Genomic DNA, 56,140 nt, shown 5'->3' on the forward strand with positions numbered 1-56,140 from the left:
GGCAGGTCGGTGAGATCGAGGGAGTGCTCAGGTGCGGGGGAGCGGTGCTCGTCCATGTGACCACTGTATGGCGTGCGCTGCAGCAGGAGGGCCCGAGGCGCTGCTTGCTACGCTGGCCGGGTGCTCGAGCCCAGGCCGTCCGGTGGCCGTCGCGCCCTGTCCCTGCGGGCCGCGACGCTGCTGATGAGCGCCGTGCTGCTGGTCGGCCCCGCGGCTCCGGCCTCGGCCATCGGGGAGAGCGGGCCCTTCGAGCTGCCGCTGGAGACCAGCACCGTCAGCATCGCGCCCGGCGCCGCCACGGCCATGCCCCTGATCGCGCTGCTGGAGGATCAGCAGCAGGACGAGTTGGATCTCGGGACGGCCCGGCTCGGCATCCCCACCGACCTCCCCGCAGCCCAGACGTCCCGGATGTCCCTGGGGGAGGACGCGCGCACGTTGACCGTGGCCGGCGAGGGCACGTGGGGGCTCGTGGGCGGTGACCTGGTGTTCACGCCGGACTCCGGTGTGACGGGCGCCGAGCAGCCCGTGACGCTGACCATCGAGAGCATCCACGGGCACCGCTCCGAGCCCGCGCAGCTCACGCCGGCCCTGCTGGAGTCCGTCGACGACGAGGGGCGCGGCTCGGCGGGGCAGCCGGTCGAGGTCGCCCTGGGCCACGAGGTCCCCGAGGGCGGTGCCACGCGGCTCCAGCTCGACGGCCTCCCGCCCGGATCAGCCACCACGAGGGACGGCAGCCGTCTGATGATCCCGGAGCAGGGGCGATGGCTGACCTCCGAGTCCGGGGAGACCCTCACCTACGAGCCCCTGGGGGTGCGCCTGGGGCGGCAGCCCGATCCGGTGCGCTACCTGGTGGTCGACGAGGAGGGCGGGCCGGTGGCCACCGGTCGCGTCGAGATCACGGTGCCCGTGATCTCCGATCTCTACCATTCGGCGCCCTTCGGCCAGGACATCGTCTACTCGGTGGGCGAGGCCCAGCAGTTCGTGGATCCCGCCACCCTGGTCCTGGACCCGCCCCCCGGTGATGACGCCGAGGCTGTCTCGGAGACCGAGGTGGTGGTGCCCGGGCAGGGCACCTGGACCCTGGACCGCGATGCTGCCACCGTGCGCTTCTCCCCGGAGAGCGAGCTGGTGGACCAGGCGGCACCGATGGGCATCCGGGGCGGCGATGGCGAGGGCGCGCAGGCCGCGCCCGCCCTGCTCAGCACCGCCTATCCGATCCTGGTGGACCGCACCCAGTCGGCCCCGCCGGGTGAGCCGCTGGTCTTCGACCTCACGGTGGGGGTCAGGGACGTGCGCGCCGATTCGATCCGCTTCGATCCCGAGCCGCTCTCGGCCGAGGCGATCGTCTCCAACGACGGGCTGACGCTGCGCCAGCCGGGGGAGGGCACCTGGAGGATCGAGGAGGACGCGCGCACGATCACCATGACGCCGGATGCCGCATTCCGGGGGGAGTCCACCCCGGTCGGCATCGTCGGGCAGGGCGTGTACGCCGACAACCCGGTGGAGGCGGCCCTGACCGCGGTGGTCGCACCGGTGATCGCCACGGCGCGCGATGACGAGGAGCGCACCGCGCCCGGCGTGCCGATCACGGTGGACGTGCTGGCCAACGACACCGCAGGCAGCGGCTCCCAGCCCCTGCGGCCGGAGTCCGTGCAGATCCGCTCCATGTCCGCCACGAACCTGGGGGAGCTGTGGGACGCCACCGGGGAGCGTCTGGTGATCCCCTCGGAAGGGGAGTTCACCGTGGCGCGGAACGGCTCCATCACCTTCACCCCGCAGGACGGGTTCGTGGGGCGCACCTCCCCGATCATCTACATCGTGTGGGACAGCACCGGGATCCCCACCCAGGCATCCCTGACCATCGACGTGGATCCGGCCGTCGCCGCGAGCGGGCAGCCCCGCACCGACCCCAGCGGCATCAACAGCCTGCTGGCGGGGCTGCTGCCCGGTTCCCGCGACACGTCCATCGTGTTCGGGACGGTCGTCCTGCTGCTGCTGTTCGCCGGGCTGGTGGCGATGTGGATCGGGGTCCGCATGGAGCAGGACCGCCGCCTCTGGGAGGACTGATCGGGATGCAGGCCCCAGCCGTCGGCGGATCGAACGGGAGTCAGCGCACCGCCGGACTCAGCAGCCCTCGGGTGGCTGCACCGGCTGTTCGAGCGCCTGCTGCGCCGCCTCCGGGGCCGCGAGCCCCGGGAAGCCGTCGCCCAGCAGCAGGTCCACTCCGGTTCCCTCCCGCTGGTCCATGCGCAGCTGCGCCCCGGGCACCTGCGCCAGCAGCGACTGGGCGGCCAGGTATCCCTCGGGCCCGTGGACGATGACGGCCGGCCCGCTGGCCTGACTGGTGTTGCCGGGATCCCCGGTCGCGTACCCCCGTTCAGCCAGATCCGCGGTGATCGATCCCGCGAAGCCGCTGCGCCCGGTGCCGTTGAGCACCGTCACCTGCACCTCGGTCGGGGAGAGGGGGACTGCATCGGCGCCCGGGCACACCAGCTCCGCGCCCGCGTACCGCAGGGTCTTCGGGGCGATCATCCCGGGCTCCGCCGGCGGCTCCCGCAGCTCGCGCAGGGCGTAGGCACCGATGGCCACCAGCGTCACCAGCAGCAGCGAGAAGACGATCAGCTGGGTGATGCGCAGCCGACGGGTCCGCCGCGTCCTCAGCGAACGACGGCGGACCTCGTCGGCAGACCGCCCGTAGGGATGGACCTCACGCTCGGGCGGCATGTCAGTCCAGGGGGCGGTACCGGATGCCGAAGGCGTCCAGTCGGGGAAGGTGGCCTCGCAGCCGCTCCTCGAACTCCTCCCAGCTCTGCTCGGGGGAGCCCCAGGCACGCTCGGCGACGGCGCACATCCGGGGGAAGGCCATGTACTGCAGGTGCTCCAGGGTGGGGATGTACTCCGTCCACAGCTGGCCCTGCAGGCCGATCACGAGCTTCTCCTCGTCCGCACTGAGCTTCTGGGGGGAGAAGGCGGCGGTGTAGACGTCCTTGACGGTGGTGTGCCCGCCGATCGCCAGGGGCTCTGCCTCGCTCCTGGCCTGGTAGTGGTCGAAGTACAGATGCTCGTTGTTGGCGATGACCGTCTGGAAGCCGCGTTCGGTGGAGGTCTTCACCCCGTTGCCGTGGCGCCAGTTCATGATCACCATGTCATCGGGCAGATGGGTCTCCAGCACCTCGTCCCAGCCGATCACGCGCTTGCCCTTCGCGGTGAGCACGTCGTACGCGAACTGGGTGAAGCGCCCCTGGATCTCCGAGACCCGCGTGTAGCCCCATTCGGTCATGCGGGTGCGGGCCTCGGTGGATCGCTCCCACTCCACGGTCGGGCACTCGTCCCCGCCGATGTGGAAGAAGGGGGCCGGGAAGATGTCGGCCACCTGGGTGAGCACGTCGCGCAGGAACTCGAACACCTGGTCCGAGACGCCGAGCACGTGATCGGAGATGCCCCACACCTCGCGCACCCCGATCTGCTGGGCAGGGTTGTTGCCCAGCTCCGGGTAGGCGGCGACAGCGGCCTGCATGTGGCCGGGCAGGTCCACCTCGGGCACGATCATCACCCCGCGCTTGCTGGCGTAGTCCACCAGGCCGCGCAGGTCGTCCTGGGTGTAGAAGCCGCCGTGGCGCACCCCGTCGTACTGCCAGTCGGCCTCGTCGGCGCCCATGTGGCCCACCAGGCTCTGATCGCGCCAGGCGCCCACCTCGGTCAGCTTCGGGTATCCCTTGATCTCGATGCGCCAGCCCTGGTCGTCGGTCAGGTGCAGGTGCAGCACGTTCAGGCGGTGCAGGGCCATCGCATCGATCATCGTCTCCACCTCCTGCACCGTGAAGAAATGGCGGGAGACGTCGAGGTGCATGCCGCGCCAGGCGTGCTTGGGGCGGTCCACGATGGTCACGCAGGGGATGGAGCCGCCGCTGCCGGTGACGATCTGCGCGAAGGTGTTGCGGCCATCGGCCAGGGCGGCCTCGCTGCCGGCGGAGAGGTTCGCACCCTTGGGGGAGATGGACAGCGAGTACTCGGTGCGAGGCAGGTCCTCGTTGATGCCGATCGAGAGCCCCGCCCAGGGATCCGTCGTCTCCCAGACCCCGTGGGAGTAGATGACGGACTGCGGGAGCGGGACGAGGGCGAGCGGGTCGGGCATGGTCTCTCCTGAGGGGTGACGCGGGTCGTGGATCCCCCAAGTCTGCCACGTCACATCAGGGCGCGGGGAAGACCTCCGATGTCTCACCGAGGCCGTGACCGGGCATGAAGGAGCCCGGCCGGGGTGTCCCGACCGGGCTCCTGCACGTCGCCCTGCTCCTTCCCATGACGCTCATGCGTCGAGCAGGCCGCCGTGCTCAGGTGTCGTCGCCTCAGCTCAGCGGTAGGTGACGAACACGTGCGGGGCGTTCCAGATCATGCGCTCCATGACCCGCCCGCGCGAGCTGGAGGCATCGATGACCCGGCCGTTGCCGGCATAGATCCCGATGTGACCGTAGTTGTTGCTGGTGAAGGCCACCAGGTCACCGGGCTGGGCCTCGGCCTGGGAGATGATCCGGCCGCCGAAGGTGTAGCCCTTGGCGGTCTTGCGAGGCAGGTTGATGCCGGCCTGGTTGTAGGCGTGGTACACCAGCCCCGAGCAGTCCATCCCGGTGGCCGGGGAGGAGCCGCCCCACGTGTAGCGCACGCCCTTCTGGGCCCGGGCCGCATTAACGATCGCCTGACCGTTGAACGAGCCCACCGAGGCGACCGGAGCACGCCCGGAGTCGCGCGAGGGCGGGGCGTCACTGATACGCACGTTCGAGTACAGGGCGTTCCAGGTCTTCGGGCCGACCACGGCGTCCACGCCGATGCCGGCAGCGGACTGCAGTGCGCGCACCGCAGCCGCGGTGCCCCTGCCGAAGATGCCGTCGACCGCGATCGACGCACCGCGCTCGTTGAGCTGGGACTGGAGGGTGCGAACGGCATCGCCGCGGCTGCCCTGACGCAGCTTCGGCTGCGAGGAGGCCGCCGAGGCGGCCGGGGCAGGAGCGCTCGAGGAGATCTGGATGTTGCCCGCCAGGGCGTCCCAGGTCTTCGGGCCCCCCACGGCGTCCACGCCGATCCCGGCAGCGGACTGCAGGGCGCGCACAGCACTGGCGGTGTTGCGTCCGAAGACGCCGTCGACCGCGATCGACGCACCGCGCTGATTGAGCAGGGTCTGCAGATGCTCCACCGCTGCGCCACGGGAGCCAGTACGCAGCTTGACGCCGGCGAACTGGTCGGGGCCGCGGGGCCACGGCGGGGAGGGTGACCGGAGCGGCTGCGGCAGCACCGTTGATGCTTCCGAGCGCGGCCGGGGCGGGGGCCTGTGCGCGAGCCGATTCGGCTCCCTGCAGAGCGGCGGTGGCGGGGGCCGCACCCAGCAGGGCGGCACCTCCCACACCACGCCCGACAGGAGCGGCGAGGCCCCGGTAGTCGATCACGGCGGCACCGGGAGCCCGGTGCGTGCCGCGGGGGACGGTACGGATCATGTCCGGATATCTCTTTCTCCGTCGCCACACGCGACCCGCGACGGCATGCGCTGCGGGACAGGTGCCCGTCACCCAGGGAAGTGGAGGAAGCGACCGAGCCGGTGACGGGTTGGCGGCGCCCCGGTCAGTGCCCCAGGTACGAGCGGCACCGGCACCAATGTAAGTGCAGGTCAGCGGCCTGAACAGGGCAGTTTGCATGCACAGGCCTGGCTCTTTGTCAAAGTTTTGCTCGTTTGCACAAGTTTTCGACGTGTCGCGCTCGCGAATCGGACATTGCTGTGCTAGTTACAGCGATGTCATTCGGTGGGGCGCGGGCCCGGCAGCGAGGTGGCTTGATGCTGCGGTCACGACCAGGCATGCGGCGGCGATCCTGGTGAGCTCCATCCCTGGATGGTGGATGCCGCTGGATGGTGGGTGCCGCTGGATGGTCGGTGCCGCGAAAGAACGAGAACGGCTCCGGTGCAGATCTGCACCGGAGCCGTCGACCGGTCGGGGTGACAGGATTTGAACCTGCGACCTCTTCGTCCCGAACGAAGCGCGCTACCAAGCTGCGCCACACCCCGAGAGCTCCCCGCTCTGCTGCGGTCGACCAGTTCGGCTCCTGCTCGAAGGGGAGGAGCTGTCAGGTCGACGCGATGAGCGCGTCACCGAGGAGCAACTCTAACAGGCGTTTCCTACCGCTGGTCAGGCGATTCAGCGCGCGGGGCCCGCAACGTGATCAAGCTCGCCTCCGGAGGGGTGGCGAAGCGGTAGTTCGAATAGGGGCTGGCGCCCATGCCTGCGCTCACGTTCAGCGGCACCCCCCGCCAGGTGGACAGTCCCCGCGCCTGCGACCGCGGCAGGTCGCAGTTGGTGACCAGCGCGCCGACGCCGGGGATGCGCAGCTGCCCGCCGTGGGTGTGACCGGCCAGGATCAGATCGGAGCCGTCGCGGGCAAAGGCATCGAGCACCCGACGGTAGGGGGCGTGGGCCACGCCCAGGCGCAGCACCCGGCCGTGCTCGGGCGGGGAAGCGTCCTGCGGGGGAGGCATCTCGTCGCGCTCGAGGTGAGGATCGTCGACCCCCACCAGCTGGACCTCGAGACCGCCCAGCTCGATCCGGCCACGGCTGTTGGTGAGGTCCTTCCAGCCGAAGGCGGAGAGTCGCCCGGCCAGCTCCTCCGTGGGCAGCTCCACGTCCTCACGCTCGGTGAAGCCCTCAGGGCGGGCATCGGGCAGGAAGTACCGCAGCGGGTTCTTGGGGGAGGGCGCGTACATGTCGTTCGAGCCCATCACGAACGCCCCGGGGCGGCGCAGCAGCGGCTCGATGGCCTCGGCCAGCACCGGCACCGAGGCCGCCGAGGCGATGTTGTCGCCCGTGTCGATCACCAGATGCGGGCGCAGGGTCTCGAGGTGCCGCAGGAACGCCAGTTTGCGCTCCTGATCCGGCATCAGGTGGATGTCGCTGATGTGCAGCAGCCTGATCGTGCGCGCCCCGGCCGGGAGAATGCCCAGCTCCACCTCGCGCAGGGTGTACCGGTGGATCTCGATGTGCCGGGCCCAGACGTGGGCGGCCGCAGCGCTCACGGCACCCAGCCCGCCCAGCGTCGCCGCCACCGTCGTTGCGCGCACGCTCAGCCCTCCCGGCCGGTCGACTGGCGGATGGTCACGGTGCTGCCCGCGGGCAGGGCGGTGCCAGGGGCAGGGTCAGTGCCGATCACGAACCACTGGCCCACGGAGTCCGACGGCTCACGACGCACCTCCACGCGGTAGCCCGCCTGCTCGACCGCGGTCTGTGCCTGGGAGAGGTACATGCCCGCGACGTTGGGCACGGTGCCAGGTGTCACCTCTCCCACCTGGCCCGGGCCCGGGGGAGTGGGCCGCGCCGGAGCCGGAGGGAAGGCCTCGGCGGGCAGGCCCTCGTGGGCCGCCGTCATGTACTCCTGCCAGGTGGGCAGGGAGACGGTGTTGCCCCACACCTTGCCTTGGCGCAGGTAGGTGTCGTCGACGTTGAAGCCCTCGGGGCGCTTGTTGGCCTGCGGGTGGCCGAACCACACGGCGGTGGACATCTGGCGGGTGAAGCCCACGTACCAGGTGTGGAACTGCTGATTGGAGGTTCCGGTCTTGCCGCCCGCGGGGTGGCCGGGGATCGTGCGGCCCTTGCCTGTGGCGCGCGGGTCCTCGAGGTCCTGCTGGAGCACCCACGCCATGGTGTCGGCGTCCTCCTTGTCCATGCGCTGCTCGCACTGGGCGCCGGTGATGGGCATCGGCTCCCCGTTGCGGTCGATCACCTCGGTGACCGCCTGGGGGCGGCAGTACGTGCCGCCTGATGCGTAGGTGGCGTAGGCCCCGGCCATGTCCAGGGCGGAGATCCGCAGCTCACCGAGCACCACCACGGAGGGGGCGAGCTCCGTCTTGTAGATGTCCTCGATCGGGGCATCCCAGGTGGCCTGGTCGTAGGGGTTGTGCGTGGCCGGCACAGCGCCCACGGAGCGGGCGGTCTCGGCGATGTCGCACAGGTCCAGCTGACGGGCCATGTTGGCGTAGCTGGTGTTGACGGAGAACTTGGTGGAGTTCAGCACCGTCTCCATGGGCTGCAGCTTCACCGAGACTGCGTTGTCGGGGTTGTACCCGGGGTTCTCGCGCCAGGCTCCGCTGCCCAGGCACGTGGCGGGGAACTCCTTCATCTCCTCCCGCCCGGTGGAGACGGTGTCGTAGATGCTGCGGCCGCTCTTGATCCACTCGTGCAGCACGAAGGGCTTGAAGGTCGAGCCGACGGGGAAGCCGTTGGAGCCCCCCAGGGCGTTGGGCACGTTGTAGTTGATGGCCGTCTCACCCGGGCCGATCTCCTGGTGGGGATTGAAGGTGCGGTTCTGCGCCATCACCAGGATCTTGCCGGTGCCCGGCTCCACCGTCACGATCGAGTGGCCGAAGCCGTGGCCGGCATCGGCCGGCACCCTTCGCTGCAGGATGTCCTCGGCGGCCTTCTGCTTGGCCGGATCCAGCGTGGTGCGGATGGTGAGCCCGCCGCCGTAGAGCAGCTTGCGGCGCTCCTCGTAGGTGGGGGCGAACTCCGGGTCGTTCAGCAGGGTGCGGGTGACGTAGTCGCAGAAGAACCCGCTGCGGCCGGCGTCGGCGCAGCCGGCCCGCACCTCCTGGATCTTCAGCATCTCCTCGACCGGCTGGGTGCGGTACTGCTCGTACTCCTCATCGGTGATGTAGCCCTCGCGGTGCATGTCCCCCAGCACCTCATTGCGTCTTTTCTCCCCCGCCTCGGGGTGGGCCACCGGGTCGTACTGGTTGGGGCCGTTGGTGATGCCCGCCAGCATCGCGGCCTCGCCGGGGTTGAGATCCTTCGCGCTCTTGGAGAAGTAGTGCTGCGAGGCCGTCTCCACGCCGTACTGGGACGGCCCGAACTGGGCGACGTTCAGGTAGCCGTTGAGGATCTCGTCCTTGTCCCACTTCTTCTCCAGCGAGATGGCGAGCTTGGCCTCGCGCAGCTTGCGCCCGTAGGTGGTCTCGGTGGCGGCCTCGATGTCCTCCTGGTCGCCGCGCTGCACGGCGTCCATCAGCAGGGCGTTCTTGACGTACTGCTGGGTGAGGGTGGAGCCGCCCTGGGTGGCGCCGCCCACCGAATTGGACAGGAAGGCACGGGTGAGGCCGCGCGGGTCCACGCCGCCGTGCTCGTAGAACCGGCGGTCCTCCACCGCGATCACCGCGTGCTGCATGTGCGGGGAGATCTCCTCCAACGGCACCATGATCCGGTTCTCGGTGTAGAAGGTGGCCAGCAGGGAGCCGTCGGCCGCCTCGATGCGGCTGGCTTCGTTCAGCGGTGCCACCTCCAGCTCGGAGGGGTAGGACTCGAACAGGGCCACGCCGTCCTCGGCCACGGCGGAAGTGGCCGAGACCGCCGGCAGGAAGAACGCGGCCAGCAGCACGCCGCCCAGGCCTGCCACGGCGATGATCCCCAGCAGCAGGTAGAGGGTCTGCGCCAGCGCGGCGGGCAGTGAGCGCCGCTGTGCGGGGCGGCTGGGCGAGGAAGTGGCCATGAACCCACAGTACGGGCAGGCCCGGGCCGGTTCCATGAAGCAGGACACGTCCTGGCGAAATCTTCACGAAGCCCATGGCTGTCGGCACGCGAGGTCGAGCAAGGGGGCACCCCCGGAACGCCACGCGGAGCCAGCCGCCGAGAGCGCTGCGGCATACCACAGGATCCCCGGCGTGGCATGGAGGTTTGGCGAGTGTCGCACCTGGTCCCTACGATGTGGGAGGAACTCACGGGTCGACGAGGATTCGGAAGGGGACTGACATGACCGTAGGGGTGACGACTGCGCGGGCGCTCGGGGAGGGCGAGGACCGCAGCTGGGCTGCTCGTGGAGCCTGCGCCACCATGGACCCGGACGAATTCTTCGTCCAGGGGGCCGAGCAGCATGCCGTCAAGACGGCCTGCGGTGGCTGCCCGGTGCGCACCCAGTGCCTGGTGGACGCGCTGGAGAACCGCATCGACTTCGGTGTGTGGGGCGGGATGACCGAGCGTGAGCGTCGGCGCCTGCTGCGCCGCCACCCCGACGTCAGCGACTGGGGTGCCGCGCTCACCTTCGCCGCACGTCGCGCCGCCGCCGGCGGCATGTGACCGCCTCCGCCCAGGGGCTCCACGGCCGGTAGGCTTCGCCCCATGAGCACCTACACCCGCTGGGAATACCTGACCGTTCCGCTGCTGATCCACGCCACCAAGCAGATCCTCGACAACTACGGCGAGGAGGGATGGGAGCTGGTGCAGGTGGTGCCCGGCCCCAACCCCGAGTCCCTGGTCGCGTACCTCAAGCGGCCGCTTTCGGAGGGCTGATCGATGACCGTTCCCGCCACGCCCCCCTCCGCCGCGTCCGACGGCTCCCGCATCCGCCAGCGCCTGTCCGAGCTGGGCCTGGAGCTTCCCGGCGTGGCCGCGCCTGTGGCCGCCTATGTGCCGGCCGTGCGCACCGGTGACCACGTGCTCACCTCCGGCCAGCTGCCCTTCGTGGACGGCGAGCTGCCGCGCACCGGCAAGGTGGGTGCGGAGGTCACTGCGGAGCAGGCGGCCGAGCTCGCCGCCACCTGCGCCCTCAACGCTCTGGCCGCGATCGAGGACCTGGTGGGATCGCTGGACCAGATCGCGCAGGTGGTGAGGCTGACCGGTTTCGTCGCCTCGGATCCCTCGTTCACCGCTCAGCCCGCCGTCATCAACGGCGCCAGCGAGCTGCTGGGCGAGCTGTTCGGCGAGCGCGGCTCCCATGCACGCAGCGCCGTCGGGGTCGCCGCTCTCCCGCTGGATGCCCCGGTGGAGCTCGAGCTGCAGGTCGAGATCCAGCGGACCACCTGAGCCGTGTCCGAGCAGTACCCGGACCGAGACCCGGAGGCCCCCGGCGTCGAGCTGATCACGCTGCGAGCGCCCAACCCGGGCCCGATGACCCTGACGGGCACCTGCACCTACGTGCTGCGGGACGGCGCCCAGGTGTGGGTCGTGGACCCGGGCCCGAAGGACCCTGAGCACCTGGCCGATGTGCTGCTGGCCTGCGGGGCCGACGCGCAGCCGATGGGTGTGCTGGTCACCCACCACCATGCTGACCACGCTGCCGGTGCCGCCACCCTGGCCCGGCAGCTCTCCGCCCGCACCGGTCGGGACGTCCCCCTGTGGGCGGCCGATCAGCGAACCGTGGCCGGGTCACGGCCCCTGCCGGCCGTGCTGGACGGTGACAGGGGCACCGCCGGGCACGTGATCCATCTTCCCGGGCACACCGCCGATTCCGTCGGAGTGCTGGTGGAGGGCGGCAGGATGCTCACCGGTGACACCCTGCTGGGGGGCTCCTCCACCGTGATCGTCCCTGACCACGGCGGGGACCTGGGCGAGTACCTGCAGTCCCTCGCGATCCTGCGTGCGATGACATCGGACGGGCGCGTCTCGTCCCTGTACCCGGGCCACGGCGAGCCGTACCTCTCGCCGCTCGAGGCGCTGGAGGCGATCGAGAAGGCCATCGCTCACCGCCAGGAGCGCATCGAGCAGGTGCGCCGTGCCCGCACCGCGGGGATCCTGACGATGGACCGTCTGCTGCGCGTCGTGTACGGGGCCGACCTTCCTGATCAGCTCGAGAAGGCTGCCCGCTGGAACCTCCGGGCCACGCTCGACCACCTGGGTCAGAACGGCTGAGGAGCCAGGTCCGCGCGCGGCCCCGGTGGGCTCACCGGTGGGCTCGAGCGCCTGAGGTCGCTTCGCCACCGGATGCGATGACGGCGCGCCCCCGGATGCCGGGGACGCGCCGTCGTCGTGCTCGTGGGGATCAGCGGGCGCGGCGGCGCAGGCGCTCGATGTCCTGCAGCAGCACCGCGCGGGCCTCCAGGCGGATCCAGCCGCGGGAGGCGAAGTCCGCCAGGGCCTTGTTCACGGTCTCGCGGGAAGCGCCGACCAGCTGCGCCAGCTCCTCCTGAGTGAGCCCGTGGGCCACCATCACGCCGTCGTCGGTCTGACGTCCGAAGCGCTGCGCGAGATCCAGCAGGTTCTTGGCCACGCGACCCGGCACGTCGGCGAAGACCAGGTCCGCCAGCGACTCGTTGGTCTTGCGCAGACGCCGCGCGAGGGAGGCCAGCAGGTGGCGGCCCACCTCCGGGCGCTGGGCCAGGACCCGGTACAGGTCCTGCTGGGTCAGCGAGTACAGGGTGGACTCGGCCACCGCGGTGGCCGTGGCGTTGCGGGGAGCCGGATCGAACAGGGAGAGCTCGCCGAGGGTCTCGCCCGGGCCCAGCACGGCCAGCAGGTTCTCGCGGCCGTCGCCGGAGGCGTGGCCCACCTTCACCTTTCCGGTGCCGATGATGAACAGGCGATCGCCGGGATCCCCCTCGCGGAAGATGACGGCGCTGCGGTGGTAGTCCTCCTGCGACATCGACGCGAGCACGGCCTGCTTGCCGTCCTCGTCGAGCGCGGCGAACAGCGGCGACGACCGTACGATGTTCTCGTCCACGGAACCTCCTGAGGGTGGGCCCCGGGCGCCGGGGCCGATCTGGTCTACTCATCGTGACCGCTGCCGTCGCGCACGGTGGCAGTGATCACACGATGCTCACAGGCTACCGCGTCTTCGGGTCCGGTTCCGGTTCACCCGCCGAGACGGGCCCTCGAAACACCCCAGGAGCACTGATCACCATGTCATCAACGGGCAGGCGTGCCTCTCGCGGGTCCGCGAGCCCGGACGCGCAGGACGAGAGCCTGCAGAAGCGGCCCGCGCGGAAGGTGCCGACGCGGAAGCAGCCCGCGCGAAAGGCGCCCGCTGCCAAGGCGCCGGCCCCCGTCGCCGAGGTGCATGCCCGGCTTGGCCAGGAGTACCCCGCAGCCCGCACCGAGCTCGATCATCGGGACGCATTCGAGCTCCTGGTCGCCACAGTCCTCTCGGCCCAGACCACCGACGTGCGGGTCAACTCCCTGACCCCCGAGCTGTTCTCGCGCTGGCCCGATGCCGCCGCACTCGCCGGTGCTGACGAGGAGCAGGTGGCCGCCCTGCTGCGCCCGCTCGGCATGGGGGGCACCCGGGCCGGCCGCATCATCGGGCTGGCCCAGGACCTCGTGCGCGACCACGCCGGCGAGGTGCCCGATGACCAGAAGGCGCTCGAGGCGCTGCCGGGCGTCGGCAGGAAGACTGCCTACGTGGTGCGCGGTGCCTGGTTCGGCCACTCCCTGCTGGCGGTGGACACCCACGTCGGCCGCCTCGCCCGGCGGTTGGGCTGGACCGAGGCGAAGGACCCGGTGAAGGTGGAGACCGCCGTGGTGGCCCGGGTGGAGCAGGAAGCCGCCGCAGGTGGAGAGGGCGCCGACGGGCAGCGGACCGACCTGACGGCCCTGCATCTGCGGCTGATCCTGCACGGGCGCCGCGTGTGCCTGGCGCGTGCGCCGCAGTGCGGTCGCTGCGTGCTGGCCGACATCTGCCCCAGCGCGGAGGTGGCCTGATGGGGGAGGGTCAGGAGCGCGCGGCTGCCCGGGTGGGCCACCCCGGGTTCCTGAGCGAGCTCGCTGCGCGCGCCGGTCGCGGGGGAGAGGTGCTGCTGGACCGTTCCCGTGACGCCCGGTCGCAGCTGGCTGCGTCCCGGCCCCCTCGTCGCAGCTCCGTGCTGCTGCTCGTGGCCGGCACCGATCTGGAGGACTCGCAGCTGGTGCTGGAGGAGCGGGGGCACTGCCTGCGCTCCCAGCCCGGCCAGTTCGCCCTGCCCGGCGGAGGGGTGGACCCGGGTGACCGCGACGAGGTGCACACCGCGCTGCGCGAGGCGCAGGAGGAGACGGGGCTGGACCCGCGGGAGGTGACCGTGCTCGGTGCCTTCGCCGCGATCCCCATGCCGTGGCGCTCCCAGCACGTCACCCCGGTGCTGGCGTGGACGCCCACCAGGCCCCCGCTGCGCGCGCAGGACCCGGTGGAGGTGGAGCGCGTGGTGTGGGCACGGCTCACCGGTGAGGGCTCCCTCACCGATCCCGCCCGTCGCTACCGAGGACTGCTGGATGACCGACCCGTCGGTCCGGTGTTCGACCTGCCCGACGACGCGTTCGTATGGGGCTTCACCGCGATGATCATCGAGCAGATGCTGGCGGGCCTGGGACTGGACCCCGTGCCCTGGGACGCCCCGGTGCGGCAGATCCCGCCGGAGCGCCGCAGGAACTGAGAACCCGGCCTCGCTCCCATCACCGCCCCCCGATCGTGGGAGGCGGGCTGTAGACTTGAGCGTCGCCGGACCCCCGGCGCCCGGCGAGCATGCCCGCATCCGCGCACCCCGTGCGCAGTGCCAGGCGACTGCCCACCGGTTCCTTCAGGACCACCAGTCCCACGACAGCAGACAAGGCGGGATCCACGTGCCACGCGGCAAGGTGAAGTTCTACGACGCCGAGAAGGGGTTCGGCTTCATCCTCGATGACGAGGACGGCCAGAGCGTCTACGTGCATGCCTCGAACCTGCCGGACGGGGTGGCCACCCTGCGCCCCGGTGCCCGGGTGGAGTTCGACATGGTCGACGGCCGTCGCGGCCCCCAGGTCCTCTCCCTGCAGCTGATGGAGCCGGCTCCCTCGGTGAGCCGCGCGCGTCGACCGAAGCCGGACGACATGGCGGTGATGGTGGAGGATCTGATCCGCCTGCTGGACGATGCCTCCAACGGCCTGCGCAAGGGCCGCTACCCCGATCGCGGTCACGCGCAGAAGATCTCCACCGTGCTGCGAGCCGTCGCCGACAGTTTCGAGGCCTGAGCATGACCTCCGCCACCAGCACCCCGCGCCGCTCCAGGAGTGCCCGCCCGAAGCTCGATGCGATCGCCGCCGAGGCCGTCGACCTCGCGCGTGCGGCTCTCGAGGAGGTCACCGAGCCCGGTCAGGTCGGTGAGCACCTGCGGGCGGAGGCCAGCGGCGATCGCGTGGTCACCCACGTGTTCGACTGCATGATGCCCGGGTACCGCGGCTGGTCGTGGGTGGCGATCCTGGTGCGTGCCCCGCGCGCCAAGAGCGCCACCGTGGCCGAGACTGCGCTGCTGCCCGGGGAGGGTGCGCTGCTGGCCCCTGACTGGGAGCCCTGGTCGGAGCGTCTGAAGCCGGAGGACGTCGGTGCCGACGACCTCATGCCGTACAGGGAGTACGACGAGCGCCTCGAGCACGGCTACGAGAACACCGGCGACGAGGATGCCGACCGCGTGGCGAACTGGGAGCTGGGCCTGGGCCGGGTGCGCGTGCTCTCGCCCGAGGGCCGGGCCGATGCAGCCGAGCGGTGGGCCGAGGGGGAGTTCGGGCCCCGGCCCACCTCGCAGCGCCGTCGTCGTGGCACCGTGACCGCGAACTGCGCCAGCTGCGGGTTCCTTTCGAAGCTGGATGGATCCCTGCGCCACGAGTTCGGGGTGTGCACCAACGAGTGGTCCCCCGCCGACGGCCGCGTCGTCCACCTCGGCTACGGCTGCGGCGCCCATTCGGAGACCGGCAAGGACGACGGCGACCGCGAGATCCCGCGAGCCACCGGGGTGGTCCTCGATGAGCTCGACGTCGAGTACCAGAAGCAGGCGCAGTCCCCGACGGCCGAGGCCGGTGAAGGCGCGATCGGCGCTGCCGAGGCTCCGACGGACGAGGGGCCGAAGGGCGACTGAGCCCCGGCGCGCTCAGCGCTGGGACACCGCCACCCGCGCCAGCAGCGCCTCGATGGCCAGCAGCGGCGGCACATTGCCGGCAATGCGCGCGCGTGCCTCCTGCACCGCTTCCAGCAGCCCCAGCGTGATGCGGCCCTCGCCGGTTCCGGCCGCGCGACGGATCTCCGCCTCCACGCCCGGGTTGACCATCTCACCGCCGGAGCCGCTCTGCACGCTCAGCACATCCCGCAGCACGGAGTGGGCATCCAGCAGGTAGCGGTCCAGGACATCGCGGACCAGGCGGGTCTGCCTGCGCTGGGCATCCTCCTCCAGCTGCTTCATCTGCGAGCGCAGTGACGGCGGGACCTTGCCGTCCTCGATACCGGCGGAGCGCATGAAGGCCGCACGGTCCTCCTCGGCCACCGCGTCGGCGTGGGTCTTGGCCTCCGCGGTGGCGCGCTCGACCAGCGCCTGGGCCGCCAGCACCGCCTCCCCGGCGCCCCGCAGCCCCAGCAGGGTGCGCGCGGACTCCTCCCGGGCATCCAGGGCGCCCTCCTGCGTGGCATAGCGCAGGGCCAGCCCGATGTGCCCCTGGGCCGCACGTGCGGAGCGCTCCGCCAGCTGCGGCTCCACGTCGTTCCGACGCACCAGCAGCTCCGCCACCACCTGCGCAGACGGCACCGCCAGGGTGACCAACCGGCAGCGCGACCTGATGGTGGGGGCGAGATCCTCCGCCGACGGCGCGCACAGCATCCACACCGTGGCCGGGGGAGGCTCCTCGATCGACTTCAGCAGCACGTTGAAGGTGCCTGCGCTCATCCTGTCGGCATCCTCCACCACGATCACGCGGTGACGACCCGTAGCGGGGGCGCGCTGCGCGGTGAGCACCAGGGCGCGCACGTCGTCCTTGGAGATCGAGAGCTTGTCCGTGGCCACCACCGTGGCGTCGGGATGGGTGTTCGCCAACACGGTGCGGCAGGCCTGGCAGGCCCCGCATCCGGTGGCGTGCTCGCACTGCAGGGTGGCGGCGAATGCGCGGGCCGCCGTGGAGCGGCCCGATCCGGGCGGTCCGGTGATCAGCCATGCCTGCGCGAGCGAGCCCTCCGGGGAGGCGGCGCGCTGGAACTGCGCGACCGCCTGCTCCTGGCCCACCACGTCGTCCCAGACGCTCACCGGGGGCCTGCCCTCACTGCTCGTCACGGTGGGCAGGTGGGTCAGCAGGATCGAAGGTGGGGTCGAAGCGGGCGAGCACCTCGGCCACGGCCTCCAGCACCTGTGCGTGCACCGCCTCCCGGGGCTGGGTGCCGTCGATCACCCGGAACCGCTCCGGCTCTACCCGGGCCATGTCCAGGAAAGTGGAGCGCACCGCCGCATGGAACTCCAGCCCGGCCAGCTCGAGGCGGTCCTGGTCCTGGGCGTCCCGCCGCTGGTCCAGCACATCGGGGGGGAGGTCCAGCAGGATGGTGCGGTCCGGCAACAGGCCCTCGGTGGCCCACAGGGACAGTGCCCCGATCTGGGAGGGGTCCAGATTCCGGCCGGCACCCTGGTAGGCGATGGAGGAGTCCAGGTAGCGGTCGCTCAGCACCAGGCCGCCGCGAGCCAGGTGGGGACGCACCACAGTGGCGATGTGGTGGGCGCGATCGGCGGCGTACAGCAGGGCCTCGGCGCGCTCGTTGACGTGCTCCCCGTGCAGGAGCAGCTGGCGGATCTGCTCGCCCAGCTCGGTGCCCCCCGGTTCGCGGGTGGTGAGCACCAGATCCTCCGAGACGTGCCGCTCCTGCACCAGGTGCTGTCCCAGCATCGCCATCTGCGTGGTCTTCCCGGCGCCGTCACCGCCCTCGAAGGAGATGAACACCCCGCGACGGGGCGGGTGGGGCTGGGGGATCCGCAGCGAGGTGGAGTCCAGGACGTTCATGCGGCAACCTCTCCTGGGTAGGTGACGCCGAGCGCGGCGCGGGCGGCATCCATGGTTCCCATCACCGACAGGGTGTCCTCCCAGCTCATCCAGGGGGATTGCAGCTCGCCCGCGCTGATCCGGCGGGCGGCCTCGGCGATCTCGTAGGCCATGCCGTCCCCCGGCGCCCCGGGATGCTCGAAGCGCGCACTGCGGCCGTCCCGCAGCGAGACGGTCAGGGTGCCCGGGGCGTAGAACGGACCGGTGAGGCGCGCCGTGCCCTCCGTGCCGGTGACCACGGCCTCGTTGGGCATCCGGGCGTTCAGGGTGGTGGCGATGCGGGCTCGACCGCCCCGTGTGCCACGGGCCAGCAGGCCCACGTAGGCGTCTACACCGGTGAAGGCGAGATCGCCCTGGATCACCGGGTCCGTCAGGTCCCCCACCACCATCTGGGCGAAGGAGAGCGGGTACACGCCCAGGTCCAGCAGTGCGCCGCCCCCCAGGGCAGGGTCGTACAGGCGGTGGTGTGCATCCTCGGGGAACCACTGGCCGTGCTCTGCTGAGACCTCGACGATCGTGCCCAGCAGACCGGAGGAGAGCACCTGGCGCAGCACGTCGTACTGCGGCAGGAAGCGCGCCCACATCGCCTCCATCGCGAACAGACGGTGCTGCGCGGCCAGCTCCAGCAGATCCTCGGCCTCGGGGCGGTTCAGCGTGAAGGCCTTCTCCACCACCACCGGCACGCCGGCCTCCAGCACCGCGCGTGCGTACGCGTGGTGCTGGGCGTGGGGGGAGGCCACGTAGACCACGTCGATCCCACCGGCTTCCAGCATCGCCCGGGGCGAGTCGAAGGCGCCGGTGGCCCCATGCTCGGCGGCGAACGCCTCGGCGCGCTCCTGCGAACGGGAGCAGACCGAGACGACCCGGGAGGCCGTGGCCCGGTGCGCCGTCGCGGTGAACTGATCCGCGATGTGACCGGGGGAGATCAGCCCCCACCGCAGGCCGGGCGCGGTGGACGGATCGGGGCTGAGCGGCTCCGGCAGGCGCAGTGCGCCCTCGGAGCCGGGGTCCCCGTGACCGGAGGTGGAAGTCATGCCCCCAATCTACCGACCGGCTCCGACAAGCGGGCACGGACTGGCCCCGGTCAGTCGCCCTTGACGTTCACGATCTGGGCGAAGCGGTGCACCACCTCGACCAGATCGGCGGCATCGGCCATCACCTGATCGATGTCCTTGTAGGCCGCGGGGATCTCGTCGATGAACACGTCGGTGTCGCGGTACTCGATGCCCTTCATCGCCTCGCGCAGCTGCTCGAGGGTGAAGGTCCTCCTGGCCCGGGACCGCGAGTAGCTGCGTCCCGCACCGTGAGGCGAGGAGTGGAAGGCCATGGGGTTGCCCAGTCCCCGCACCACGTAGGACGCCGTGCCCATGGATTCCGGGATCAGGCCCATCTCGCCCTTACGGGCGGAGATCGCCCCCTTGCGGGAGATCCACAGCTCCTTGCCGAAGTGCTGTTCGCGCTGCGTGAAGTTGTGGTGGCAGTTGACCTCCTCGAACCTCTCGGCGGGGGCGCCCATGTGCTCGCCCAGGGCGTCCAGGGTGCGGTCCATCATCTCCTCACGGTTCTCCCGGGCGAAGTCCTGGGCCCACAGCAGCTCGGCGATGTAGTGGTCGAACTCCGCGGTCCCCTCGGCCAGGTGAGCCAGGTCGCGGTCCGGCAGCTCGATGCCCTCCCTGCGGCAGCGCTGGGTGGCGACCTTGATGTGGTGCTGGGCGATCCGGTTGCCCACGCCGCGGGATCCCGAGTGCAGGAACGCCCACACCCTGTCCTCCTCGTCCACCGTGATCTCGATGAAGTGGTTGCCGGAGCCGAGGGTGCCCAGCTGCAGACGCCAGTTCTCGGCGTGGCCGTCCGGACCGGGAATGACCGGCGCGCTCGAGACCCAGGTCGCGTGGTACTCCTCCAACAGCTGGTGGTACCGCGCCTCCAGCAGCTCGACACGGCGCGTCGCCCTCGCGGTGAGGCGCCGGTTGTACTTCCCCGCCGAGACCGGCACGCGATCCTCGATTCCCGTGCGCAGCCCCACCAGGGCGCCGGCTTCGCGCACCTGCTCCTGGGTCCACTGGGTGCGCACCGCGATCATCCCGCAGCCGATGTCCACGCCGACGGCCGCCGGGATGATCGCCCGATCGGTGGGGATGACGGAGCCGACGGTCGCACCCTTGCCCAGGTGGGCATCCGGCATCGACGCCAGGTGCGGGGGCACGAAGGGCATGCCCGCGGTGGTGCGGGCTTGTTCGAGGGTGGCCTCGTCCAGGACGCTGGCCCAGTTGTAGAGCTCGTCGGTGATGCGCTGGATGGTCATGGTCCTCTCATGCTCGCGTGGCCGTCCACTCGCCGCACCCGGGCGGGAGGGCCCGGTGACGGTGCAGGACGGGGAACGGCCCGGCGGTCGTGCGCACACAGCAGCGCGCACCGGGAACCCTAGAGGGTCCCCGATGCGCGCGCACGGGATTATTCCTGGTCAGGTCATCCCTTCACCGAGCCCGCGGTCATGCCTCGCACCAGGAAGTTCTGCAGCGAGAAGAACACGATCAGCGGGACCAGCATGGAGATGAACGCACCGGCGGTCAGCAACTCGGCGCCCTGGCCCTGGGTGCCCAGCAGGTTCTGCAGCGCCACGATGATCGTGGTGTTGGAACCGCCGCCCAGGAACAGCTTGGCGATCAGCAGGTCGTTCCACACCCACAGGAACTGCAGGGTGGCGAACGCGGCGATCGCCGGCAAGGAGAGGGGTGCCACCAGGCGCCAGAACGTCTGGTAGTGCGAGGCGCCGGCGATCTTCGCGCTCTCGATGAGCGAACCGGGAAGGCCCGTCATGTAGTTGCGCAGGATGTAGATCGCCAGCGGCATGCCGAACCCGGTGTGCAGCAGCCACACCGCCACGAACTCGCCGGAGATGCCCAGACCGCGCGGGCCCAGCAGGTTCAGCATGGGCTGGAACGCCACCTGGATCGGCACCACCATCAGCGCCACGATCAGGATGAACAGGATCTCCTTGCCGCGGAACTTGATGAACGTGAACGCGTACGCCGCGAAGGCCGCGAACATGATCGGCAGCACCGTGGCCGGGACCGCCACCACGATCGAGTTGATCAGGGTGGAGCCCAGATTGGTGTTGGTGAACACCTGGGTGTAGTTGTCCATCGTCCAGCCGGAGCCGAAGGGGTTGAACAGGGCCGTCCACCACGCGGTGGAGGCGGCATCCTCACGGGTGCGGAAGCTGGTCACCAGCAGTCCCAGCGTGGGGACCGTCCACAGGATCGCCAGCAGGATCATGGTGACGATCGCGAAGGGGGAACGGCGGCGGCCGGCCTTCATGCGCCCGGTCATCGGCCCCCCTCCTGGCGCTTGAAGCTGATCACCTGGAAGATCAGCACCGGCATCCCCAGGATCAGCAGCACCACCACGACCGCCGAGGCCTCCCCTGCCTTCTGCTCGGTGAACAGCTTGCGGAAGAACAGATTGGCGATCACGTCGGTGTTGTTGCGGCCGTTGGTCATCACGTAGACGATGTCGAACACCTTCAGCACCACGATCAGGATCGTGATGAACACGGCGATCACCGTGCCCCGCACCTGCGGAAAGATGATCTGCCAGAAGATCCGCATCTCGCTGGCACCGTCGATGCGGCCGGCCTCCACGGTGTCCTCCGGGACGGCCTTGATGGCCGAGCTCAGCAGCACCATGGCAAAACCCGTCTGCAGCCAGATCAGGATCACCATCATCAGCAGCGAGTTGAGCCGGTAGTCGGAGATCTGCAGCCATGTCTGCGGCTCGCCCCCGAGAGCGACGACCACCGCGTTGAGCAGGCCCGTCTGGGCGGTACCGGGCCGGGCGTACGCGTAGATGAGCGTGCCCCAGATGGTCGAGGCCCCCACGAAGCTGATCGCCATCGGCAGGAAGATCATCGCCTTCGGGGTCTTCTCCCCCGGGGCCGAGAGCTTGTCCGCCAGGACGGCGACCGCCAGTCCGAAGGCCACGGTGATCGCCGGCACCACCAGCACCCACAGCACGTTGTTCAGCAGTGCCTGCCAGAACGCACCGGAGGCGAAGATCCGCTGGTAGTTCTGGAAACCCACCCATTGCGTCGAGCGGTCGTTGGCGAAGGAGTAGATCACCGTCTGAGCGGTGGGGTAGATCAGCATCAGGCCGATCAGGCTCAGCCCCGGCAGCAGGAAGGCGTAGGGGATGACCCCGCCGCTGAGCCGGGAGGGCAGCCCCTCGATCGCCATGTTGAGGAACAGGAAGAACACGATCGCGCCGCCGATGCCCAGCACCAGGCCCAGCAGGCCGATCAGGATGTCGCTGCCCCCGAACGCCTGCGGATACCAGGCGAAGGCGAGGAACACGGTGCACACCACCCACGCGGTGACCGCGAGGCCCACCACCCCGACGAGGATCCTCAGGGGACGAGCGGGGGAACCGCTGCGGGACCGCGCGGGAGAGCCCGCACCCGAGGCGGGCGCGGGCTCTCCGGTGCGTGAGGGCGCGGTCACTCCGCCGGCCACGAGGCCTCCACCTCGTCGAGGACCGTCTGGGAGTCCTTGTCACCGCCGATCCACTCGACCATCGCGGTCCAGAAGCTGCCGCCGCCCACGGAGCCCGGCATCAGGTCCGAGCCGTCGAAGCGGAACACCTCGGCATTGGAGGCGATGTCCGCCACGGAGCGGGTGGTCTCATCGGCGTACTGCGAGTTGTCGAAGGTGGAGTGCGGGCTCAGCCAGCCGCCCGCCTTCGCCCACTCGCCGCCGAAGTCCGGCGAGGTGATGAACTCCATCACCTGGATGGCCTCCTCGTCGTCCCGGGCGAACAGGGCTGCGAGGTCGCCGCCGCCCAGGATCGGCTGGCCGTCGAAGCCGCCCTCCCACTTGGGCAGGGCGAACACGCCCACGGCGTTGTCGAGGTCGGACTGGATGTCCTCGGGGAAGAAGCCGGTGACGAAGTTGCCCTGGCGGTGCAGCATCGCGGCCGGCGGATCCTCGAACAGCGGCAGCGCGGCCTCCGAGAACGGGGTGTTGAGGATGGTCTGCGATCCGCCCAGCACGTTGCCCTCGGTCTTCAGCAGCGTGCCGAGCTCGTCCAGCGCCTGGACCACCTTCGGGTCGTTGAAGGGGATCTCGTGCTTGGTCCACTGGTCGTACACCTCGGGGCCGTGGATGCGGAGCATGAACTCCTCCAGCCAGTCGGTGCCCACCCACCCCGTGGCCTGATCGGCGTTCCAGGCATCCGCCCAGGGGGCGATGCCGGAGGCCTTGATCTCGTCACCGATGGCCAGCAGCTCCTGCAGGGTGGCCGGCTCGGTGCTGTACCCGCCCTCGGTGTACGCCGCAGTGGGGTACCAGACCAGGGACTTCACGGCCAGGCGCACCGGTGCGGCGTAGACGGTGCCGTCCAGGGTGGCCGACTCCAGGAAACCGGGGATCAGGCTCTCCTTCAGTGCGGCCTCGTCGAGGTAGTCGCCGATCGGGGCGATGTGCTCGGCGGCGAGCTCGAGAAGGCCGCCCGGCTGGGGGAACAGGGCGATGTCCGGGGCGTCACCGGCGCCGGCGCGGGTGCGGATGGTGTTCACGAAGGCCTGGTCGGAGGTGTACTCGACCTGGATCCCCGTCTCCTCCGTGAAGGCTGCCAGGGCCGAGTTGAAGCCGTCGGCCTCCTGACCGCCGAAGTTGCCCAGGATGGTGACGACGCCATCGCCACTACCACCGGCGGAGCCGCCGTCGCTGCCGTTGCCACCACCGCCGCTGCCACCGGAGTCGGGATTCTGCAGGCAGCTCGCCAGCCCGAGGGCGGAAGCAGCTGCGGCACCACCCATGAGGGCGCGACGAGTCGGATTCAGACGCATGTGAACTCCTTGATCAACACTGATGGGGTCCCCGCCATCGTACGGCCGTTTCGTGACCAACCATGGAACGCCTGACGGAACGATGCCCCCTCGTGACCCGGATGCATGAATATGAGCGTCGTCACGGTGAATCCTGCACAGCCGATCATCCAGTGGTCTCGTTCGGTCTCAAGGTGCGGACGAGGAGGAATGCTCCGGCCGTGCTGGGGCGCGTCCGCAGGGGGAGCACCGGCCCGCCTCGGGGCCGGTGCCACCTGCGTGTCGTCGTGGAGCGGGCTACTTCTGGGGAGCGGACTTCCGGGTGGTCGATTTCGCCGGGGTCTTGCGGGCGGTGCTGCGACGGGCGGGCTTCTTGGCCGGCCCCTTGGCCCGCTTCTCGGCCAGCTTGTCCACGGCGATCTGCTCGGTGATGGACTCGACGGACTCCCCGGAGCGCAGCGACACGTTGGTGGTGCCGTCGGTGATGTACGCGCCGAAGCGGCCGTCCTTGATCACGATCGGCTTGCCGCTGGTGGGATCGGTGCCCAGCTCCTTCAGCGGCGGCTTGGCGGCGGCCCGGCCCCGGGTCTTGGGCTGGGCGTAGAGCTTCTCCGCCTCCTCCATCGTGATGGTGAACATCTGCTCCTCGGTCTCCAGGGAGCGGGAGTCGGTGCCCTTCTTGAGGTACGGGCCGTAGCGGCCGTTCTGGGCCGTGATCTCGGTGCCGTCCTCGGTCGTGCCCACCACGCGGGGCAGGCTCAGCAGCCTCAGGGCGTCCTCGAGGGTGACGGTCGCCAGGTCCATGGACTTCAGCAGGCTCGCCGTGCGGGGCTTGGGCTTCGCCGCCTTCTTGGCGGTCTTCTTCGCACCGTTCGTGGTCTCCGCTGCCTCGGGCTCCGGCAGCACCTCGGTGACGTAGGGGCCGAAGCGACCGTCCTTGGCGATCAGCTCGTGCCCGGTCTCCGGGTCGGTGCCCAGCACCCGGCCGTCGTCCTTCTGCCGCTCCAGGAGCTCCAGGGCCTTGGCGACCGTGAGCTCGTCGGGGGCGATGTCGTCGGGCACCGAGGCGCGCTGCGGATCCGCCCCCTCGATCTCCTGGCCGTTCTCGTCCCGGGCGGGCCGCTCGACATAGGCGCCGTAGCGGCCCACCCGAAGGGTGATGCCCTCGCCGATGGCGATGGAGTTGATCTCGCGCGCGTCGATGTCACCCAGGTCGTCCACCATCGGCTTCAGGCCGATGGGGCCGGAGGTGCCGTCGCCGCGGTAGAAGTCCTGCAGGTAGTCCGCCCGTCCCAGCTCGCCGCGCGCCATGCGGTCCAGCTGCTGCTCCATGTGGGCCGTGAAGTCGTAGTCCACGAAGGTGCCGAAGTGCTCCTCCAGCAGGCGCACCACGGCGAAAGCGGTCCAGCTGGGCACCAGGGCGGTACCCCGACGCAGCACGTAGCCGCGGTCCTGGATGGTGGCCACGGTGGAGGCGTAGGTGGAGGGCCGGCCGATGCCGCGCTCCTCGAGTGCCCGCACCAGGGAGGCCTCCGTGTACCGCGGGGGCGGGGTGGTGGTGTGGCCGTCGCTGGTCAGCTCGCGGGTCTGCAGGCGTTGGCCCTCGCTCATCTGGGGCAGACGCTTGTCGTCGGAGTCCTCCGCGTAGCGGGAGGTGTCGCGGCCCTCCTCGTACGCGGCCAGGAAGCCGCGGAAGGTGATCACGGTGCCGGCCGCGCGGAAGGTGGCGGACCGGCCGTTCTGCTCCAGGGCCAGCTCCACGGTGGAGGTGGTGCCCTTGGCATCGGCCATCTGGGAGGCCACGGTGCGCTTCCAGATCAGCTCGTACAGGCGGAACTCGTCCCCGCTGAGCTGCCCGGCCACCTCTGCCGGCGTGCGGAAGCGGTCGCCGGCCGGGCGGATCGCCTCGTGGGCCTCCTGCGCGTTCTGCGACTTCGAGCGGTACAAGCGGGGCTTGTCGGGCACGAACTCGGAGCCGTACAACTCGGCCGCCTGCCCGCGGGAGGCGGCGATGGCCTCCTTGGACAGCGCCACCGAGTCGGTGCGCATGTAGGTGATGTAGCCGTTCTCGTACAGGGACTGCGCCACCCGCATCGCCTGGCGGGCCCCGAGCCGCAGCTTGCGGGAGGCCTCCTGCTGCAGGGAGCTGGTGGTGAACGGCGGGGCGGGCCGGCGGGTGTGGGGCTTGGACTCGAGCTTGGTGACCTCCGCCGGGGCACCGGTGAGGGCCTCGATCAGCTCCCGGGAGGACTGCTCGGTCAGCACCGTGGCGCTCGTGGCGCGCGAGGTGAGCGTGCCGTCGTCGGCGAAGTCGCTGCCGGTGGCCACGCGGGAGCCGTCCACGGTGGCGATCTTGGCGGAGAAGGCGGCGCTGTCGGTGGCGAAGGAACCGGTGACGTCCCAGTAGTCGGCGGCCACGAAGGCCATCCGCTCCCGCTCGCGCTCGACCACCAGCCGGGTGGCCACGGACTGCACGCGCCCAGCGGACAGCGACGGGCCGATCTTGCGCCACAGCACAGGGGACAGCTCGAAGCCGACGAGGCGGTCCAGGATGCGGCGGGTCTCCTGCGCGTCGACCAGGTGGGAGTCGATGTCGCGGGTGTTCTCGAGGGCCTCGAGGATGGCGTCCTTGGTGATCTCGTGGAACACCATGCGCTTGACGGGGAGCGCCTTCTTGGGCTTCAGGGTCTCCAGCAGGTGCCAGGCGATGGCCTCGCCCTCGCGGTCCTCATCGGTGGCGAGGTAGAGGGTGTCGGCGTCCTTGAGGGCCTTCTTCAGCTCGGCGACCGTCTTCTTCTTCTCCGGGCTGACCACGTAGTACGGCTCGAAGCCGCCGTCCACGTCCACCCCGAAGCGGCCGAACGGGCCCTTCTTCATCTCCGCCGGCAGGTCGCGCGGCACCGGGATGTCGCGGATGTGCCCCACCGAGGCCTGCACCACGAAGTCGTCGCCGAGGTACCGGCCGATGGTGCGAGCCTTGGCCGGGGACTCGACGATCACCAGATGCCGTCCGCCAGTCACGTTGATTCGTCCTTCCTCGCCGCGCACGTCGCGGCCCGTCCGCCGTGGTCCGCCACCGGGGACCAGGGTCGCCGGCGAGGGGTTCCCCGCCCGGCGATGGTTCACGGTACACGCTCCGATGCAGTCCTCCTGCGCGGTTCCGGGGCGCGCAGCAGCAGCACCAGCGCCATCCACAGTGCCGTCCCGCCGCAGATCACCGCCACCGTGGTGCGGTACGCGGCCTGCTGATGGGCGGGCTCGTGCAGCACCAGCGGCAGCTCCAGTGCGGTGAGGGCCACCACGCCCAGCGCCAGCGCAGTGCACCCGGCCATCGCCAGCAGCAGCGCGATGAACGCCTCACCGGGCGGCAGGGGGTCCCGAGCGGCGGGGGAGGGGGCCCGACGCTGCTGCACCGTGCCGTCCACCGCCAGCATCAGGAAGGTCCAGGCGGCCACCACCGCGATAGCCCCGGCCACATCACTGGCGCGGTGCCAGCCCAGGGCCAGGGTGCCGATGCCCGCACCCGCGGTCCACACCGTCCCCAGCACCGCCACCGGGCCCCGTGCCCTGCCGGCCACCAGTACCAGTGCCACCGCCGTGGAGGCCGCCAGCGTGGTGTGTCCGGAGGGGAAGGAGTTGGGTGTGATGTCGATGCCCGGCCCCAGGACGTCCCGGGTGACCACCAGGTGCTTGATCACCTGGGTGCTGAGGTTCGCGCCGCCCACCAGAACGCCGAGGGGCATCAGCAGGTCCACGCGCCGTCGCAGCACCGCGATCACGGCGACACAGGCCAGGGCCGCGAGCACCACCGGCAGGCTGACGGTTCCGGCCGCCAGACCCACTGCCTGGGAGACGAGGCCGGTGTCCAGCTGGGCGCCGCTGAGGGTGAGCTGGTCCAGGCGCTGCCCGGATGCCGTGCCCACCGCCACCCGGGCCAGCAGGACCACCATCGCAGCGAACGCCAGTGCCAGCAGGCCGCTGACGACCGGGCGCACCGGGACTGCGGGCCCGCGCCTCACAGCTCGAGCATCCCCGTGAGCAGCAGCTCGCGCAGCTGGGGCATCAGACGCTCCTCCACCTGATCGGGGTCATCCCCCGTGAGGGCGCACACTGCACCGATGGTCTGCCCCAGCGTGAGGGTGCCGTCGAGAGCCCCCACCGTTGCTGCGAGCACCTGATCCGCTGGGATCGTGCGAGCCAGACCGGCGCCCTGGACCAGCTCGATCAGGCTGGGGTCCCAGGCGCCGGGCACCAGGTGGCGCCGTTCGATGAGATCCGCGGCGCGTCGGGGCCGGGTTCGGGCGAGCTGCGCATCGTCCAGGGCGCGCAGGCGCTGCATCATGCGCAGTCCGGCTGCGAGGTGCCCGCCCAGGGAGCCGCTGCCGGTGCCGGTGGCCTGCTCGATGCGCATGGTGCCGGCGGGTCCGCCCGCCGGGGCGGTGCGGCGCGCGCGGGAGTCGGGCCCGATCCTCGGCAGCGGCCGCGTCGGTCGGGGCAGCGGGCAAGGGGCGGCGCATCAGCACGTAGCCGAAGCCGATGTCGCGCACGTTGCGGCTCTCGAAGTCGTCCAGCCAGCCGTCGATGAGGCAGGGCCATTGCGGGTCGCGGGGCGTGATGCCCCCGTCGCGGGCCCAGGTGCCGGCGTACTGGGCGGGGTCCTCGCTCTCCCGCTGGATCACCCAGCAGTCCAGGCCCTCGGCCTGCGCGCGAGCGAGCCAGCGCCGCGGGTGCTGGTCCCACTCCTGACTGCCCGAGCGCTCCCAGTTGCCCAGCATCACGGCGGTGCCACCCGGCGCGAGGTGCGCGGGCAGCGCCTCCAGCAGCTCGGCCAGCAGCGAGTCCCCGGCCCTGCCGCCGTCGCGGTACGTGAAGCGGTCGGCGTCGTCGCCGGGTGTGCGCGGGGTGATGACGAACGGGGGGTTGGAGACGATCAGGTCGAACGTCTCTCCGGCCACCGGGTCCAGCAGCGAGCCCTGACGCACCTCCACCTGCGCCCGGTTCAGGGCGGCGTTGAAGGCGGTGAAGGCCAGTGCCCGCTCGGAGAGGTCCGTGGCGATCACGTGCGTGGCATGGCGGGTCGCGTGCAGCGCCTGGATGCCGCTGCCGCAGCCCAGGTCCAGCACCCGGCGCACCCTCGCGCGCGGGGTGATGCGCGCCAGGGTGAGGGAGGCGCCGCCCACACCCAGTACGTGGTCGGGCCGCAGAGCTGCCCTGGTGGCCAGCTCCGAACGGTCCGAGGCGATCCACCAGTCGATGTGGCCGTGGTCGTCCTGCGCGGAGTAGGGGGACAGGTCGATCGTCGCGTGCAGCAGGGAGGGGGCCCCGCTGGCTGCGGCCCGGCCAGCGGCGGGAGCCAGGATCCCCAGCTGCTGCGCTCCCCCGGTACCGAGGGTGGGCAGCACCTCGGCCACACGTGCGGCAGGCAACTCCGCGCCCAGCGTGAACAGGGAGAACAGGATCGCCGCCGGATCCGATGCCCCGGCCAGCGCTCGCCGCGCAGGCAGGGGGTCCTCCCGGTGCAGGGCCGCCACGGCGACCTCGCCCAGCAGCTGTTCGGTGCGCTCGACGGTGTACCGGGCCCGGCTCAGGTCACCACGCAGCGCCTCCACCAGGTCGGGAAGCAGCTGCGGGGCCGCCGCAGGAGTGTCGGAGCGCATGGCTACGATTGTGCACCAGCAGTCGAGAGGCGGTGCCGGATGCGCGCAGGGAGGGCGGAGGATCTGCTCGCCGCGCTCAGTGCACCCCCGCTGCGCAGCGGCTGCCTCACCCACGTGGAGCGGATCCCCGCCCGCACGGGCCGTCGTGGCAGCTTCCCCGCCTGGACCGATCCGCGCCTGGTGGAGCATCTCGGCGCCTGCGGCATCACCGCTCCGTGGACCCACCAGCAGCAGGCCGCCGAGCTCGCCCACGCCGGTCGCAGCGTGGTGCTGTCCACCGCCACCGCCTCCGGCAAGTCCCTGGCCTACCTGCTGCCGGTGCTCAGCGACATCGGCGCCCGGGAGTTGGATCCCGCGGCCCGCCGCGCCACCGCCCTGTACCTCGCCCCCACCAAGGCGCTGGCCGCCGATCAGCTCACCAACATCACCGCCATGACCGAGGGCGCCGGGTTGCGGGACGCCAGGGTCGCGGTCTACGACGGGGACACCCCCACCGAGCAGCGCCGCTGGATCCGCCGCCACGCCACCGTGGTGCTGTCCAACCCGGACATGCTCCACTTCGGCATCCTGCCCGGCCACGAGCAGTGGGCGAGCTTCTGGCGGGCCCTGCGGTACGTGATCATCGACGAGTGCCACAGCTACCGCGGCGTGTTCGGCAGCCACGTGGCGATGGTGATGCGCAGGCTGCGGCGCATCGCCGCCCACTACCGGGCCGAGCCCACCTTCATCCTGGCCTCCGCCACCACCGCCAACCCGGAGCTGTCCGCCTCCCGCCTGGTGGGCCTGGACGTTGAGGCCGTGACGGAGGACGGCTCGCCACGTACGGGGCTCACGGTGGGGCTGTGGGAACCGGGCACGCGGGCGGTCGTCGACGGGCGCCGTCCAGCCGGTGACGGCGGGCACCGCCCGGCCGACGGCCACGCGGGCACCGGCGGCTCCGCCCCCGGGTCCCGAGGCTCTGAGCACGGCCCGCTGGGCCAGGGCGCCGATGATCTGGGCCACGCCGTCGAGGGTTCGCGTGCGGCCGGTGGAGGTCGCACCGAGGAGCCGCTGCGTCGCTCCGCCACCACCGAGTCCGCGGCCCTGCTGGCCGACCTGGTGGCCAAGGATGTGCAGACCCTGGTGTTCGCGCGCTCCCGTCGCGGTGCCGAGCTGGTCGCTGGCGGCGCTCGCCGGATCCTGAACCAGCAGGCCGAGCAGACCTCCTCGGCCGCCCTGGCGGATCGGGCGCAGCGGGTGGCCGCCTATCGCGGCGGGTATCTCGCCGAGGAGCGCCGCCGCCTGGAGGACGACCTGCGCTCGGGGCAGCTGCGGGCACTGGCCTCCACCAACGCCCTGGAACTGGGCATCGACATCGCGGGACTGGACGCCGTGGTGATCGCCGGCTGGCCCGGCACCCGCGCCTCCCTGTGGCAGCAGTTCGGTCGCGCGGGCCGCCGGCAGGACGCGGGTGGGGCCGCCCTGGCGCTGTTCGTGGCCCGTGAGGATCCCTTGGACACCTACGTGGTGCATCATCCGGAGACGGTGTTCGGGGCCGAGGTGGAGGCCTCCGTGTTCGATCCGGCGAACCCGTACGTGATGACCCCGCACCTGTGCGCCGCAGCCGCCGAGCTGCCCATCCAGGTGGGCCAGGAGGAGATCTTCGGCCCCTCGGCACGGGAGCTGCTGGGCACCCTGGCGGCGCGCGGTGTGCTGCGCGCCCGCCCCACCGGCTGGTACTGGACCATGACCGAATCCGCGCACCACCTCACCGATCTGCGTGGCAGCGGCGGGGAGCCGGTGCGGATCGTGGAGAAGGGCAGCGGCACCCTGCTGGGCACGGTGGACGCCGCCAGCGCCCACACCCAGGTGCACGACGGGGCCGTCTACCTGCACCAGGGCAGGAGCTTCGTGGTGGGCCAGCTGGACGTGGAGCGTGCGGTGGCGTTCGTGCACCGCGAGGACCCGCTGCACTCCACCCATCCGCAGTCCGCCTCCACCATCCGCATCCGGCAGACCGACCGGGAGGCCGCATGGGCCAGCGGGGTGCGCCTGTGCTTCGGCACCGTGGACGTCACCGACCAGGTCACCGGCTACCAGGTGCGGGACGTGTACACCCAGGGGGTGCTGGCCCAGCACCCCCTGGACCTGCCACCGCGCACCCTGACCACCAAGGCCGTGTGGTGGGTGATCCCTCGTGCCACCACCGACGGTGCGCAGATCCCCGGTGAGGAGCTGCCCGGCGCGCTGCACGCCGCCGAGCACGCGGCGATCTCCATGCTGCCGCTGCTGGCCACCTGCGACCGGTGGGACATCGGCGGGGTCTCCGCCGCCCATCACGAGGACACCGGTGAGCCCACGATCTTCGTGTACGACGGGGCTCCCGGCGGTGCCGGCTTCGCCGAGCGCGGGGCCGATGACGCCGCCGCCTGGCTGCGGGCCACGGCCGACATGATCGGGGAGTGCGGCTGCGAGGCGGGATGCCCGGCCTGCGTGGTCTCACCGAAGTGCGGCAACGGCAATGAGCCGCTGTCCAAGGCGCAGGCGCTGCGCCTGCTGGGACTGCTGCACCCGGCCGGGTGATCAGCGCGCGGGCCTTCCTGCGGCCGACGGGCCCGTGACCAGGCACTCAGCTCCATCTCCCGCTCCGGCGCCCGCTCCTTGCGCAGGAACGTAGCAGGCTGTGGGCTGGACCGCCGTGCATTCGCCGGGACAGGTGCACGATCACGGCACGTCCGTGGGAGAGGGGCCGGCCCGCGCCCGTGCCCCGAGCGCCGGCAGCGGAGCGGCCCTCACCTCCACCTGCACCAGGACGTCCTGCCCCTGCACCTGGCAGGAGCTGAGGAGCGCGCCGTTGCGGTCTGCGGCCTCGGCGGCGACCTGGCACGGCGCACTCGCGCCGACGGCCAGGGCGTCGGACGCAGCCAGGGCGGCCAGATCCGCGGCGGTGGCAGCCCGGGCCTGGGCGAGCATCCCGCCACCCAGCAGGCCCGCCCCGGCGACCACCGCGCTCGCCGCTCCGGTCCAGGCCAGGACAGCGGCCGCGCCCGTGCTCATGGTGTCCCCGCCCCGGTCAGGTGCGGTTCCCGGCGGGCCGTGGCATCGGCGCTCAGCTCCCACCGGGCACCGGCGAGCGGGCCGGTGTCGACGTGCAGGGTGCGGGAGGTGGTGACCAGCACCCAGGGGCCGTCCCCACCGATCGAGACCGTGACGTCCTCTCCGCCGATGCGACGTGCCGTCGCGGTGGCCGTGGCCTCGTCCTCCCCCCGGGCCAGCTCGCGGGCGGCCCCACGGGCGGCGCTCTCGAGTCGCACCTGCGTGCTGATGCCGGTTCCCACCACCAGGATGACCAGCACCATCGCCACGATCACGGGGAGCACGACGGCGGTCTCCGCGGTGGCGGACCCCCGGTCGTCCCACAGACGGGACGACCGGGAGGACCGCGCGGTCACGAGCCCGAGGCGAGCGCCGAGGTGATGATGCCGAGCAGCAGCTCGCGCACCTCCCCGGACGCCAGCAGGGCCACCAGCACCGCTGCGAAGCCGCAGGCCGCCAGCACGGTGATGGCGTACTCGGCGGTCGAAGCGCCGGTCTCGTCGCTGAGTGCACGCCGGAGACGGCGGTGCATCGTGCGGATCGTCGTGGACATGGTGTCTCCTTCGGTCAGGGACGGCGGGTGCCGTCCGATGGAGGCGACGGGTGTCGCCGGATCGGGGCAGCGTCGTGCTGCCGGGGACCCCCCGCGGATGCGGGGAGCCCGACCGGGCCCGGGTGAGCGGGACCGGGGTGCGAGGGGACGTGGCGGTCACGTCCCGGTGAGGGTGATGGCACCGCCCAGCAGCGACATGACGGTGGGGATGATCCCCAGCACCACGAACGCGGGCAGCAGGGTGAGACCGGTGGGCAGCACAAGGCGCACGGCCAGCCGGGCGGCGCGCTCCTCCGCGTCGCGGGACCTGCCTCGGCGGGCATCCTGGGCGGAGGAGCGCAGCGCTCCGGCGAGGTCGGCCCCGGCGGCCTGGGCCAGCACGGCGGACTGCCCCAGCGCCGCGAACTCCGCGGGCAGCTGGGCCGTGGCGATCGCCGCCGGCACTCCGGAGCGCAGTGACCCCGCCGCCCGCGCGAGGGCCTCGGCATCGGCACCGGGGGAGAGGGACGCCGCCACCGCCTCGATCGCGGTGGGCAGAGGAGACCCGGCGTCGAGGGCTCCGGCGATCAGCTCGAGCACCACGGACGGGTCGACGTCCTGGGCCGCGGGTGGATCGGCTCGGCGGATCAGCCGATGCATCCACCACCAGCCCGTTCCGGTCAGCAGCAGTCCGGCGCCTCCGAGCAGCGTGCCCGTTCCAGGGGTGAGCAGCAGGCGGAGCGGGTCCCCTCCCAGCAGCATGCCCAGGCCCAGCCCGGCGAGGGGAAGGACCAGCAGGATCCGGGCAGTGGACCGGGGCCCCGCGAACGCGGTGCGACGGGCCAGGGCGGAATCGTGCAGGTCTCGCACCGCGGTGGCCAGTCCCTGCAGGACCCCCGCGGTAGGAGCCCCCGTCCGCTCGCACACCGCCAGTGCCGCTCCCAGGGAGCCGACGGCTGGCGACCCCCTCAGGGACCCGCTCGCCACGCGTCGTGGATCCCCGCCTGCCGCGACGGCACGCGCGAGGTCCGCCAGCTCCCCGTCGGGAAGGGACCGGGCCACGGCGCTCCAGGCCTGCCGCAGCCCGGATCCTGCCCCGATCACGGCCGCCAGACGTTCGACCATCAGGGCGATGTCCAAGGCCCCTGGCCGCACGGCGCGGGTGAGCCTCCCGGAGGAGGGGCCGCGCGATCTGCCCGGCACCGGTGGCGCCAGCACCCACACCAGCAGGAGCACCAGGGGTGCCACCAGCCAGCCCGGGCCGAGACCCGTTCCCATCAGGCAGCCCTCCTGCGAGCAGGGGCAACGGCCGGTGACGGGGACACGGATGCCCGGCCCGCGTCGAGCCGTCGCGCGAGGGCAGCGGCGGCGGGGCCCTCCACCAGGCCATCGGCGTGGGCGCGCAGCGCCGTGGTGCTGGTGAGAAGACCGTCCTTGCCGCGGTGCAGAAGAGCGATCTCCTCGACCCTGCGCTGTGCACCGTCGCGCCCCAGATGCAGCACCACCTCCAGGGCACTGCTCACCTGCGCCGCCAGTGCGCCACGGTCAAGGCCGCCGAGAGCGCCGAGGGCTTCGAGACGTGCGGGCACGTCCTGTGCAGTGTTCGCGTGAACGGTGCCGCAGCCGCCCTCGTGCCCGGTGTTCAGCGCCTGCAGCAGCTCCCGGATCTCCGCTCCGCGGCACTCGCCCAGCACGATGCGATCCGGACGCATCCGCAGGCACTGCCGCACCAGGGAGGCCAGGTCCACCGCCCCAGCGCCCTCACTGTTGGCGTGACGGGACTGCAGGTGCAGTACATGGCAGTGATCCACGGCCAGTTCGAGGACGTCCTCCACCACGATGATCCGCTCACTCATCGGGACCTCCCTCAGCATCGCTGCCAGCAGGGTGGACTTCCCGGTTCCGGTGCCGCCGGTCACCAGGAAGGGCACCCGTGCCTTGATCACAGCGGAGAGGACCGCTCGCAATTCCGGACCGAAGGCGCCCAGCTGCTGCAGGCCATCCAGATCCAGCCGGTGCGCCGCCGGCAGGCGGAGCGAGATGATCGCCCCGCCGGTGGACAGCGGTGGCAGCACCGCATGGAACCGGATCCCCGACGGCAGGTGGGCATCCGCCCATGGCACGGCGTCGTCCAGGCGCCGACCCCCGGCCGTTGCGAGTCTCACCGCGAGATCGCGCGCCTGGGCGGGGCCGAGCTGGACCGCTGCCTCCCGCAGTCCGTGCTCGCCGTCGACCCAGACCCGACCGTCGTCGTTGACCAGGATGTCGGTGACTCCGGGGCCTGCCAGTGACTGCAGTGGCCCCAGCCCGTCGATGTGGTCCCGCACCTTGGCCGTGAGCTCGAGAGTGGAGGCCGCGCCCAGTACTCGTCCGTCCTGACGCAGCAGCCGTGCGACGCGGGGAACGTCCACCGTGCCGGGGCGCTGCACCAGGTCCTCGCGCACCAGTTCCAGCAGGTGGTCGAGCTCCGGGGGAGCCGGCGGCGGGGTGAGGGACGGAGCTGTCATGAGCGCAGCCCTCCTGTGCTCCCGTTCCCGCCTGCCTCGAGCAGGGAGGTCAGGAAGGAGCGGCAGGCCCGATCGGCGCCGCCTCGGCGCACGTCCAGCAACGGGACGGCGCCCGGGGCGCTGTCTCGGAACGACATGGCGAGGGGGAGGCGCAGATCGGTTGCCACCTCGGAGGGCGAGAGCGGCCCGCGCCTGCGCACCGCCACGGAGGAGAGTCCGTGCGGGAGCGCCCACTGGCGAAGACGACGTGCGGCGGCCCGGACGGCGTGATCGGTTGCGGGAACCACGATGAGCAGACGGTCGAGGTGCGTCGCGGCGACGGGAACCAGAGCGGGGGAGAGGTCCACCACCACGGTGCCTCCAGCGGGCTCGAGGGCGTGGAGTGCGTGCTCGAGCCCCGAGGGGTCCGGGCCGGGGCCGTCGCCGGCGACCAGCAGACGCACCTCGTCCACCACCGGCAGCGCCTGGCGCAGTGCTTCGCCGTCGGTGCTGCCGACGGTGGCCACGTCCTGCCAGCCGACATCCGGGTGCTGGGGTGCCTCCACCAGCAGGTCCAGCCCACCACCCAGCGGATCCGCATCCACCAGCAGCGCGTTGCCGTGGCGTGTGGCGGCCGCGGCCAGGCGGGCCGCCAGGCTGGAAGCACCGGCACCCCCGCAACCACCGACCACACCCAGCAGCAGGGAGCGGCGTCGGGGGCGGGCGGCACGGGCCAGATGGGTGAGCAGGGAGTCGGACTCCGCCGGCAGCCGCAGCACTGCTCGTGCCCCGTTCTCGAGAGCGGAGCGCCACTGCTCCTGGCTGATGGTGGGCGCGTCCGTGAGCATCAGCAGTGCGGCCTCGGGAACCGTCGGCAGATCATCGGCCAGAGGCGTCTCCGCCTGGGCGAGCACGACCGCGACCGTGCTGGAGTTGGTCGATCCGGCGTCCACCAGTTCCAGGCCGACGGCGGTGGCATGGTCGTGGGCGAGTTCGCGCAGCGGGCCAGCCGGCCCCACCCATAGAGCGCACGTGCCCCGTTCCTGGACGCTGCCGTCCACGGGGGCTGCGGTGCATGCAGGCGGGGGAAGCGGGACCGGGGTCGGGGCCCCCGTGACCCAGGACGAAGGTCCCTGGTCGCGCCGGTGGCCCACGCCGAGGCCGCCGCTGTGGTGCCGGCGGCCTGCGATGGAGCGAAAGTGCTGGTCATGCGGCCATCGTTGCCGCATCCAGTGGAGGGCGACAGTGCTCCTCGCCGATCGTGGACAACCCTGCATTGGGGAGGAACCCGAGGTCACGCACACCCCTTGCGCGCTCGCCCGGGGCGACGTAGTGTGATCTGCACAACGACGAATACCGGCAACGGAACCCACGTGCGACTGGTCCCCGCAACGGACCGGCTGCGAGGTGTCGAAAGCGCCACCGCAGCCATCACACATGGCACGCCTGATCCCGTTGCACATGGCTCGTCGGGAGCGGCGCCGCGATTGATCGCGACGCCGCTCTTCTTGTGCCTGGGCTCGTGGCCCGGCGCCCCGTGCCCGGTCTCCGTCCGCTTCCCGGGCCCGATCTCGCTCACCCGTCGCCGACGACGGGACGGAGCCTCAGAACTCCAGGTCCACCACCACCGGGGCGTGATCGGAGGCGCCCTTGCCCTTGCGCTCCTCACGGTCGATGAACGACCCGGTGACCGCTTGCTGCACGGCCGGGGTGCCCAGCACGAAGTCGATGCGCATCCCCTCCTTCTTGGGGAAGCGCAGCTGCTGGTAGTCCCAGTAGGTGTACACCCCGGGGCCGGGGTTGTCCGGGCGCACCACGTCGGCGAAGCCCGCATCGACCAGCGCCTGGAAGGCGGCCCGCTCCGGCTCGGTCACGTGGGTCTTGCCCTCGAAGAACTCCATCGACCACACGTCCTCGTCGTGCGGCGCCACGTTGAAGTCACCGACGAACGCAACGCGCGCCTGCGGGTCCTCGGCGAGCTCCCGTGCGCCCTCGGCCCGCAGGGCGTCCAGCCAGCGCAGCTTGTACGCGAAGTGGGGGTGGTCGATCTCGCGGCCGTTGGGCACGTACAGCGACCAGATCCGCAGACCGTCGCCCACCACAGCGCTGATGGCCCGCGCCTCGGCCACGCCGGTCTCGTCCTCCGGCCATACGGGCACCGCCGGCAGCTCGGGGCGCACGTCCTCCAGGCCCACGCGGGAGACCAGCGCCACCCCGTTCCACTGGTTCAGGCCGTGGGCGTGGACCTCGTAGCCGGCCTCCACCAGCTGGGTGAGGTCCAGCTGGGCGGGCTTGGCCTTGGTCTCCTGCAGGGCCAGCACGTCGACCTGATGGCGGTCGAGGAAGGCGAGCACACGGTCCATCCGGGCACGCAGGGAGTTGATGTTCCAGGTGGCGATGCGCATGGCCCCGATCCTACGGGCCGTGAGCCCGTGGCGGCCTGACGATGGCTCCACCTGCGATTACCATCTGGACATGGCGCGCGCACTCGTCACCGGATCCACCTCAGGGCTGGGGTTGGAGTTCGCCTGGCAGCTGGCCGGGACCGGCCACCACCTGGTGCTGGTCGCGCGCAACGAGGACCGCCTGCGCACCATCGCCGCGCAGATCCGCGACGTCCACGCGGTCGAGGTCGAGGTGCTCGCGGCCGATCTCTCCGACCGCGCCCGGCTGGACCGAGTGGCCGTGCGCCTGACCGACCCGGTGGACCCGGTCGACCTGCTGGTCAACAACGCCGGCTACGGGCTTCGGGGAGGGTTCCTCGAGATCGGCGTCGAGGACCACGAGAAGCAGATGGACACCCTGATGCGGGCGGTGCTGGTGCTGTCCCACGCGGCGGCGCGCTCCATGGTGCAGCGTCGCCGGGGCGCCATCATCAACGTCAGCTCCTTGGCCGGGTACACCACCGCCGGCCCGTACGCCGCCTCCAAGAGCTGGGTCACCGTGTTCACCGAGTCCCTGGCCGCGGAGCTGAAGGGCACCGGGGTCAGCGCCACCGCGCTGCTGCCCGGGTTCGTGCAGACCGAGTTCCACGAGCGGGCCTGCATGAACATGGAGGGCCTGCCGCGGGTCACCTGGCTGAAGGCCCCGTTCGTGGTGGAGCAGGCCCTGAAGGACGCAGCCCGGGGCACGGTGCTGTCCATCCCCTCGGTGAAGTACCGGACCGCAGGGGAGGTCTCCCGCATCGCACCGCGCTCACTGGTGCGGGCACTCACCTCCCCGAACTGGTACCACCGGCTCCAGCAGAACGCGGTGGTGCGCTCCCGACGGCGTGCCTCCCGCCGCAACCTTCATGCCCCCTGGCAGCGCGAGGACCCGCCGCAGTAGCTGCCCTCGCTGCGGTGCCGCTCCGGTCGGCTCCTGCCCGCTGCACACCGCGCGCCGGGCCATGCGCGCCAGTACCCTGGGGCGCATGCCCGACACCACCCCCACCTCCGACCGCCCCGAGAGCTCAGGCCAGAGCTCCGCTCTCACCGCCGACCGGGAGCGCCTGCGCCGGTTGATCCGTGACCTCGCCGTGGTGCGCGGCCAGGTCACCCTGTCCTCCGGCGCCCAGGCCGACCACTACGTGGACCTGCGGCGCATCACCCTGCACCACGAGGCCGCACCCCTGGTGGGCCGCGTGATGCTGGACCTGCTGCGGCGCGAGGGCCTGGTGCCCGGCATCGACGCGGTGGGCGGCCTCACCCTCGGAGCGGACCCGGTGGCCACCTCGATCCTCCATGCCTCCGCAGCGCAGGCGGAGCACCCGCTGGACGCCTTCGTGGTGCGCAAGGCCAACAAGGCCCACGGCCTGCAGCGGCGCGTCGAGGGACCGGACGTCGCCGGCCGCCGCGTGGTCGCCGTCGAGGACACCTCCACCACCGGTGGCAGCGTGCTCACTGCCTGCGAGGCCCTCACCGAGGCCGGGGCCGACATCGCCGCGGTCGCCGTGATCGTGCATCGCTCCGACGCCTCGCGCCAGGCCGTCGAGCAGGCCGGTTACCGCTACCTGGCGGCCTACGACATCTCCGAGCTGGAGATCTGAGGGAGGCGCTCAGACCTCCGGGACGGCGAAGGTGTCGCAGGACTCCACGGTGCCCTTCTCGTAGCCCGTGATGAACCAGGCCTGACGCTGCTCGGAGGAGCCGTGGGTCCAGCTCTCCGGGTGGATGCCGCCACCGGCGACCTCCCCCTGGATGTGGTCGTCGCCCACCGCAGCGGCCGCCGACAGACCGGAGGCGATGTCCTCCTGGGTCAGCGGCTCCAGCATCCGCACCCCGTCCTCGTCGACGGTGTTGGCGGCATGGTGCGCCCACACCCCGGCGTAGCAGTCAGCCTGCAGCTCCAGGCGCACCGCATCGGACTGCGGTCCGGTGTCCTGCCGGTTCGCCCGCTGCATGGAGCCCTGCAGGTTCTGGATGTGATGGCCGTACTCGTGGGCCACCACGTAGATCTTGGCCAGCTGGCCCCCGTCGGCCCCGAACCGGGACTCGAGCTCGCCGAAGAAGGAGACGTCCACGTAGATGCTGGCGTCGGCCGGGCAGTAGAAGGGGCCCACGTCGCTGGTGGCCGGGCCGCAGCCGGTCTGCACCTGGCCGGTGAACCCCTGCCCGCCGGGCTCGACGAACTCGATGCCCGAGGCGGGGGCGAGCTCGGACCACAGCGAATCGGCCGATTCGATGGTGGCCTGCACCAGGCAGTCGTCGCGCTCGTTCGCGTCCTGACCGGTGTCGCATCCCTCGAGCGTGCCGCCCTCGGCGACAGGGCCCGGCTGCGGCTGGCTGCCGCCGAGCAGGGCCCCCGGGTCGCCCCCCATCAGCATGTAGACCAGGATCACGACCAGCAGCAGGCAGCCACCGCCGCCGCCGATGGCGACGCCGCCGCCACCGCGCCCGGGGCGGAACCCGCCGCCGAAACCGCCGCCGCCGCCGCGAGAGACGTTGTCAGAGCGGATCTCCGCGTTGGGATTGAAGGTCATGGCCACAGAGTAGACGAGCGTCACGTCCGGGGGTATCGGTTCACCGACGCGCCTGACGCCTGGTCGAGCACCGGCGGGCATGACCGGATGAGGTGGATGCGGGCAGTGCCACAGCCCGATCCGAGACGGTGCCGCCTACCATGGGCCAGTCCGCTCGTGCATCTGCCGGGGGGAACGCGCGAGAAGTCCGCCCTCGCGCCCCGAACTCGGAGGAGCTGCTGCATGAACATCGTCGACTGGGCCGTGGAGACGATCGACCGTTTCGGCGCCTTCGGTGTCGCCCTGCTGATCTTCCTGGAGAACGTCTTCCCCCCGATCCCCTCCGAGGTGATCCTGCCGCTGGCCGGCGTGACCGCCGCCGGGCCCAACAACACCTACGCCGGCATGCTGATCGCCTCGATCATCGGCTCGGTGACCGGGGCATGGCTGCTGTACGGCCTGGGCCGACTGTTGGGTCCGGAGCGCCTGCGCTGGGCGTTCATCCACCTGCCGCTGCTGAACGTGGACGACTACGACAAGACCGTCGACTGGATGGACAAGCACGGTCAGAAGGGCATCTTCTTCGGCCGCATGGTGCCGGGGGTGCGCTCGCTGATCTCGATCCCCGCGGGCCTGTACAAGATGCCCTTCTGGATGTTCACCCTGCTCACCGCCCTGGGCAGCGCCATCTGGAACACCATCTTCGTGACCTTCGGCTACACCCTGGGCAGCAACTGGACCGTGATCGAGCCCTACACCGATGTGATCTCCAAGATCGTCTACGCGATCATCGCGATCGCCCTCGTGTGGACCCTGATCAAGCTGATCCGCCGCGAGAAGCGCCGCAGGGAGCTGGGTCTTCCCGATCCCGACGAGGAGCAGAAGAAGGAGCTCCGTGAGAAGGGGGACGATGACGCACGCTGAGCCCGCCCAGGAGCGCGAGGTCGGCGTCGGCCCCCACCCCGAGCCCTGGCCCGAGGACCCGCACCTGGATCCGGAGCTGCTGGCCCACGGCGACCGCCGCAACGTGCTGGACCGGTACCGCTACTGGCGGCGCGAGGCGATCATCGCCCACCTCGACACGTCCCGCACGGCCCTGCACGTGGCGATCGAGAACCTCGAGCACGACGCCAACATCGGCTCGGTGGTGCGCACCGCCAACGCCTTCAACGTGGCCGCCTTCCACATCGTCGGCAGGCGGCGCTGGAACCGCCGCGGTGCGATGGTCACCGACCGCTACCAGCACGAGCTGCACCATCCCGATGCAGCCTCGCTGGCGGCCTGGGCCCGTGCGCAAGGACTGTCCATCGTGGCGATGGACCTGGTGCCGGGAGCGATGCCCATCGAGCACACCGCATTGCCGCGCGACTGCCTGCTGGTGTTCGGCCAGGAAGGGCCGGGTCTCAGTGAGGACCTGCTGGCAGCAGCGGACCAGGTGGTGGGCATCAGCCAGTTCGGCTCCACCCGCTCCATCAACGTGGCCGCCGCCGCGGCGATCGCCATGCACACCTGGGTGGTGCAGCACGTGGACGTGCCGCGGGGACCGCTGGCCTGAGCGGCTCTCCGGGCTCGGCTCCGCCCACCGGCTCACGCAGCATCGCTCTGACAGATCTGCGACGAACGACGTTTTGGCGGGAACGCCTCCGCTCACCGGTCCGCCCTCCACGGGAGGGCAGCTGCCTAGAATCGCAGGATGCTTCCCGAGGCCACGCGCCGTCGTATCCGCTCCAGCGCCCGCGACGGCGCTCGCCGCCCGGAAGCCGCCCGTCCACGCGAGCAGCAGGCGGTGTGATGGCGGGGACCAGCGACGAGACGGTCGAGATCGCCTCGGAGCACCTGGCCTCGCGCATGAGGTGGCGGTCGCACAGCTGGCTGTGCCTCATAGGCGCGGTCGCGTGGCTGGCGCTGTGGATCCTCATCGAGGAGCGGATCGAGCAGGGCGCCGCTTGGACCTCGCCTCTCGCGGGCACGGGTCCGCTTCCGGGCGCGGCGCTGGAGAAGCAGAGCAAGGATTCGCACGCACCCGGTTCCGAAGGTGGCGGCAGCGGCAAGCATGTCGAGTCGGCGGGAGCCTTCGACATCCGTACGTTCATCGGGGCGCTGATCGGACTGTTCGGCCTGATCGTCCTGCTCACGGGCCTATTCGGGTTCAGTCCCGAGGAAGCAGCCAAGACCGGTGGTGTGAACGCGAACCTGTGGGCCGGTATCGCGATGATCGTGTTCGCTGCGCTGTTCGCGGTGTGGTCGAAAGTCGACCCGATCCGATTCGTGGTGCAGGACAACGCGGAGGGCGCCGAGGAGGAGCGGGACTTCGCCGCGCTCGACTGACGTCGGCCCGTACGGTGTTGCGCGTGCACCCTGAGTGCGCGCTGTGCCGCGGGGTCGTGAGTGGCCGATCCGCGGGGCTGAGACGCAGGCCACTCCCGGAGCCCGCGGGACCCTCCCCGGGGGCGGCCCGGGGCCACTGTGGAACAATGAACAAGGACGAGCGATCCCGTGTTGCATCATTGCGCCCGAGGTCGTCCCAGCAGTCTCTTCCTGAAGGAGAAATACCCCATGGCAGTTGTCACTCCCGACCAGTACAGCGCGATGATCGACCGCGCCAAGGCCGGCAAGTTCGCCTACCCCGCCGTGAACGTGTCGAGCTCGCAGACCGCGATCGCCGCCCTGCGCGGCTTCACGGAGGCCAACTCCGACGGCATCATCCAGGTCTCCTTCGGCGGTGCCGAGTACCTCTCCGGCTCCACGGTCAAGGACCGCGTGGCCGGCTCGATCGCCCTGGCCGAGTTCGTGCACGCCGTGGCCAAGAACTACCCGATCAACGTGGCGCTGCACACCGACCACTGCGCCAAGGAGGTCCTGCCCACCTGGGTGGAGCCCCTGATCGAGTGGGACCTCGAGAACCGGGTCAAGAAGGGCATGGACCCGCTGTTCCAGTCGCACATGTGGGACGGCTCCGCCGTCCCGGTGGACGAGAACCTCGAGATTGCCGAGCGTCTGCTGGCCAAGTCCGTCGAGGCCAAGAAGATCCTCGAGATCGAGGTCGGCGTGGTCGGCGGTGAGGAGGACGGCGTGGAGGCCAACGTCTCCAACGACAAGCTGTTCTCCACCCCCGAGGACGGCCTGAAGACCGCTGAGAAGCTGGGCCTGGGCGAGAACGGCCGCTACCTGACCGCCCTCACCTTCGGCAACGTGCACGGCGTGTACAAGCCGGGCAATGTGAAGCTGCGCCCCTCGGTGCTGCTGGACATCCAGAAGGCCGTCGGCGAGAAGTACGGCAAGGACATGCCGTTCGACCTCGTGATGCACGGCGGTTCCGGCTCCACCCTGGAGGAGATCCAGGAGGCCGTGGACAACGGTGTCATCAAGATGAACATCGACACCGACACCCAGTACGCCTTCACCCGTCCCGTGGTCTCGCACATGTTCGAGAACTACGACGGCGTGCTCAAGGTCGACGGCGAGGTGGGCAACAAGAAGGCCTACGACCCGCGCGCCTGGGGCAAGAAGGCCGAGGCCGGCATGGCCGCCCGCGTCGTCGAGGCCTGCGAGAACCTGCGCTCGGCCGGCACCCACGAGGGCTGACACGCACTCCCTCCGCCACCCGGCGGAACGAGACGGGGGCATCCACCAGCGGTGGGTGCCCTCGTCGCTGTTCGACTCAGCTCACCAGCGGTTGCCCTGCGCCCTGCGCATCACGGACTTCAGGGCCGGCAGCACGTCCGCCAGGAAGATCCCGGCGATCACCACGCCGATGATCATGAACAGCATCGAGGTGCCGCCCCGGCCGATCGGGTACGGAAGGGAGAGGAAGCCCAGCAGCATCGACACCCCCGTCAGCACGCACCAGAACACCTTGGTGCGCTTGCCCGCGGCCACGTAGGCGTCGGACCGGAAGCGGATCGCGTTGACGAACGCCCAGACCTCCAGGGCCAGCAGGGCGAGGGCGAGCACAGCGAAGATCCACATCTGGATGGCAGCGATCATCGCGCCAGGATAGTCGGATCGCCCGCATCCACCCTGGCAGCCCGGGCGGGCAGGAGGAGCCTTCCGCTAGGGCCGTCGGCGCTCCGGATCGGACCGGTCGGTGATCAGCAGTTCCAGGGCCTCCGTGGTCGCCGGCGGCTCCACGGCCTTCATCTCGCGGGTCAGGGGACGCGGGCCGATGGACTCCCCGTCGGCGGCGATCAGGAGGCTGGGCAGCAGGCGCTTGGCGTCCTTCGCCTCCAGACCGGTGGCCTGCAGCAGGTCGATCGCCAGGGAGCGCAGCTGGATCACGAGCGTCACCCCCTCGAAGTGCCCGGCCCGCCCCGGTCGAACCCCTGATCGTTCTTCAGCAGCAGCTCGGGGGTGAGGTAGGAACCGAACAGGCGCAGGCTGCGGCGGGCTGCGGTGAAGTCCACGTCGTCCTGGCTCACCGCCGCACGCAGCTCGGTGATGGCATCACGGGCGGCCAGCAGCGCATCGGCCAGGGTGGAGTGCGCATCCCCGTTGACGGCGGTGAGGAACTCGACCTCGCGCCGGGCGATCACGCGCAGGTTCCGCATGGCCCGGTCCGATCCGATCAGCAGGTGCTGGAGGCGCTCCACCCCCGCGGCGTGGCGGTAGGCGGGGGGGGAGTAGGTGGCCATCTCGTTGGCCGCCTCGTTCGCCACCTTCCACTCATCGGTGAAGGACTGCGAGGATATCCGCACCGACCGCAGCGCCGCCTGCGCCACGCTCACGTCCCCGCTGCGGGCGGCCAGGGCCAGGGTCACCATCGTGTCCTCGAGCTCCTGGAAGAAGTCGGTGGCGGCCCGGCGCTGAACGGAGCGAGGATCCCCGGTGGTCAGCAGATGGATCAGGATCGCGACGGTGACACCGGTCAGAGCGTCCACGACGCGCCCGCCCGGCGTCATCCCGGGCGTGACCGGCATGATCATCACCAGCAGCGACTGGATCGTGACCTGGAAGCCGAACAGGTTGCCGGAGTCCAGCAGGCGGGCCAGCAGTCCGGCCCCGAACACCACCACTGTGATCTGCCAGGTGCCCGGGCCGATGGTGGAGCGGGCCAGCTCGCCCAGCAGCACGCCGAGCATCACCCCGGCGCTCATCTCGACCACCTTGCGGATCTTCGTCTCCGTCCCGAAGCCGATGATGATGAAGGCGACGATCGAGGAGAAGAAGGGGTACTCGTGCCCCCACAGCAGGTGGCTGAGCAGGTAGGCGAGGGCGGCCGCCACGGCGGCGCGACCGATGGACAGGGCGTCCTGCCGGCCCCGGGAGGAGCCGGCGCGCACCCTCCCCGTCAGGCCTTGGCGCAGCCGCTCTGCGCGTGTCATGCGGTGGGCGCTCGGATCGTTCACGGGCGCACCGGGTCCGCCAGCCGCATCTGCAGCAGCTCACGGATCTCGAAGGTCTCCCCGTCGCGCGCGCCGCGGCCCACCACCATCGGGGCGGGGGACGGTTCAGGAGTGGCGCCGCGCAGTCGGGACATGAGGCCGCCCGGTACGCGCAGCACGTAGAAGCGGGCCTCCTCGTCGACGGCGAGGGTGAGATCGTGCTTGAGGTACCAGCCGGTGAGCGAGGTGCGGATGGTGCCGGCCCCGGTGAAGGGACGCGCCTGCAGGGGGACCGGCTCGATGCCGGCGGCCCGGAAGGCCCCGATGGCCTCGCGGATGATCGCCGTGGCGCGCTCGTGCTCGCTCTGCCGCTGCGCCTCCAGCGCCTGCTGCTGCGCCGCGATCACCTCATGGCGCTTGTTGGTCCAGTCCTGCTGCTCGCCCTCACCGCTCATGCCGCCATCATCCCAGGTGCGGGGGCGCGGCGCCCACAGCAAGCCGGTTCCACGGCGCGGCCGACGGGCCTGTCACGGGATCAGAGGCGTGCAGTGGCGGGGCGCTCCCCGTGGTCCCGGGGCAGCACGATCGGCTCCTGGGCTGCGTCCAGCCAGGCCCGGGCCTCACCGTCGTCAGCCCCGGGCTCGGGCACGGCCACCGCCAGCGGAGCGTCCAGGGGCACGGCTCGCTTGACCACGGCCAGTGCGATCGGACCCAGGTCCGCGTGGATCGCGGCGGAGGTCACGGTGCCCACGACCTTCCCGTCGGCGCCGCCCAGGCGCACCTGCCCGCCGGGGGCGACCGGCACGTCCTGCGATCCGTCCAGGTGCAGCATCACCAGTCGCCGGGGAGGCTGGCCGAGGTTCAGCACCTTCGCGACCGTCTCCTGCCCTCGGTAGCAGCCCTTGGTGGTGTGCACCGTGGTGCGCAGCAGGTCCAGCTCGTGGGGGATGGTGCGCTCGTCCACCTCCCGCGCGGCACGTGCGCGGTGATCGGCGATCCGCAGCGCCTCCCAGGCCAGCATGCCCGCCAGGTGCTCCTCCCGCCACGGCAGCGCCTGCAAGGCCTGTGCGTCCACCACTGTGAGCACTGCTCCGACCGGGTCCTCCGGGTCCGGGCCGTAGGCCACACCGCCCGGCGCCACCTGCGGCCAGCCGTCGCTCCACACCGCCACCGGTGCGGGCAGCTCCAGTGCAGTGGCATGCCCGGCCAGCACCTCGTGCGCCGGGGCCACGGCACCGAGGACCCGCAGGTCGTCCCGGTCGATCAGCTCGACCCGCGCGGCGAAGCGCATCATCTCCAGGTATCGGCGCAGCCCGGCGCGGCAGCCCGAGTCCAGGATCAGCAGCACGGAGTCCTCGGCCAGGAGCACCGCGGAGGCCAGATGCTCCACGCGGCCCTGCGGGGAGAGCACCGCCATGCTCGCACCGGCAGCCACCGAGGACCCGGTGAAGTCCTGCGAGGTGATGGTGGTGAGCCAGCTGCGGGCATCGGCGCCGCGCACCTCGAGCAGCTCCAGCTGGCCCAGGTCCACCACGGAGCGGGAATCCAGCAGCCTCCGCTGCTCGCGCAGGGGCGCCCCGTAGTGCGCGGGCACGGCGGCATCCGGGCCCTCGCCGAGCACGGCCCGCTGCCGCAGCAGCGGCGGTCGTACTGCCGATGTGCTCCCGGCGGCAGGCTCGGCCGACGTGCCGGGCACAGGATCGGGGACGACGGGATCAGGCACGGTCGAGCTCCAGGGACAGATAGGGGATCATGGCGGACTCCTCGGCGACGTGGCCGCCGGTCGCGGTGTCGCCTGCGCGTCTCTCCCACAGCCACATCAGCCGCCCCGACACGTACCCGGCCATGCGAGTCTCCAGCACCCGGGAGGTGCCCTCGTCCCGGCGGGCCAACTGGATGCGGGGGCCGCGCACCTCTCCTGCCCATGCGGCCTCAGGTGCGGCGTCCTCGTCACTGGTGGGCTCGAAGCGGGCCGTGAGGCCGTAGGAGACGAACCCGGCCGGACTGCCGGGCGCGGCCTCGCGAGCGGCCTGGAGATCCTGACCGGGCAGGGGATCGCCCACGATCCACTCGCCGCGCTCGCGCATCAGCAGGCGGCGCTCACCGGTGCCTCCCTGGCGCGGTGGCGGCGCGTCCTCGCGTGCGAAGACGCTGGTGGGCGGCAGCGGGGCGGCCTGATCGACCGTGTGGATCTCGGACACCCAGGCAAGGGTGCCGTTCTCGGTGGGGGTGCATTCCAGGCGCTGCTCGACGCGGAGGTCACCGGCGTCGGCTCCCGGGCGATGCAGAGCACCGCTGCCCTCCCAGGTGCCCACCAGCCAGGCCAGCGGGTACAGGGAGGAGGGCAGGGAAGGATCGAGGGAGATCGGCACGGCGCTGCCTCCGGCCGCTCAGCGGCCGAACAGGCGGGCGAGGACCAGGACGGCGAAGGCGAGCGTGCCCACGCCGACGAGGACCACCAGGGCGAGGAAGAACAGGGAGAGAGCGGACATGAGGGTGAGTCTAACGGCTCAGGTCAGCAGGTTCACGGCCAGCAGCGTCATCACGCCCACCGTCGCGACCGGGGCACCCGCCACAGCGAGGGAGGCCGATGGTCTGCGTGCCATCAGGGAGGAGCCCAGCAGCAGGTGGGAACCGCTGGCTCCCACCGTCGTCACCAGGCCTGTCGCCGCAGCGGGAACGGGGCCCACCCCGGCCAGCACCCCGGCGAGGAGGGTGATCACGGCCGTGCCCAGCAGTGCGGCCAGCAGCAGCCGGGGCAGCGAGGGCAAGGGGGCGGCCCCGGCCAGGAGCGTCACCGCCAGGCCCAGGGCGATCGCGGCCACCAGCCCGGTGCGGCCTGTGCCCACGGCATCGGACTGCGCCAGCACCCAGCAGCTGCCCAGGCCCGTGAGCATCACCCCGGCGACGGTCCCGGTGAGGGAATCGGTCAGTCGGGAGCGCTCACGACGCACCATCTGGTGGACGAAGGAGGCGAACACCCCGACCGCGCACACCATGATCACCGCGGCCACGGCCCCGGTGCGCTCCGCCACGACCAGGGAGAACAGCGCGCCCAGCACACCGGTGCCCGCCACCACCAGGCGCGTGCCGGGCGCCGAAGGCAGCTCCAGCAGGTCCGGCCACGCGATCCCCACCAGCACCCCGAGCAGCGCGACCGTCAGCGCCACCAGGGTGGGAGAGAGGGGGCCGGTGAGGGCGACCAGTGCCATCAGCAGCGCCAGGGCGGCACCGAGCGGGGCGCGCTCGGGAGCGATCATGGGGCGGGCCTCGCTCTCGGATCCGGGGTCTCGGCCACGGCCGACGACGGGTTCGGGCGGGCGCTAGAGTGTCAGTCTACGAGCGGCCGCCGGCACCGGCGGCATCATCGCCCCCGGAAGGACCCCATGATCACGTCGGACGCCCTCTCCTCGGATGAGCGGCACTCCGTCGGCAGGCTCCTGGAGGCCGCCACTGCGCACGACGGCGTCCCGGCCCTGGACGAGGCCGCGCGGCTCGCGCTCACCGGCACCGGCGCCCGTCACCTGCTGATCCCCGCGGCGCCCGGCAGCGGGGAGGCCACCGCGCAGGGCTACGCCTCGATCCTCCCCGACGGGACCGTGCAGGGAATGGTGCACCCCGAGGCCCGCAGGCAGGGCCACGGCACCGCACTGCTGCAGGCCGTGCTGGCCAAGCGCCCCGACGCAGGGGTATGGGCGCACGGTGCACTGGAGCCCGCGCTCGCGTTCCTCGAGGGCCGAGGACTGCGTGCGACCAGGCGCCTGCTCACCCTGAGCCGGGACCTGGGCCCCTCCGCACCGCTCCCGGCCGTGCCCGCGGCGCGTATCGACGGTCTGCAGCTGGACACCTTCGTGGCCGAGAGGGACGCCGAGGCCTGGGTGGAGCTGAACGCGCAGGCCTTCGCCGAGCACCCGGAGCAGGGCGCTCTCACCCGCGAGGACCTCGACCGGCGCATCGCCGAGCCCTGGTTCGATCCCGAGGACCTGCTGCTGGCCCGCCATGGGGGCGAGCTGCTGGGATTCGTCTGGATCAAGCGCGAGCCCGCGGATGCAGGCGGCGAGCGGTCAGGCACGGCGGGCTGCTCCGGCGTCGCCGAGCTGTACGTCGTGGGCACCGCCCCCCGGGCACAGGGTCGCGGCGTGGCCGGCCACCTCATCGGCACCGCCCTGCACCGCCTCAGCGCCGACGGCACGGCGCTCGTGGAGCTCTACGTCGAGGCCGACAACACCGCCGCCCTGGAGCTGTATCGCCACTGGGGCTTCAGCGTGGCGGGCAGGGACGTCCAGATGCGCCTGCCGGAAGCGGGCTGAGAGGTGCGCGTCGCTCCCGGGACCCCGCCACCCGTGCTCGCCGCCGGCGTGCTGGCATGGCGTGAGAAGTCCTCCCGCATCGAAGTGCTGCTGGTGCACCGCCCCCGCTACGACGACTGGTCGGTGCCCAAGGGCAAGCTCGACAAGGGGGAGACCTTCCCCGCCGCTGCCGTGCGCGAGGTGGCCGAGGAGACCGGGTACCGGGTGAGGCTGCACCGGCCGCTGCCCGCCTCCGTGTATCTGCTGCCGGACGGCCGCACCAAGATCGTGCAGTACTGGATCGGCACGGTGCGTGCGAAGGACGCGCCGGGGCCGGAGGACCCCACCGAGGTGGACGAGGTGCGCTGGGTGGGGCTCGACGAGGCCGAGCGGATGCTCACCCGTCATGGGGACCAGGTGCTCGTGACGACGCTGCGCCGCTTCCTTGAGGACGAGACGCTGGAGACCGTCCCCATCGTCCTGCAGCGGCACGGCGCCGCCATGCCGCGTGCGAAGTGGCGCAAGGGTGAGAAGTCGCGCCCCCTGAACTCGAAGGGGAAGAAGCAGGCGCAAGCCCTTCCCGGACTGATCGACGCCTTCGATCCCACCCGGGTGCTGAGCAGCCCCTGGAAGCGGTGCCTGGCCACCGTGGAGCCCTTCGCCCGTATCGAGGGCCTCACCATCAGGACCAAGGACGAGCTCACCGAGGCCGGGGCGGAGGAGCACCCCTCCCGCACCGCCGCGGTGATCGAGCGGGTGCTGCACGAGGGGCGCGGCACCGTGGTGTGCACCCATCGACCGGTGCTGCCCACCCTGATCGGTGCCGTGAAGAAGTCCGCCGATCGCGGCGCCGAGATGGAGCTGCCCAGGGAGGATCCCTTCCTGGCGGCCGGAGAGGCCCTGGTGCTGCACACCACCGCAGCGGGAAGGGTGGTCGCCGTCGAGCGGCATCTGCCCAACATCGCCTGAGCATCGGTACGATCCTTGGGAGCCGCCCCCGCACAGACCGGGTGCGGCAGGGGCGGGCGTCGTGCATCGTCCCTGACGACCACACAGCACCAGCAGGGGAGAGCCATGACGCAGGGTGGGGGATACCAGTACCCGGAATTCGGATCATCGAGCAGCGAGGCGGACCGGCACGGCCAGGGATCCCAGCACAGCGATGACCCGTACGCGATCAGCGAGGACCACGGGTACAGCGATCCGTACGCCTCGTCCTCATCGGCCTCCTCGGCACCCGGCTACCAGCCGTCCCCCTCGCCGGCCTACCAGTCCTCGTTCCAGCAGGGCCCCGGCTACGGCCAGCCCGCGTACGCCCCCGGCCCGCCGTCCTCCTCGCACGCGGTCGTGGGGATGGTGCTGGGCATCGTCTCGATCGCCCTCTGCGCGGGCGTCACTGCGCCCATCGGGCTGATCTTCTCGATCCTCGGGATGCGGGAGACCAGCCCGACCGCGACCGAGCCCAAGGGCGGGCGGGGCCTGGCGATCGCGGGCCTTGTCACCTCGATCCTGGGGTGCCTCGTGCTGCTGTTCGTGGTGGCCTACGTCGTGCTGGTCATCGGGGTCGGGATCGCCGCCAGCACCAGCTGAACGGCTCGGCCCGCCACGGAGCCCGGTTGCACGCGTCCAGGAGATTGTGACCGGTTCGTATCCTGCTTCCTGCCTGCGGTTTCGGTCACAAAAGGGGCGAGTTCACCCGTTGTTCACACGCGAGGGGGGAGGGCGTCATCTGCGCTCCCTAGCGTCCACTGCGACACACGTCGAAGCAGCTTCTTCCATGCAGGGCCTCGGGCCCCGAAAGGACTCACAGTGAACGTTCGCAAGAACAAGCTCGTCGCACTGGCAGCGCTCGGTCTGACCGGTGGGCTGGCCCTGTCCGCCTGTGGCGGCGGCGACACCGGCAACGGTGGCGACGGCGGCAATGCGGGTGGCAACGGCGGCTCCAACGGCTCCGACGCCGGTGGCCAGGAGGGTGGCGCCGGCTACGCCGAGCTGACCGGCAGCATCGCTGGCTCCGGCGCCTCGTCCATGCAGAACGCGCAGACCGCGTGGACCGAGTCCTTCATGGGCCTGGTCCAGGCCGAGGGCGGCGACGTCACCGTCACCTATGACGCCACCGGCTCCGGCACGGGCCGCGAGCAGTTCCTCAACAGCGAGGTCAAGTTCGCAGGCACCGACTCCCCGCTGGACGAGGAGGAGCTGGCCGCGTCCACCGAGGTGTGCAACGGCGAGCAGGCCTTCAACCTCCCCGTGTACATCTCCCCGATCGCCGTGGTGTACAACCTCGAGGGCGTCGACGAGCTGAACCTGACCCCCGAGGTGATCGGCGGGATCTTCGCCGGCGACATCACCAAGTGGAACGACGAGAAGATCGTCGAGCACAACCCGGATGCGAACCTGCCCGACAAGGACATCGTGCCCGTGCACCGCTCCGACGACTCCGGCACCACCGAGAACTTCACCGAGTACCTCTCGGAGAACGCTCCCGATGCCTGGACCCACGGCCCCGTCGAGACCTGGCCCATCGACGGTGGCCAGTCCGGTGACGGCACCTCCGGTCTGATCTCCACCGTCGAGGGCGGCGACGGCACCATCGGCTACGCCGACGCCTCCCAGGCCGGCAACCTCGGCATCGCCAAGATCCAGGTGGGCGAGGAGTTCGTGGAGTACTCCGCGGAGGCCGCAGCCAAGGCCGTCGACGTCTCCCCGCGCGCCGAGGGCCGCGAGGAGAACGACATCGTGGTCGAGCTGGACCGCACCACCACCGAGCAGGGCGTGTACCCGATCGTGCTCATCTCCTACCTCGCGCTGTGCGGCTCCTACGCCGATGCCGGCGAGGGAGAGGCCGTGAAGGCCTACGCCTCCTACATCATCTCCGAGGACGGCCAGCAGGTCGGTGCCGACAACGCCGGCTCCGCCCCGCTGTCGGATGAGCTCTCCTCCGAGGCCCAGGCCGCCATCGACGGCATCCAGGTCGGCTGATCCAGCCCGAGACACCCTGTGCCGCCGGGCCCTACCATGGCCCGGCGGCACGGATGTGTCCCCCTCCCCTCCATGATTTCCGAGGAAGGTCACTGTGAGCACCACTGACGTCACGCCCGAAGCTGCGGAAGCGCCCACCGGCTCCATGAAGCGCAGCGGTCGTCGGTTCGGCGACAGCGTGTTCTCCAATCTCTCCATCGGCTCCGGCCTGCTGATCTTCCTCACCCTGGCCGCCGTGGCGATCTTCCTGACCCTCGAGGCGTGGCCCGCCATCCGGGCCAGCCAGGAGTTCGAGGGGACCGCCGAGTTCTCCCTGATCGAGTACACGGCGCCGTACGTGTTCGGCACCGTGCTGGCCGCTGTGATCGCGCTGATCATGGCGATCCCGATCTCGATGCTGATCGCGCTGTTCATCTCCCACTACGCGCCGCGCAAGATGGCCCAGGGCCTGGGCTACATGATCGACCTGCTGGCGGCCGTGCCCTCGGTGGTCTACGGCCTGTGGGGCGGCATCTGGCTGGTGCCCAGGCTCGAGCCGCTGTACATGTTCCTCAACAGCACCTTCGGCACCTGGCCGCGCTGGCCGGGTTTCCTGCCGTGGGTGGGCGGGGAACCGGTCGTCGCCCTGTTCGCCGGCGATCCCACCGCCCCCATGCGCAACCTGGCCTCGGCATCCGTGGTGCTCGCCGTCATGGTGCTGCCGATCATCACCGCGATTGCCCGCGAGGTGTTCCTGCAGACCCCCCGCCTGACCGAGGAGGCCGCCCTGGCCCTCGGTGCCACCAAGTGGGAGGTCATCAAGACGGTCGTGCTTCCCTTCGGGCGCAGCGGCGTGGTCGCCGCCTCCATGCTGGGCCTGGGCCGCGCGCTCGGCGAGACCATGGCGGTGCTGATGATCCTGGCCCCCGGCGCCACGTTCTCCTGGCACATCCTCGAGGTGGGACGGCACCAGTCGATCGCCGCCAACATCGCCTCGCGCCAGGCCGAGGCCTCCGGGGTCGACATGTCCCTGCTGATCTTCACGGGCCTGGTGCTGTTCGTCCTGACGTTCATCATCAACGCCATCGCCCGTGCCATCGTCGCCCGCAGCGGCCCGAAGAGCTGAGGTCACCATGAGCACCGCCATCGACAACGAGACCCCGACGATGATGCGCTCCAGCGGGGAGCGCCGCCTGCCGTGGTACCACCTGGTCTTCACCGGTCTGGTCGGCGCGGCCATCGCAGCCGTTCTCCTGCTGGCGCTGGACGCCTTCTCGATCGCCTCGATGCTGATCCTGGGATTCATCCTGCACCTGGTGATGGGCTACCTGTACTCGCTGGTGCGCGAGGGCCGCCGCTGGGCGATGGACCGCCTGATGATGCTGATCGTCATCGGCGCGTTCGCACTGGCGATGTTCCCCCTGGTCTCGCTGCTGTGGGAGGTGATCTCCCGCGGTGGTGCCCGCGTCATCGCAGCCTCACCCACGCCCTTCGCCTTCTGGACCAACGACATGTCCGGCATCATCGGCGGCGCGGACGCGGGTGGCGTGCTGCACGCGACCATCGGCACACTGCTGATCACGCTGTGGGCCTCGGTCATCTCCATCCCGATCGGCCTGTTCACCGCGATCTTCCTGGTGGAGTACGCCGATCAGGGCTGGCGCCGGGTGCTGGGCAAGGGCGTCACCTTCCTGGTGGACGTGATGACCGGCATCCCCTCGATCGTGGCAGGCCTGTTCGGCCTGTCGTTGTTCTTGGCGTTCCTTCCGGACGGCCAGCAGGGCGTGCGCATGGGCATCATGGGTTCGGTGGCCCTGTCGCTGCTGATGATCCCCACCGTGGTGCGCTCCAGCGAGGAGATGCTGCGCCTGGTGTCGATGGACCTGCGCGAGGCCGCGTATGCCCTGGGCGTGCCGAAGTGGCTGACCATCGTGCGCGTGGTGCTGCGCACCGCAGTGGCCGGTCTGGCCACCGGCATCACCCTGGCGATCGCCCGCGTGATCGGCGAGACCGCGCCCCTGCTGCTGACGGTGGGCATGGTGACCTCCATCAACTGGAGCATGTTCGACGGTCGCATGGCCACGCTGCCCACGTACATCAACCAGCAGTACCGCAACGGCAGCGCCAACTGCATGAATGACACCGTCACCAACCCGGTCAACCAGGAGGTGTACGCATGCTCGGTCACCACGAACATCGACCGTGCCTGGGCGGCGGCCCTCACCCTGATCATCATCGTGATGGTGCTGAACATCATCGCGCGTCTGGTCAGCCACTACTTCTCTCCGAAGATCAGCCGCTGAGCTGACGCCCTCCAGCGAAAGGAACTGCGATGGCCGCACCTCTGCCCATCACCGTCGAGGACCTCAACATCTACTACGGCGACTTCCTGGCCGTGGAGGACGTCAACGTCCAGATCATGCCGCGCTCGGTGACTGCCCTGATCGGCCCCTCGGGCTGCGGCAAGTCCACCTTCCTGCGCACCCTGAACCGCATGCACGAGGTGATCCCCGGTGCATACGCCAAGGGCCGGGTGCAGATCGACGGTGAGAACATCTACGACCCCCGCGTGGACCCGGTGAACGTGCGCCGGCGCGTGGGCATGGTGTTCCAGAAGGCGAACCCGTTCCCGACCATGTCGATCCGGGACAACGTGCTGGCCGGAGTGAAGCTCAACAGCCGTCGCCTCGCGAAGAAGGACGCCGACGAACTGCTGGAGAGCTCACTGCGCGGCGCGAACCTGTGGGAGGAGGTCAAGGACCGTCTGGACAAGCCGGGCCTGGGCCTGTCCGGCGGTCAGCAGCAGCGTCTGTGCATCGCCCGCACCATCGCGGTCAAGCCCGAGGTGGTGCTGATGGACGAGCCGTGCTCGGCCCTCGATCCGATCTCCACCCTCGCTATCGAGGATCTCATCCACGAGATGAAGCAGGACTACACGATCGTGATCGTCACCCACAACATGCAGCAGGCCTCCCGCGTCTCGGACCGCACCGGCTTCTTCAACATCGCCGGCACCGGCAAGCCGGGCCACCTGATCGAGATCGATGACACCGAGAAGATGTTCACCAACCCGGCGCACAAGCAGACCGAGGACTACATCTCCGGTCGCTTCGGCTGATCGACGTACTGCGAGGGACGAGCGGTAGGAGATCAGCCAGACGGACAGGGCCTGTTCGAGGTACTGCGAGGGACGAGCGGTAGGAGATCAGCCAGACGAACTGGGTCTGATCGACGTACTGCGAGGGACGAGCGGTAGGAGATCAGCCAGACGAACGGGGCCTGTTCGAGGTACTGCGAGGGACGAGCGGTAGGAGATCAGGCAGACGGACAGGGCCTGACACCCGGATGGTTCGTTCAGCGGTCCGACGACGGCCTGCGACCACGGTCTGACATCGGCCCCGGGAAATGGCTCCCGGGGCCGACGCGTGCCTGGGGGGACCCCAGCCAGGCTGGGTTCCATGAACACAGCATCACTGACCGCCTTTCCTTCTGGGTCCACCGGTCCCACGCCCGCAGCCACCTCCGCAGCCG

56 protein-coding genes and 1 tRNA gene (2 of these 57 only partly in view) are annotated in these 56,140 nt (G+C 71.0%); 24 read left to right on the forward strand and 33 right to left on the reverse strand.

The window, feature by feature from the left end:
• A protein-coding gene (locus IOE58_RS04720; protein ID WP_193865262.1) for a phosphotransferase crosses the window boundary here: on the reverse strand, positions 1-56 show its beginning. 1,444 nt of this gene lie to the left of the window's left edge; the window shows 56 of its 1,500 coding nt (coding positions 1-56); it begins with the start codon at positions 54-56; the stop codon falls past the left edge of the window.
• Between the two features lie 64 nt (positions 57-120).
• Between IOE58_RS04720 and IOE58_RS04725 the strand changes: the two genes are divergently transcribed.
• Positions 121-2,067, forward strand: a complete 1,947-nt coding sequence (locus IOE58_RS04725; protein ID WP_259890768.1) for an Ig-like domain-containing protein — start codon at positions 121-123, stop codon at positions 2,065-2,067.
• 57 nt (positions 2,068-2,124) lie between these two features.
• Here IOE58_RS04725 and IOE58_RS04730 read toward each other — a convergent pair whose 3' ends face one another.
• From IOE58_RS04730 to IOE58_RS04755, 6 genes are all read right to left on the reverse strand, one after another.
• Positions 2,125-2,724, reverse strand: a complete 600-nt coding sequence (locus IOE58_RS04730) for a LytR C-terminal domain-containing protein (protein ID WP_193865263.1) — start codon at positions 2,722-2,724, stop codon at positions 2,125-2,127.
• Position 2,725: 1 nt separating this feature from the next.
• A complete protein-coding gene (locus tag IOE58_RS04735) occupies positions 2,726-4,135 on the reverse strand; it encodes a beta-N-acetylhexosaminidase (RefSeq protein WP_193865264.1) in 1,410 nt (469 codons plus the stop codon).
• A 216-nt stretch (positions 4,136-4,351) separates the two neighbouring features.
• Positions 4,352-5,287: a C40 family peptidase gene (locus IOE58_RS04740; RefSeq protein WP_348981870.1), complete on the reverse strand. Its 936-nt coding sequence runs from the start codon at positions 5,285-5,287 to the stop codon at positions 4,352-4,354.
• 688 nt (positions 5,288-5,975) lie between these two features.
• Positions 5,976-6,049 (reverse strand) — tRNA-Pro (locus tag IOE58_RS04745).
• A gap of 111 nt (positions 6,050-6,160) precedes the next feature.
• Positions 6,161-7,096 (reverse strand): metallophosphoesterase, encoded by a 936-nt coding sequence (locus tag IOE58_RS04750; RefSeq protein ID WP_193865265.1) that lies wholly within the window; start codon positions 7,094-7,096, stop codon positions 6,161-6,163.
• Positions 7,097-7,098: 2 nt separating this feature from the next.
• Complete coding sequence (locus tag IOE58_RS04755) at positions 7,099-9,513, reverse strand: penicillin-binding protein (RefSeq protein ID WP_193865266.1); 2,415 nt, start codon at positions 9,511-9,513, stop codon at positions 7,099-7,101.
• 260 nt (positions 9,514-9,773) lie between these two features.
• On the opposite strand from IOE58_RS04755, the gene IOE58_RS04760 reads away from it, so the two are divergent.
• The 4 genes from IOE58_RS04760 to IOE58_RS04775 are packed head-to-tail and all read left to right on the forward strand — an operon-like array spanning position 9,774 to position 11,648.
• The gene (locus IOE58_RS04760; RefSeq protein ID WP_193865267.1) at positions 9,774-10,097 is read left to right on the forward strand and encodes a WhiB family transcriptional regulator; all 324 of its coding nucleotides are present in this window, start codon (positions 9,774-9,776) and stop codon (positions 10,095-10,097) included.
• A gap of 42 nt (positions 10,098-10,139) precedes the next feature.
• Positions 10,140-10,310 carry a Sp36 family protein gene (locus tag IOE58_RS04765; protein ID WP_017823269.1) on the forward strand — a complete coding sequence of 57 codons (171 nt, stop codon included), beginning with the start codon at positions 10,140-10,142 and terminating at the stop codon, positions 10,308-10,310.
• A gap of 3 nt (positions 10,311-10,313) precedes the next feature.
• A complete protein-coding gene (locus IOE58_RS04770; RefSeq protein ID WP_193865268.1) occupies positions 10,314-10,823 on the forward strand; it encodes a RidA family protein in 510 nt (169 codons plus the stop codon).
• Between the two features lie 3 nt (positions 10,824-10,826).
• Positions 10,827-11,648: an MBL fold metallo-hydrolase gene (locus tag IOE58_RS04775; protein ID WP_193865269.1), complete on the forward strand. Its 822-nt coding sequence runs from the start codon at positions 10,827-10,829 to the stop codon at positions 11,646-11,648.
• Positions 11,649-11,778: 130 nt separating this feature from the next.
• Here IOE58_RS04775 and IOE58_RS04780 read toward each other — a convergent pair whose 3' ends face one another.
• Complete coding sequence (locus IOE58_RS04780) at positions 11,779-12,456, reverse strand: Crp/Fnr family transcriptional regulator (RefSeq protein WP_311199685.1); 678 nt, start codon at positions 12,454-12,456, stop codon at positions 11,779-11,781.
• A 179-nt stretch (positions 12,457-12,635) separates the two neighbouring features.
• On the opposite strand from IOE58_RS04780, the gene IOE58_RS04785 reads away from it, so the two are divergent.
• The 4 genes from IOE58_RS04785 (at position 12,636) to IOE58_RS04800 (ending at position 15,592) form a co-directional block, all read left to right on the forward strand.
• Positions 12,636-13,433, forward strand: coding sequence for an endonuclease III domain-containing protein (locus IOE58_RS04785; RefSeq protein WP_193865270.1), 798 nt, complete (start codon positions 12,636-12,638; stop codon positions 13,431-13,433).
• On the forward strand, positions 13,433-14,137 hold the full coding sequence (locus tag IOE58_RS04790) for an NUDIX hydrolase (protein WP_193865271.1): 705 nt from the start codon (positions 13,433-13,435) through the stop codon (positions 14,135-14,137). The genes IOE58_RS04785 and IOE58_RS04790 overlap by 1 nt, the downstream gene beginning before the upstream one ends.
• A gap of 187 nt (positions 14,138-14,324) precedes the next feature.
• Positions 14,325-14,711, forward strand: coding sequence for a cold-shock protein (locus tag IOE58_RS04795; RefSeq protein ID WP_017823275.1), 387 nt, complete (start codon positions 14,325-14,327; stop codon positions 14,709-14,711).
• A gap of 2 nt (positions 14,712-14,713) precedes the next feature.
• Positions 14,714-15,592, forward strand: coding sequence for a DUF3027 domain-containing protein (locus IOE58_RS04800; RefSeq protein ID WP_193865272.1), 879 nt, complete (start codon positions 14,714-14,716; stop codon positions 15,590-15,592).
• A gap of 12 nt (positions 15,593-15,604) precedes the next feature.
• Here the strand turns inward: IOE58_RS04800 and IOE58_RS04805 are convergent, their stop codons facing one another.
• From IOE58_RS04805 to IOE58_RS04850, 10 genes are all read right to left on the reverse strand, one after another.
• Complete coding sequence (locus tag IOE58_RS04805; RefSeq protein WP_193865376.1) at positions 15,605-16,744, reverse strand: DNA polymerase III subunit delta'; 1,140 nt, start codon at positions 16,742-16,744, stop codon at positions 15,605-15,607.
• A 13-nt stretch (positions 16,745-16,757) separates the two neighbouring features.
• Positions 16,758-17,486 (reverse strand): dTMP kinase, encoded by a 729-nt coding sequence (tmk, locus tag IOE58_RS04810; protein WP_193865273.1) that lies wholly within the window; start codon positions 17,484-17,486, stop codon positions 16,758-16,760.
• Positions 17,483-18,559 carry a Gfo/Idh/MocA family protein gene (locus IOE58_RS04815; protein ID WP_193865274.1) on the reverse strand — a complete coding sequence of 359 codons (1,077 nt, stop codon included), beginning with the start codon at positions 18,557-18,559 and terminating at the stop codon, positions 17,483-17,485. Before IOE58_RS04815 ends, tmk begins: the two co-directional genes overlap by 4 nt.
• A gap of 50 nt (positions 18,560-18,609) precedes the next feature.
• Entirely contained in the window at positions 18,610-19,830 is a 1,221-nt protein-coding gene (locus tag IOE58_RS04820; protein ID WP_193865275.1) for an RtcB family protein, read from the reverse strand.
• Between the two features lie 164 nt (positions 19,831-19,994).
• Positions 19,995-20,858, reverse strand: a complete 864-nt coding sequence (locus tag IOE58_RS04825) for a carbohydrate ABC transporter permease (RefSeq protein WP_193865276.1) — start codon at positions 20,856-20,858, stop codon at positions 19,995-19,997.
• Positions 20,855-22,036, reverse strand: coding sequence for an ABC transporter permease subunit (locus IOE58_RS04830; RefSeq protein ID WP_193865277.1), 1,182 nt, complete (start codon positions 22,034-22,036; stop codon positions 20,855-20,857). The genes IOE58_RS04825 and IOE58_RS04830 overlap by 4 nt, the downstream gene beginning before the upstream one ends.
• Complete coding sequence (locus IOE58_RS04835) at positions 22,021-23,370, reverse strand: ABC transporter substrate-binding protein (protein ID WP_193865278.1); 1,350 nt, start codon at positions 23,368-23,370, stop codon at positions 22,021-22,023. Before IOE58_RS04835 ends, IOE58_RS04830 begins: the two co-directional genes overlap by 16 nt.
• Positions 23,371-23,646: 276 nt before the next feature.
• Positions 23,647-26,370: a type I DNA topoisomerase gene (topA, locus tag IOE58_RS04840; RefSeq protein WP_193865279.1), complete on the reverse strand. Its 2,724-nt coding sequence runs from the start codon at positions 26,368-26,370 to the stop codon at positions 23,647-23,649.
• A gap of 101 nt (positions 26,371-26,471) precedes the next feature.
• On the reverse strand, positions 26,472-27,368 hold the full coding sequence (locus IOE58_RS04845; protein WP_348981871.1) for a phosphatase PAP2 family protein: 897 nt from the start codon (positions 27,366-27,368) through the stop codon (positions 26,472-26,474).
• Between the two features lie 69 nt (positions 27,369-27,437).
• On the reverse strand, positions 27,438-29,006 hold the full coding sequence (locus tag IOE58_RS04850) for a DUF7059 domain-containing protein (RefSeq protein WP_348981872.1): 1,569 nt from the start codon (positions 29,004-29,006) through the stop codon (positions 27,438-27,440).
• A 39-nt stretch (positions 29,007-29,045) separates the two neighbouring features.
• Between IOE58_RS04850 and IOE58_RS04855 the strand changes: the two genes are divergently transcribed.
• Positions 29,046-31,568, forward strand: coding sequence for a DEAD/DEAH box helicase (locus IOE58_RS04855; protein ID WP_193865280.1), 2,523 nt, complete (start codon positions 29,046-29,048; stop codon positions 31,566-31,568).
• Positions 31,569-31,709: 141 nt separating this feature from the next.
• On the opposite strand, the gene IOE58_RS04860 is transcribed toward IOE58_RS04855, so the two are convergent.
• The 7 genes from IOE58_RS04860 to IOE58_RS04890 form a co-directional block, all read right to left on the reverse strand.
• Complete coding sequence (locus IOE58_RS04860; RefSeq protein WP_193865281.1) at positions 31,710-32,042, reverse strand: Rv3654c family TadE-like protein; 333 nt, start codon at positions 32,040-32,042, stop codon at positions 31,710-31,712.
• Positions 32,039-32,437, reverse strand: a complete 399-nt coding sequence (locus tag IOE58_RS04865; protein WP_193865282.1) for a TadE family protein — start codon at positions 32,435-32,437, stop codon at positions 32,039-32,041. The genes IOE58_RS04860 and IOE58_RS04865 overlap by 4 nt, the downstream gene beginning before the upstream one ends.
• Entirely contained in the window at positions 32,434-32,634 is a 201-nt protein-coding gene (locus IOE58_RS04870; protein WP_193865283.1) for a DUF4244 domain-containing protein, read from the reverse strand. The genes IOE58_RS04865 and IOE58_RS04870 overlap by 4 nt, the downstream gene beginning before the upstream one ends.
• Positions 32,635-32,790: 156 nt before the next feature.
• On the reverse strand, positions 32,791-33,891 hold the full coding sequence (locus IOE58_RS04875; RefSeq protein ID WP_193865284.1) for a type II secretion system F family protein: 1,101 nt from the start codon (positions 33,889-33,891) through the stop codon (positions 32,791-32,793).
• Positions 33,891-35,120, reverse strand: coding sequence for a TadA family conjugal transfer-associated ATPase (locus tag IOE58_RS04880; protein ID WP_193865285.1), 1,230 nt, complete (start codon positions 35,118-35,120; stop codon positions 33,891-33,893). Before IOE58_RS04880 ends, IOE58_RS04875 begins: the two co-directional genes overlap by 1 nt.
• A complete protein-coding gene (locus IOE58_RS04885) occupies positions 35,117-36,160 on the reverse strand; it encodes a CpaE-like family protein (protein WP_348981873.1) in 1,044 nt (347 codons plus the stop codon). The genes IOE58_RS04880 and IOE58_RS04885 overlap by 4 nt, the downstream gene beginning before the upstream one ends.
• 543 nt (positions 36,161-36,703) lie before the next feature.
• Positions 36,704-37,504: an exodeoxyribonuclease III gene (locus IOE58_RS04890; RefSeq protein WP_193865286.1), complete on the reverse strand. Its 801-nt coding sequence runs from the start codon at positions 37,502-37,504 to the stop codon at positions 36,704-36,706.
• 70 nt (positions 37,505-37,574) lie between these two features.
• Here IOE58_RS04890 and IOE58_RS04895 point away from each other — a divergent pair, with 70 nt between their 5' ends.
• Positions 37,575-38,426, forward strand: coding sequence for an SDR family NAD(P)-dependent oxidoreductase (locus tag IOE58_RS04895; RefSeq protein WP_193865287.1), 852 nt, complete (start codon positions 37,575-37,577; stop codon positions 38,424-38,426).
• Between the two features lie 85 nt (positions 38,427-38,511).
• Positions 38,512-39,126: an orotate phosphoribosyltransferase gene (locus IOE58_RS04900; RefSeq protein ID WP_193865288.1), complete on the forward strand. Its 615-nt coding sequence runs from the start codon at positions 38,512-38,514 to the stop codon at positions 39,124-39,126.
• 9 nt (positions 39,127-39,135) lie between these two features.
• Here the strand turns inward: IOE58_RS04900 and ypfJ are convergent, their stop codons facing one another.
• Positions 39,136-40,059: a KPN_02809 family neutral zinc metallopeptidase gene (ypfJ, locus tag IOE58_RS04905; protein WP_193865289.1), complete on the reverse strand. Its 924-nt coding sequence runs from the start codon at positions 40,057-40,059 to the stop codon at positions 39,136-39,138.
• 222 nt (positions 40,060-40,281) lie between these two features.
• Here ypfJ and IOE58_RS04910 point away from each other — a divergent pair, with 222 nt between their 5' ends.
• The 4 genes from IOE58_RS04910 to fbaA all read left to right on the forward strand — a co-directional run bounded on the left by IOE58_RS04910 (position 40,282) and on the right by fbaA (position 43,623).
• Complete coding sequence (locus tag IOE58_RS04910) at positions 40,282-40,962, forward strand: DedA family protein (protein ID WP_193865290.1); 681 nt, start codon at positions 40,282-40,284, stop codon at positions 40,960-40,962.
• Complete coding sequence (locus tag IOE58_RS04915; protein ID WP_193865291.1) at positions 40,949-41,593, forward strand: TrmH family RNA methyltransferase; 645 nt, start codon at positions 40,949-40,951, stop codon at positions 41,591-41,593. Before IOE58_RS04910 ends, IOE58_RS04915 begins: the two co-directional genes overlap by 14 nt.
• Positions 41,594-41,829: 236 nt before the next feature.
• A complete protein-coding gene (locus tag IOE58_RS14225) occupies positions 41,830-42,366 on the forward strand; it encodes a hypothetical protein (RefSeq protein WP_228018938.1) in 537 nt (178 codons plus the stop codon).
• Between the two features lie 228 nt (positions 42,367-42,594).
• Entirely contained in the window at positions 42,595-43,623 is a 1,029-nt protein-coding gene (gene fbaA / locus IOE58_RS04925) for a class II fructose-bisphosphate aldolase (RefSeq protein WP_193865292.1), read from the forward strand.
• An 81-nt stretch (positions 43,624-43,704) separates the two neighbouring features.
• On the opposite strand, the gene IOE58_RS04930 is transcribed toward fbaA, so the two are convergent.
• From IOE58_RS04930 to IOE58_RS04955, 7 genes are all read right to left on the reverse strand, one after another.
• Positions 43,705-44,025, reverse strand: a complete 321-nt coding sequence (locus tag IOE58_RS04930) for a DUF2516 family protein (RefSeq protein WP_193865293.1) — start codon at positions 44,023-44,025, stop codon at positions 43,705-43,707.
• Between the two features lie 66 nt (positions 44,026-44,091).
• The gene (locus IOE58_RS14230) at positions 44,092-44,325 is read right to left on the reverse strand and encodes a hypothetical protein (protein WP_228018939.1); all 234 of its coding nucleotides are present in this window, start codon (positions 44,323-44,325) and stop codon (positions 44,092-44,094) included.
• Positions 44,322-45,383, reverse strand: coding sequence for an FUSC family protein (locus IOE58_RS04935; RefSeq protein WP_348981874.1), 1,062 nt, complete (start codon positions 45,381-45,383; stop codon positions 44,322-44,324). Before IOE58_RS04935 ends, IOE58_RS14230 begins: the two co-directional genes overlap by 4 nt.
• Positions 45,380-45,814 carry a hypothetical protein gene (locus IOE58_RS04940; protein ID WP_193865294.1) on the reverse strand — a complete coding sequence of 145 codons (435 nt, stop codon included), beginning with the start codon at positions 45,812-45,814 and terminating at the stop codon, positions 45,380-45,382. Before IOE58_RS04940 ends, IOE58_RS04935 begins: the two co-directional genes overlap by 4 nt.
• Positions 45,815-45,894: 80 nt before the next feature.
• Complete coding sequence (locus tag IOE58_RS04945) at positions 45,895-47,055, reverse strand: CAF17-like 4Fe-4S cluster assembly/insertion protein YgfZ (protein WP_193865380.1); 1,161 nt, start codon at positions 47,053-47,055, stop codon at positions 45,895-45,897.
• 19 nt (positions 47,056-47,074) lie between these two features.
• Complete coding sequence (locus IOE58_RS04950) at positions 47,075-47,731, reverse strand: heme-binding beta-barrel domain-containing protein (RefSeq protein ID WP_193865295.1); 657 nt, start codon at positions 47,729-47,731, stop codon at positions 47,075-47,077.
• 138 nt (positions 47,732-47,869) lie between these two features.
• Positions 47,870-48,619 (reverse strand): hypothetical protein, encoded by a 750-nt coding sequence (locus IOE58_RS04955; protein ID WP_193865296.1) that lies wholly within the window; start codon positions 48,617-48,619, stop codon positions 47,870-47,872.
• Positions 48,620-48,745: 126 nt separating this feature from the next.
• On the opposite strand from IOE58_RS04955, the gene mshD reads away from it, so the two are divergent.
• The 8 genes from mshD to IOE58_RS04995 all read left to right on the forward strand — a co-directional run.
• On the forward strand, positions 48,746-49,669 hold the full coding sequence (gene mshD / locus IOE58_RS04960; RefSeq protein WP_193865297.1) for a mycothiol synthase: 924 nt from the start codon (positions 48,746-48,748) through the stop codon (positions 49,667-49,669).
• A 3-nt stretch (positions 49,670-49,672) separates the two neighbouring features.
• Positions 49,673-50,617, forward strand: coding sequence for an NUDIX domain-containing protein (locus IOE58_RS14760; RefSeq protein WP_193865298.1), 945 nt, complete (start codon positions 49,673-49,675; stop codon positions 50,615-50,617).
• Positions 50,618-50,722: 105 nt separating this feature from the next.
• Positions 50,723-51,238, forward strand: a complete 516-nt coding sequence (locus tag IOE58_RS04970; protein WP_193865299.1) for a DUF4190 domain-containing protein — start codon at positions 50,723-50,725, stop codon at positions 51,236-51,238.
• A gap of 219 nt (positions 51,239-51,457) precedes the next feature.
• On the forward strand, positions 51,458-52,630 hold the full coding sequence (gene pstS / locus IOE58_RS04975; RefSeq protein WP_193865300.1) for a phosphate ABC transporter substrate-binding protein PstS: 1,173 nt from the start codon (positions 51,458-51,460) through the stop codon (positions 52,628-52,630).
• Between the two features lie 94 nt (positions 52,631-52,724).
• Positions 52,725-53,735 carry a phosphate ABC transporter permease subunit PstC gene (pstC, locus tag IOE58_RS04980; RefSeq protein ID WP_193865301.1) on the forward strand — a complete coding sequence of 337 codons (1,011 nt, stop codon included), beginning with the start codon at positions 52,725-52,727 and terminating at the stop codon, positions 53,733-53,735.
• A 7-nt stretch (positions 53,736-53,742) separates the two neighbouring features.
• Entirely contained in the window at positions 53,743-54,912 is a 1,170-nt protein-coding gene (gene pstA / locus IOE58_RS04985) for a phosphate ABC transporter permease PstA (protein ID WP_193865302.1), read from the forward strand.
• Positions 54,913-54,941: 29 nt separating this feature from the next.
• Complete coding sequence (gene pstB, locus IOE58_RS04990; protein ID WP_193865303.1) at positions 54,942-55,727, forward strand: phosphate ABC transporter ATP-binding protein PstB; 786 nt, start codon at positions 54,942-54,944, stop codon at positions 55,725-55,727.
• A 340-nt stretch (positions 55,728-56,067) separates the two neighbouring features.
• Positions 56,068-56,140, forward strand: the 5' end (the start) of a protein-coding gene (locus IOE58_RS04995) for an ABC transporter ATP-binding protein (RefSeq protein ID WP_193865304.1). It continues 752 nt past the right edge of the window; 73 of the gene's 825 nt are visible here — the first part of the coding sequence; the start codon lies at positions 56,068-56,070; its stop codon lies beyond the right edge, outside the window.

This window comes from Brachybacterium epidermidis, assembly GCF_015209585.1.
In the GTDB taxonomy this organism is placed as follows: domain Bacteria; phylum Actinomycetota; class Actinomycetes; order Actinomycetales; family Dermabacteraceae; genus Brachybacterium; species Brachybacterium epidermidis.

Bases quoted from the DNA above. Each gene is read 5' to 3' on its own strand.
- IOE58_RS04730 (WP_193865263.1), bottom strand. From the start codon at position 2,724: ATGCCGCCCGAGCGTGAGGTCCATCCCTACGGGCGGTCTGCCGACGAG.
- IOE58_RS04735 (WP_193865264.1), bottom strand. From the start codon at position 4,135: ATGCCCGACCCGCTCGCCCTCGTCCCGCTCCCGCAGTCCGTCATCTAC.
- IOE58_RS04755 (WP_193865266.1), bottom strand. From the start codon at position 9,513: ATGGCCACTTCCTCGCCCAGCCGCCCCGCACAGCGGCGCTCACTGCCC.
- IOE58_RS04760 (WP_193865267.1), top strand. From the start codon at position 9,774: ATGACCGTAGGGGTGACGACTGCGCGGGCGCTCGGGGAGGGCGAGGAC.
- IOE58_RS04765 (WP_017823269.1), top strand. From the start codon at position 10,140: ATGAGCACCTACACCCGCTGGGAATACCTGACCGTTCCGCTGCTGATC.
- IOE58_RS04770 (WP_193865268.1), top strand. From the start codon at position 10,314: ATGACCGTTCCCGCCACGCCCCCCTCCGCCGCGTCCGACGGCTCCCGC.
- IOE58_RS04785 (WP_193865270.1), top strand. From the start codon at position 12,636: ATGTCATCAACGGGCAGGCGTGCCTCTCGCGGGTCCGCGAGCCCGGAC.
- IOE58_RS04790 (WP_193865271.1), top strand. From the start codon at position 13,433: ATGGGGGAGGGTCAGGAGCGCGCGGCTGCCCGGGTGGGCCACCCCGGG.
- IOE58_RS04800 (WP_193865272.1), top strand. From the start codon at position 14,714: ATGACCTCCGCCACCAGCACCCCGCGCCGCTCCAGGAGTGCCCGCCCG.
- tmk (WP_193865273.1), bottom strand. From the start codon at position 17,486: ATGAACGTCCTGGACTCCACCTCGCTGCGGATCCCCCAGCCCCACCCG.
- IOE58_RS04815 (WP_193865274.1), bottom strand. From the start codon at position 18,559: ATGACTTCCACCTCCGGTCACGGGGACCCCGGCTCCGAGGGCGCACTG.
- IOE58_RS04820 (WP_193865275.1), bottom strand. From the start codon at position 19,830: ATGACCATCCAGCGCATCACCGACGAGCTCTACAACTGGGCCAGCGTC.
- IOE58_RS04825 (WP_193865276.1), bottom strand. From the start codon at position 20,858: ATGACCGGGCGCATGAAGGCCGGCCGCCGCCGTTCCCCCTTCGCGATC.
- IOE58_RS04835 (WP_193865278.1), bottom strand. From the start codon at position 23,370: ATGCGTCTGAATCCGACTCGTCGCGCCCTCATGGGTGGTGCCGCAGCT.
- IOE58_RS04850 (WP_348981872.1), bottom strand. From the start codon at position 29,006: ATGCGCTCCGACACTCCTGCGGCGGCCCCGCAGCTGCTTCCCGACCTG.
- IOE58_RS04855 (WP_193865280.1), top strand. From the start codon at position 29,046: ATGCGCGCAGGGAGGGCGGAGGATCTGCTCGCCGCGCTCAGTGCACCC.
- IOE58_RS04860 (WP_193865281.1), bottom strand. From the start codon at position 32,042: ATGAGCACGGGCGCGGCCGCTGTCCTGGCCTGGACCGGAGCGGCGAGC.
- IOE58_RS04870 (WP_193865283.1), bottom strand. From the start codon at position 32,634: ATGTCCACGACGATCCGCACGATGCACCGCCGTCTCCGGCGTGCACTC.
- IOE58_RS04875 (WP_193865284.1), bottom strand. From the start codon at position 33,891: ATGGGAACGGGTCTCGGCCCGGGCTGGCTGGTGGCACCCCTGGTGCTC.
- IOE58_RS04880 (WP_193865285.1), bottom strand. From the start codon at position 35,120: ATGACAGCTCCGTCCCTCACCCCGCCGCCGGCTCCCCCGGAGCTCGAC.
- IOE58_RS04890 (WP_193865286.1), bottom strand. From the start codon at position 37,504: ATGCGCATCGCCACCTGGAACATCAACTCCCTGCGTGCCCGGATGGAC.
- IOE58_RS04895 (WP_193865287.1), top strand. From the start codon at position 37,575: ATGGCGCGCGCACTCGTCACCGGATCCACCTCAGGGCTGGGGTTGGAG.
- IOE58_RS04900 (WP_193865288.1), top strand. From the start codon at position 38,512: ATGCCCGACACCACCCCCACCTCCGACCGCCCCGAGAGCTCAGGCCAG.
- ypfJ (WP_193865289.1), bottom strand. From the start codon at position 40,059: ATGACCTTCAATCCCAACGCGGAGATCCGCTCTGACAACGTCTCTCGC.
- IOE58_RS04910 (WP_193865290.1), top strand. From the start codon at position 40,282: ATGAACATCGTCGACTGGGCCGTGGAGACGATCGACCGTTTCGGCGCC.
- IOE58_RS04915 (WP_193865291.1), top strand. From the start codon at position 40,949: ATGACGCACGCTGAGCCCGCCCAGGAGCGCGAGGTCGGCGTCGGCCCC.
- IOE58_RS14225 (WP_228018938.1), top strand. From the start codon at position 41,830: ATGGCGGGGACCAGCGACGAGACGGTCGAGATCGCCTCGGAGCACCTG.
- fbaA (WP_193865292.1), top strand. From the start codon at position 42,595: ATGGCAGTTGTCACTCCCGACCAGTACAGCGCGATGATCGACCGCGCC.
- IOE58_RS04930 (WP_193865293.1), bottom strand. From the start codon at position 44,025: ATGATCGCTGCCATCCAGATGTGGATCTTCGCTGTGCTCGCCCTCGCC.
- IOE58_RS04940 (WP_193865294.1), bottom strand. From the start codon at position 45,814: ATGAGCGGTGAGGGCGAGCAGCAGGACTGGACCAACAAGCGCCATGAG.
- IOE58_RS04955 (WP_193865296.1), bottom strand. From the start codon at position 48,619: ATGATCGCTCCCGAGCGCGCCCCGCTCGGTGCCGCCCTGGCGCTGCTG.
- mshD (WP_193865297.1), top strand. From the start codon at position 48,746: ATGATCACGTCGGACGCCCTCTCCTCGGATGAGCGGCACTCCGTCGGC.
- IOE58_RS04970 (WP_193865299.1), top strand. From the start codon at position 50,723: ATGACGCAGGGTGGGGGATACCAGTACCCGGAATTCGGATCATCGAGC.
- pstA (WP_193865302.1), top strand. From the start codon at position 53,743: ATGAGCACCGCCATCGACAACGAGACCCCGACGATGATGCGCTCCAGC.
- pstB (WP_193865303.1), top strand. From the start codon at position 54,942: ATGGCCGCACCTCTGCCCATCACCGTCGAGGACCTCAACATCTACTAC.